Origin of the sequence: Leifsonia poae, from assembly GCF_050632195.1 — a bacterium.
Classification (GTDB): Bacteria; Actinomycetota; Actinomycetes; order Actinomycetales; family Microbacteriaceae; genus Leifsonia; species Leifsonia poae_C.
On record NZ_CP192580.1, the window covers coordinates 3,618,738 to 3,675,128 of the forward strand.

53 protein-coding genes and 1 pseudogene (2 of these 54 running past the window's edge) are annotated in these 56,391 nt (G+C 66.8%); 29 read left to right on the forward strand and 25 right to left on the reverse strand.

Annotated features, from left to right (window positions below):
- On the reverse strand, positions 1–585 hold the 5' portion of the coding sequence (locus tag ACQ86A_RS18250; protein ID WP_431278333.1) for an enolase C-terminal domain-like protein. It extends 570 nt beyond the left edge of the window; the window shows 585 of its 1,155 coding nt (coding positions 1–585); it begins with the start codon at positions 583–585; the stop codon falls past the left edge of the window.
- A gap of 118 nt (positions 586–703) precedes the next feature.
- Between ACQ86A_RS18250 and ACQ86A_RS18255 the strand changes: the two genes are divergently transcribed.
- From ACQ86A_RS18255 to ACQ86A_RS18270, 4 genes are all read left to right on the forward strand, one after another.
- Positions 704–1,423 carry a FadR/GntR family transcriptional regulator gene (locus ACQ86A_RS18255; protein WP_431278334.1) on the forward strand — a complete coding sequence of 240 codons (720 nt, stop codon included), beginning with the start codon at positions 704–706 and terminating at the stop codon, positions 1,421–1,423.
- Between the two features lie 85 nt (positions 1,424–1,508).
- Positions 1,509–3,320 carry a right-handed parallel beta-helix repeat-containing protein gene (locus tag ACQ86A_RS18260; protein WP_431278335.1) on the forward strand — a complete coding sequence of 604 codons (1,812 nt, stop codon included), beginning with the start codon at positions 1,509–1,511 and terminating at the stop codon, positions 3,318–3,320.
- 296 nt (positions 3,321–3,616) lie between these two features.
- Positions 3,617–4,090 (forward strand): hypothetical protein, encoded by a 474-nt coding sequence (locus tag ACQ86A_RS18265; RefSeq protein ID WP_431278336.1) that lies wholly within the window; start codon positions 3,617–3,619, stop codon positions 4,088–4,090.
- A gap of 86 nt (positions 4,091–4,176) precedes the next feature.
- Positions 4,177–4,482, forward strand: coding sequence for a hypothetical protein (locus ACQ86A_RS18270; protein WP_431278337.1), 306 nt, complete (start codon positions 4,177–4,179; stop codon positions 4,480–4,482).
- Positions 4,483–4,885: 403 nt separating this feature from the next.
- Here ACQ86A_RS18270 and ACQ86A_RS18275 read toward each other — a convergent pair whose 3' ends face one another.
- The 5 genes from ACQ86A_RS18275 to ACQ86A_RS18295 all read right to left on the reverse strand — a co-directional run bounded on the left by ACQ86A_RS18275 (position 4,886) and on the right by ACQ86A_RS18295 (position 8,851).
- The gene (locus ACQ86A_RS18275) at positions 4,886–5,440 is read right to left on the reverse strand and encodes a hypothetical protein (RefSeq protein ID WP_431278338.1); all 555 of its coding nucleotides are present in this window, start codon (positions 5,438–5,440) and stop codon (positions 4,886–4,888) included.
- Between the two features lie 145 nt (positions 5,441–5,585).
- On the reverse strand, positions 5,586–5,918 hold the full coding sequence (locus ACQ86A_RS18280) for a hypothetical protein (protein ID WP_431278339.1): 333 nt from the start codon (positions 5,916–5,918) through the stop codon (positions 5,586–5,588).
- A gap of 711 nt (positions 5,919–6,629) precedes the next feature.
- A complete protein-coding gene (locus ACQ86A_RS18285; protein ID WP_431278340.1) occupies positions 6,630–6,935 on the reverse strand; it encodes a hypothetical protein in 306 nt (101 codons plus the stop codon).
- Positions 6,936–7,649: 714 nt separating this feature from the next.
- Complete coding sequence (locus ACQ86A_RS18290; RefSeq protein WP_431278341.1) at positions 7,650–8,039, reverse strand: VOC family protein; 390 nt, start codon at positions 8,037–8,039, stop codon at positions 7,650–7,652.
- Complete coding sequence (locus ACQ86A_RS18295; RefSeq protein ID WP_431278342.1) at positions 8,021–8,851, reverse strand: EAL domain-containing protein; 831 nt, start codon at positions 8,849–8,851, stop codon at positions 8,021–8,023. Before ACQ86A_RS18295 ends, ACQ86A_RS18290 begins: the two co-directional genes overlap by 19 nt.
- Before the next feature lie 186 nt (positions 8,852–9,037).
- Here ACQ86A_RS18295 and ACQ86A_RS18300 point away from each other — a divergent pair, with 186 nt between their 5' ends.
- Positions 9,038–10,363, forward strand: a complete 1,326-nt coding sequence (locus ACQ86A_RS18300) for a diguanylate cyclase (protein WP_431278343.1) — start codon at positions 9,038–9,040, stop codon at positions 10,361–10,363.
- 213 nt (positions 10,364–10,576) lie between these two features.
- On the opposite strand, the gene ACQ86A_RS18305 is transcribed toward ACQ86A_RS18300, so the two are convergent.
- On the reverse strand, positions 10,577–11,179 hold the full coding sequence (locus tag ACQ86A_RS18305) for a hypothetical protein (protein ID WP_431278344.1): 603 nt from the start codon (positions 11,177–11,179) through the stop codon (positions 10,577–10,579).
- Positions 11,180–11,253: 74 nt separating this feature from the next.
- On the opposite strand from ACQ86A_RS18305, the gene ACQ86A_RS18310 reads away from it, so the two are divergent.
- Positions 11,254–12,195 (forward strand): alcohol dehydrogenase catalytic domain-containing protein, encoded by a 942-nt coding sequence (locus ACQ86A_RS18310; protein WP_431278345.1) that lies wholly within the window; start codon positions 11,254–11,256, stop codon positions 12,193–12,195.
- Positions 12,196–12,248: 53 nt separating this feature from the next.
- Here the strand turns inward: ACQ86A_RS18310 and ACQ86A_RS18315 are convergent, their stop codons facing one another.
- A complete protein-coding gene (locus tag ACQ86A_RS18315) occupies positions 12,249–12,671 on the reverse strand; it encodes a hypothetical protein (RefSeq protein ID WP_431278346.1) in 423 nt (140 codons plus the stop codon).
- 260 nt (positions 12,672–12,931) lie between these two features.
- Between ACQ86A_RS18315 and ACQ86A_RS18320 the strand changes: the two genes are divergently transcribed.
- Positions 12,932–13,429 carry a hypothetical protein gene (locus ACQ86A_RS18320; protein ID WP_431278347.1) on the forward strand — a complete coding sequence of 166 codons (498 nt, stop codon included), beginning with the start codon at positions 12,932–12,934 and terminating at the stop codon, positions 13,427–13,429.
- Positions 13,430–13,469: 40 nt separating this feature from the next.
- Here the strand turns inward: ACQ86A_RS18320 and ACQ86A_RS18325 are convergent, their stop codons facing one another.
- Positions 13,470–14,669, reverse strand: coding sequence for an epoxide hydrolase family protein (locus tag ACQ86A_RS18325; protein ID WP_431278348.1), 1,200 nt, complete (start codon positions 14,667–14,669; stop codon positions 13,470–13,472).
- A gap of 296 nt (positions 14,670–14,965) precedes the next feature.
- Here ACQ86A_RS18325 and ACQ86A_RS18330 point away from each other — a divergent pair, with 296 nt between their 5' ends.
- Together ACQ86A_RS18330 and ACQ86A_RS18335 are read left to right on the forward strand one after the other, a co-directional pair.
- On the forward strand, positions 14,966–16,204 hold the full coding sequence (locus tag ACQ86A_RS18330; protein ID WP_431278349.1) for an MFS transporter: 1,239 nt from the start codon (positions 14,966–14,968) through the stop codon (positions 16,202–16,204).
- Positions 16,204–16,683, forward strand: coding sequence for a winged helix-turn-helix transcriptional regulator (locus ACQ86A_RS18335; RefSeq protein ID WP_431278350.1), 480 nt, complete (start codon positions 16,204–16,206; stop codon positions 16,681–16,683). The genes ACQ86A_RS18330 and ACQ86A_RS18335 overlap by 1 nt, the downstream gene beginning before the upstream one ends.
- A 3-nt stretch (positions 16,684–16,686) precedes the next feature.
- Here ACQ86A_RS18335 and ACQ86A_RS18340 read toward each other — a convergent pair whose 3' ends face one another.
- Entirely contained in the window at positions 16,687–16,914 is a 228-nt protein-coding gene (locus tag ACQ86A_RS18340) for an RNA-binding S4 domain-containing protein (protein ID WP_431278351.1), read from the reverse strand.
- A gap of 116 nt (positions 16,915–17,030) precedes the next feature.
- Between ACQ86A_RS18340 and ACQ86A_RS18345 the strand changes: the two genes are divergently transcribed.
- The 4 genes from ACQ86A_RS18345 to ACQ86A_RS18360 all read left to right on the forward strand — a co-directional run bounded on the left by ACQ86A_RS18345 (position 17,031) and on the right by ACQ86A_RS18360 (position 19,043).
- Positions 17,031–17,261 carry a hypothetical protein gene (locus ACQ86A_RS18345; protein WP_431278352.1) on the forward strand — a complete coding sequence of 77 codons (231 nt, stop codon included), beginning with the start codon at positions 17,031–17,033 and terminating at the stop codon, positions 17,259–17,261.
- A gap of 21 nt (positions 17,262–17,282) precedes the next feature.
- The gene (locus ACQ86A_RS18350; RefSeq protein WP_431278353.1) at positions 17,283–18,122 is read left to right on the forward strand and encodes a LysM peptidoglycan-binding domain-containing protein; all 840 of its coding nucleotides are present in this window, start codon (positions 17,283–17,285) and stop codon (positions 18,120–18,122) included.
- 135 nt (positions 18,123–18,257) lie between these two features.
- Positions 18,258–18,464: a hypothetical protein gene (locus ACQ86A_RS18355; RefSeq protein WP_431278354.1), complete on the forward strand. Its 207-nt coding sequence runs from the start codon at positions 18,258–18,260 to the stop codon at positions 18,462–18,464.
- A gap of 114 nt (positions 18,465–18,578) precedes the next feature.
- Complete coding sequence (locus tag ACQ86A_RS18360; RefSeq protein WP_431278355.1) at positions 18,579–19,043, forward strand: YybH family protein; 465 nt, start codon at positions 18,579–18,581, stop codon at positions 19,041–19,043.
- Between the two features lie 30 nt (positions 19,044–19,073).
- Here the strand turns inward: ACQ86A_RS18360 and ACQ86A_RS18365 are convergent, their stop codons facing one another.
- Entirely contained in the window at positions 19,074–19,232 is a 159-nt protein-coding gene (locus ACQ86A_RS18365; RefSeq protein ID WP_431278356.1) for a hypothetical protein, read from the reverse strand.
- Positions 19,233–19,365: 133 nt separating this feature from the next.
- Here ACQ86A_RS18365 and mgrA point away from each other — a divergent pair, with 133 nt between their 5' ends.
- Entirely contained in the window at positions 19,366–20,406 is a 1,041-nt protein-coding gene (gene mgrA, locus ACQ86A_RS18370) for an L-glyceraldehyde 3-phosphate reductase (RefSeq protein WP_431278357.1), read from the forward strand.
- Positions 20,407–20,628: 222 nt separating this feature from the next.
- Here the strand turns inward: mgrA and ACQ86A_RS18375 are convergent, their stop codons facing one another.
- Complete coding sequence (locus ACQ86A_RS18375) at positions 20,629–21,318, reverse strand: SOS response-associated peptidase (RefSeq protein WP_431278358.1); 690 nt, start codon at positions 21,316–21,318, stop codon at positions 20,629–20,631.
- Positions 21,319–21,448: 130 nt separating this feature from the next.
- On the opposite strand from ACQ86A_RS18375, the gene ACQ86A_RS18380 reads away from it, so the two are divergent.
- The 5 genes from ACQ86A_RS18380 to ACQ86A_RS18400 all read left to right on the forward strand — a co-directional run bounded on the left by ACQ86A_RS18380 (position 21,449) and on the right by ACQ86A_RS18400 (position 30,155).
- Positions 21,449–22,378, forward strand: coding sequence for an NAD-dependent epimerase/dehydratase family protein (locus ACQ86A_RS18380; protein WP_431278359.1), 930 nt, complete (start codon positions 21,449–21,451; stop codon positions 22,376–22,378).
- A 468-nt stretch (positions 22,379–22,846) separates the two neighbouring features.
- Positions 22,847–24,388, forward strand: coding sequence for a sugar transferase (locus ACQ86A_RS18385; RefSeq protein ID WP_431278360.1), 1,542 nt, complete (start codon positions 22,847–22,849; stop codon positions 24,386–24,388).
- Positions 24,389–24,501: 113 nt separating this feature from the next.
- Positions 24,502–27,453: a LamG-like jellyroll fold domain-containing protein gene (locus ACQ86A_RS18390; protein ID WP_431278361.1), complete on the forward strand. Its 2,952-nt coding sequence runs from the start codon at positions 24,502–24,504 to the stop codon at positions 27,451–27,453.
- Positions 27,386–28,981, forward strand: coding sequence for a PKD domain-containing protein (locus ACQ86A_RS18395; RefSeq protein WP_431278362.1), 1,596 nt, complete (start codon positions 27,386–27,388; stop codon positions 28,979–28,981). The genes ACQ86A_RS18390 and ACQ86A_RS18395 overlap by 68 nt, the downstream gene beginning before the upstream one ends.
- 10 nt (positions 28,982–28,991) lie before the next feature.
- Positions 28,992–30,155 carry a glycosyltransferase family 4 protein gene (locus ACQ86A_RS18400; protein WP_431278363.1) on the forward strand — a complete coding sequence of 388 codons (1,164 nt, stop codon included), beginning with the start codon at positions 28,992–28,994 and terminating at the stop codon, positions 30,153–30,155.
- Positions 30,156–30,342: 187 nt separating this feature from the next.
- Here the strand turns inward: ACQ86A_RS18400 and ACQ86A_RS18405 are convergent, their stop codons facing one another.
- From ACQ86A_RS18405 to ACQ86A_RS18435, 7 genes are all read right to left on the reverse strand, one after another.
- Positions 30,343–32,055: a polysaccharide biosynthesis tyrosine autokinase gene (locus ACQ86A_RS18405; RefSeq protein WP_431278364.1), complete on the reverse strand. Its 1,713-nt coding sequence runs from the start codon at positions 32,053–32,055 to the stop codon at positions 30,343–30,345.
- A gap of 69 nt (positions 32,056–32,124) precedes the next feature.
- Positions 32,125–33,486, reverse strand: coding sequence for a hypothetical protein (locus ACQ86A_RS18410; RefSeq protein WP_431278365.1), 1,362 nt, complete (start codon positions 33,484–33,486; stop codon positions 32,125–32,127).
- A 64-nt stretch (positions 33,487–33,550) separates the two neighbouring features.
- Positions 33,551–34,240, reverse strand: a complete 690-nt coding sequence (locus ACQ86A_RS18415) for a hypothetical protein (RefSeq protein WP_431278366.1) — start codon at positions 34,238–34,240, stop codon at positions 33,551–33,553.
- Positions 34,237–35,052 carry a CDP-alcohol phosphatidyltransferase family protein gene (locus ACQ86A_RS18420; RefSeq protein WP_431278367.1) on the reverse strand — a complete coding sequence of 272 codons (816 nt, stop codon included), beginning with the start codon at positions 35,050–35,052 and terminating at the stop codon, positions 34,237–34,239. The genes ACQ86A_RS18415 and ACQ86A_RS18420 overlap by 4 nt, the downstream gene beginning before the upstream one ends.
- Positions 35,049–36,263, reverse strand: coding sequence for a DUF1972 domain-containing protein (locus ACQ86A_RS18425; RefSeq protein ID WP_431280484.1), 1,215 nt, complete (start codon positions 36,261–36,263; stop codon positions 35,049–35,051). Before ACQ86A_RS18425 ends, ACQ86A_RS18420 begins: the two co-directional genes overlap by 4 nt.
- Positions 36,264–36,442: 179 nt before the next feature.
- Positions 36,443–36,964, reverse strand: a complete 522-nt coding sequence (locus ACQ86A_RS18430) for an acyltransferase (RefSeq protein WP_431278368.1) — start codon at positions 36,962–36,964, stop codon at positions 36,443–36,445.
- Positions 36,961–37,941: a glycosyltransferase gene (locus tag ACQ86A_RS18435; RefSeq protein WP_431278369.1), complete on the reverse strand. Its 981-nt coding sequence runs from the start codon at positions 37,939–37,941 to the stop codon at positions 36,961–36,963. Before ACQ86A_RS18435 ends, ACQ86A_RS18430 begins: the two co-directional genes overlap by 4 nt.
- A 33-nt stretch (positions 37,942–37,974) precedes the next feature.
- On the opposite strand from ACQ86A_RS18435, the gene ACQ86A_RS18440 reads away from it, so the two are divergent.
- From ACQ86A_RS18440 to ACQ86A_RS18460, 5 genes are all read left to right on the forward strand, one after another.
- The gene (locus tag ACQ86A_RS18440; protein ID WP_431278370.1) at positions 37,975–38,940 is read left to right on the forward strand and encodes a glycosyltransferase family 2 protein; all 966 of its coding nucleotides are present in this window, start codon (positions 37,975–37,977) and stop codon (positions 38,938–38,940) included.
- The gene (locus tag ACQ86A_RS18445; protein WP_431278371.1) at positions 38,937–39,659 is read left to right on the forward strand and encodes a polysaccharide deacetylase family protein; all 723 of its coding nucleotides are present in this window, start codon (positions 38,937–38,939) and stop codon (positions 39,657–39,659) included. Before ACQ86A_RS18440 ends, ACQ86A_RS18445 begins: the two co-directional genes overlap by 4 nt.
- 1,285 nt (positions 39,660–40,944) lie before the next feature.
- The gene (locus ACQ86A_RS18450; protein WP_431278372.1) at positions 40,945–42,021 is read left to right on the forward strand and encodes a polysaccharide pyruvyl transferase family protein; all 1,077 of its coding nucleotides are present in this window, start codon (positions 40,945–40,947) and stop codon (positions 42,019–42,021) included.
- A complete protein-coding gene (locus ACQ86A_RS18455; protein WP_431278373.1) occupies positions 42,018–43,400 on the forward strand; it encodes a Coenzyme F420 hydrogenase/dehydrogenase, beta subunit C-terminal domain in 1,383 nt (460 codons plus the stop codon). The genes ACQ86A_RS18450 and ACQ86A_RS18455 overlap by 4 nt, the downstream gene beginning before the upstream one ends.
- The gene (locus tag ACQ86A_RS18460) at positions 43,397–45,031 is read left to right on the forward strand and encodes a lipopolysaccharide biosynthesis protein (protein ID WP_431278374.1); all 1,635 of its coding nucleotides are present in this window, start codon (positions 43,397–43,399) and stop codon (positions 45,029–45,031) included. The genes ACQ86A_RS18455 and ACQ86A_RS18460 overlap by 4 nt, the downstream gene beginning before the upstream one ends.
- A 90-nt stretch (positions 45,032–45,121) precedes the next feature.
- On the opposite strand, the gene ACQ86A_RS18465 is transcribed toward ACQ86A_RS18460, so the two are convergent.
- Both ACQ86A_RS18465 and ACQ86A_RS18470 read right to left on the reverse strand, forming a co-directional pair.
- Positions 45,122–46,381, reverse strand: a complete 1,260-nt coding sequence (locus ACQ86A_RS18465) for a right-handed parallel beta-helix repeat-containing protein (RefSeq protein WP_431280485.1) — start codon at positions 46,379–46,381, stop codon at positions 45,122–45,124.
- Between the two features lie 188 nt (positions 46,382–46,569).
- Positions 46,570–47,796, reverse strand: a complete 1,227-nt coding sequence (locus ACQ86A_RS18470) for a hypothetical protein (RefSeq protein WP_431278375.1) — start codon at positions 47,794–47,796, stop codon at positions 46,570–46,572.
- 373 nt (positions 47,797–48,169) lie between these two features.
- On the opposite strand from ACQ86A_RS18470, the gene ACQ86A_RS18475 reads away from it, so the two are divergent.
- Positions 48,170–48,787, forward strand: coding sequence for a hypothetical protein (locus tag ACQ86A_RS18475; protein WP_431278376.1), 618 nt, complete (start codon positions 48,170–48,172; stop codon positions 48,785–48,787).
- A gap of 78 nt (positions 48,788–48,865) precedes the next feature.
- On the forward strand, positions 48,866–49,327 hold the full coding sequence (locus ACQ86A_RS18480) for an adenylyltransferase/cytidyltransferase family protein (RefSeq protein ID WP_431278377.1): 462 nt from the start codon (positions 48,866–48,868) through the stop codon (positions 49,325–49,327).
- A gap of 47 nt (positions 49,328–49,374) precedes the next feature.
- Here ACQ86A_RS18480 and ACQ86A_RS18485 read toward each other — a convergent pair whose 3' ends face one another.
- The 3 genes from ACQ86A_RS18485 to pip are packed head-to-tail and all read right to left on the reverse strand — an operon-like array spanning position 49,375 to position 51,513.
- Positions 49,375–49,650, reverse strand: a complete 276-nt coding sequence (locus tag ACQ86A_RS18485; protein WP_431280486.1) for an amidohydrolase family protein — start codon at positions 49,648–49,650, stop codon at positions 49,375–49,377.
- Complete coding sequence (locus ACQ86A_RS18490) at positions 49,554–50,555, reverse strand: cytosine deaminase (RefSeq protein ID WP_431280518.1); 1,002 nt, start codon at positions 50,553–50,555, stop codon at positions 49,554–49,556. The genes ACQ86A_RS18485 and ACQ86A_RS18490 overlap by 97 nt, the downstream gene beginning before the upstream one ends.
- 1 nt (position 50,556) lies before the next feature.
- Positions 50,557–51,513: a prolyl aminopeptidase gene (gene pip, locus ACQ86A_RS18495; RefSeq protein WP_431278378.1), complete on the reverse strand. Its 957-nt coding sequence runs from the start codon at positions 51,511–51,513 to the stop codon at positions 50,557–50,559.
- Positions 51,514–51,542: 29 nt separating this feature from the next.
- Between pip and ACQ86A_RS18500 the strand changes: the two genes are divergently transcribed.
- The 3 genes from ACQ86A_RS18500 to ACQ86A_RS18510 all read left to right on the forward strand — a co-directional run bounded on the left by ACQ86A_RS18500 (position 51,543) and on the right by ACQ86A_RS18510 (position 54,408).
- Entirely contained in the window at positions 51,543–52,316 is a 774-nt protein-coding gene (locus ACQ86A_RS18500; RefSeq protein ID WP_431278379.1) for a glycoside hydrolase family 16 protein, read from the forward strand.
- A 40-nt stretch (positions 52,317–52,356) separates the two neighbouring features.
- Positions 52,357–53,370, forward strand: coding sequence for a malate dehydrogenase (locus ACQ86A_RS18505; protein ID WP_431278380.1), 1,014 nt, complete (start codon positions 52,357–52,359; stop codon positions 53,368–53,370).
- Between the two features lie 201 nt (positions 53,371–53,571).
- Positions 53,572–54,408 (forward strand): alpha/beta fold hydrolase, encoded by an 837-nt coding sequence (locus ACQ86A_RS18510; RefSeq protein ID WP_431278381.1) that lies wholly within the window; start codon positions 53,572–53,574, stop codon positions 54,406–54,408.
- A 66-nt stretch (positions 54,409–54,474) separates the two neighbouring features.
- On the opposite strand, the pseudogene ACQ86A_RS18515 reads toward ACQ86A_RS18510, so the two are convergent.
- Positions 54,475–56,391, reverse strand: a pseudogene (locus tag ACQ86A_RS18515) (acyl-CoA dehydrogenase) (it continues 110 nt past the right edge of the window).

Sequence of the window (56,391 nt, forward strand, 5' to 3'; positions counted from 1 at the left end):
CGCCGAGCCGTCGTACATGAGGTCGATCTCGGGCCCGACATGATCACGCAGCGCGAGGCAGAGGGCTGCATCGCGAGCCGCATCTCCCCACGCGTGGAGCTTGATTGCGCGGTACCCCAGGTCCAGGGCCTGATCGGCGACGTCGAGGAACTCGGCGACGCTGTCGAACGTCGACGTCGACGCGTAGGCAGGGATCGATGTGCGAAAGGCACCGCCGACCTCCCACACCGGGGAGCCGTAGTAGCGTCCGGCGAGGTCCCAGAGCGCCACGTCCACGATCCCGAGGATCGGGAGCGGGAATTCCTCGATCCTGTCCAGTTCCCACATGCGGTGCCAGAGCCACTCTCTTTGAAGCGGGTCCTGGCCGATGAGCTCGGCACGCAGCAACCGCTCGACAACGTCCTCGAGGGGCGCAGCGCTCCCAGCACGCGGCGCGAACGCGACACCCTCAATGCCCGCGTCAGTGCCTACGCGCAGAACCGCGCGCGGCCCGCCTCCGGCACTCGACGGCAGTCCGCCGCGCCAATGGAACGGCACACCGTCAGGCGTGTTCACGCGGAAGGTCTCAACGTGGGTAATCTTCATTGATCCACAATCGGTCGATGGGATGACTGGTTCCGTAAACGTATTACGTTTGACGAATGTTGTCAATCGACAGCGTAAACTATTCGTGAATTCGCGACGAACCCCGAAGGAGCCGATGATGAGTGACACCACGAGCCTGGTGACGTCCCGAGGCCGCCCACTGCGCCTGAGCCAGAGCGTGGTGCGCGATCTGATCGGACAGATTGTCAATGGCGACATCAAGCCTGGAACGACCCTTCCTACCGAGCCGGCGCTTTGCGACGCATTCGAGGTGAGCCGCCCCGTCATCCGAGAGGCCGTGAAAGTGCTCGAGCAGAAGGGGCTCGTGCGGGTCCGACAGGGCGACGGAACGACGGTCCGCCCCCGGTCGGAGTGGAACCTCCTGGATCCGTCCGTCCTACCGCTGCTTCTGGAACGCGACACCGAGCCGCAGCTCAAGCACGACGTCATCGCCCTCAGACGCGACCTCGAATCCGACATGGTCCGGCGCGCGGCATCCCAGCTCTCCGAAGCCGACTACGCGGAGATGGAGGGCCACCTACGGACCATGGACTCCGACCTCGATCCCCTCGCGCTCCGAATGGCGGACTCGGCATTCCACGGCGTGATCCATCGCGCATCCGGCAACGAGATCGCGCGAACAGTGGTGACGCTGCTGGTCTCGGAGGCCCGCGAGGTCAGTTTTCTGGGTACCGTCCCGTCGCACTACTACCGCGAGTCGAACGCTCAGCACAGACGAATTCGCGAACTGCTGCAAGTGGGCGACGCGGAGGCCGCCGCCGAGTGCATGGCGGAACACATTTCGACTCAGTGGCTCTTGCGGAGAGAACCCGCCTGAGGCGTTGCGCCTTTCCTAGTCATTTGACAGGAGTCGTCAAACGTAATACGTTTCGACACACCTATCACTGAAGCTAGGAGTTCGAATGCGCAAAAGACTCATTACTGCGGGGACGATTTCGCTCGCCGTCGCAGCGTCGCTCCTCCTGCCCACCGCCGCCGAGGCCACTACGGTCACGGACATCTACGCCTCGCCTGGGGGTACGGGGACCGCGTGCACCGTCGTCGCCCCCTGCTCGATCTACCAGGCGAAGACGAACGCTCGCGCCGTCGCCGCCATCGGTACCGACGACATCGTCGTGCACCTCTTTGGGGGCACCTACTGGATGACGTACACGCTGAACCTCGACATGACGGATCAGCCACTTAACGGCCATTCGCTGACCTACGAGAACTACGACAGCAATCCCCCGATCTTGGATTCCGGTCAGGCCGTGACGGGATGGACGCTCCACGACGCGACTGCCGGCATCTATCAGGCCTCAGTCGGAGCGCTCGACTTCCGCCAGATCTACGACGGCAGCACACGGGGTATCCGAGCCCGCTATCCGAACGTCACGGACGCAGCGACCGCCGGCCCATACCTCACTGTGACGTCGACGAACACGTCGACCGTCACGGTCCCGACAGCGGATCTCCCGTCGATCTCATCGTACAGCGGGGTCGAAATGGTGAAGCTGGACAACTGGCGAGATAAGCACCTGCGCATCGACTCGGTTGCCGCCACAAGCACTCCGGGACAGTCCGAGGTCTCCTTCATGTCACCCGAATCGTCGAACACACTCTTCGGGTCGTTCCCCCAGCCGACGAGCTACTACTTCCTGGAGAACTCGTACGACTTCATCGACGCAGCAGGCGAGTGGTACCTCGATACTTCGAGCACGCCGCACACGCTGTACTACAAGCCGGCAAACGGCCTCGCCCCCGCTGACGGGCAGGTCATCGTTCCCCGCGGGCAGACCACGATGCAGCTTTACGGTGCGTCGATCACCAACCCGATGACTAACATCACCGTGAAAGGCTTGACGTTCCAACACACCAACTGGACCCAGCCGAACCAGTTCGGCTATGTCACCGGCCAAGCGGCGATCGAGCTGACGACAAACGGGAACTCGACGATCCCGGGCGCCGTGCAGATGACCAACGTGACCAACTCCACGTTCGAGAACAACACCATCAGGGACACCGGCGCCCAGGGCCTGTTGGTCTTCGGCAACACGTCCGGGATCACCGTCGATCACAACACCGTGACGGATACGGCTGCGGGAGGCATCTACTTCGACTCCGGAACAGCGGCTCGTCGCACCTCGGAGAACCAGACGGTCACGAACAACACCGTGAGCTACGTCGGCCGGGACTATTCGGACGCAGCAGGAATCCTGACTACGTTCATCAACAACTCGACGCTATCCCACAACGACATCAGCAACGGGCGCTACTCAGGCATCAGCATGGGCTGGTCTTGGAATGACGGCGACACCGGCGCCAGCAACTACAACACCATCAGTGGAAACCGGATCAGCAACGTCATGACGCTGCTAGATGATGGCGCCGACATCTACACGCTGGGAAAGATGGCCGGGACGACGATCTCCGGCAACTACGTGTCGAACACGCTCCGCTCCAGCTGGGCCGGCCCGTACAACGTTGCGGGTATCTATCTCGACAACGGCAGCACTGGCAAGACCGTGGAAGGGAACGTGATCGACAACGTTACCGCGTCGTTCTTTGCTTACAACCCGCCGAACCATGACAACTACATCACGGACAACTGGTACAACTCCGCGTTGGGAACGATCGGCACTCTCAACACAGTGTCAGGAAACACCGCGGTCACCGGATCTGCGTGGCCTGTCGACGCGCAAGCCGTGATCGACAATGCCGGCGTACTCCCCTGACCGTCGGCGAAATGGAGGTGCCCCAGCGCGATTGCGTTGGGGCACCTTTCGTTTAGTCGTCAAAACGGGCGCTTTGGGCAATTTGTCGATTTCGCTCCAGGAGCATACGTACGTCCGACCCTCCGCCCGATGAACCCGGCACCCTGGTGTCTGCAGGTGGCCATGGAAGGTGCTCCGCACCTGCGATTCCCGGCTCTTGTAGGTCGTGGTTGTCGGAACCCCCGCCCTCCGGGTCGGCCGCACGACGGCGCAAGTGCGCCGAAATCGGCGAAAGAACGATGAGAGAGGTAGGGATCATGGACGGCAAGGTCATCACCCGGAGCGCGGAGGAACGACAGGCAGAGGCGGAGGCACTGCATGCGTCGATCGTGGAGCAGGTCGAGCAGCGCGCGGACAGCGGCCAGTGGCGGGCGTTCCTGGAGTTCGCTCGTTCCTTCCACAACTACAGCCTGAACAACCTCCTGCTGATCCTGGCCCAGGACTCAACCGCGACGATGGTCGCCGGGTTCCGGCAGTGGCAGGCCAAGGTAGACACGTTCGCCGGGGAGAGAATTCCATCAAGATCTTCGGGTACCGGGAGAAGACGCGGATCCGAGACGACGAAACAAGCGATGCAACCAAGAGCGAGGCGCGACTGGTGCGGTACTTTCCCACCCTCTCCGTTTTCGACATCGCCCAGACCGACCAGATCGAAGGGGCCGAGGTGCTGCCCGAGGATCCCACCCGACGCCTTCAAGGTAGCGACGACCACGGTGTCATCACTCCCCTAACAACTCACCTCGAGTCGAATGGATGGAGCATCCACAGAGCTGCGCTCGCCAGCGCAAGTGGATATACCGCCCCCGAATCGCACAGGGTGACCCTGGCAGAGAACCTCACGGTCGAGCAGGCCGCGAAGACGCTCATCCACGAAACCGCGCACATCGAACTCCACCACATCGACGACGTCGACCAGTACCACGCACACCGGGGTCGGATGGAAGTAGAAGCCGAATCCGTCGCCTACATCGTCGCCGGTCTGTCTAGATTTGACACCAGCGCGTACAGCATCGGCTACATCACTGGGTGGGCAGACGAAGATGTCACGGTCATCCGAGACACGGCAGCTCGCGTCTTGAAGACGGCACACACCATCTCGGAGATTCTTGAACACCACGAATAGTTCTCCGCACTCGAAAACGCCCCGACCCCCGGGCTGGGGCGTTTTCGAGTGCGGAGATCATTTCGTCGATAACCCGGCGCCCTCGGCGACGAGATGATGCGCGGGAGAAGAATGCGGGAAGGGGAGACGGGAAAGAAGGAGGGGAAGTCGGAGGGACGGAATCGACGGAGATAAAGAGACGGGACAAGGAATGAAGAGACAAAGGAGAAGAAGAAACAAGAGAAACAGCGAATGCACGCAGGCACTTAAGTGGCACGGCCCGCGTTAGCCCGCTTTCGAACGGTTCCCCCGCCCACCTGGTTGCAGCGATTTTGCGCAATGCCGGCGCTGAAAGTTGGGCGTTGCGGGACCAAAATACTCGCGCAGTCGCTCCCCGAGGTGCCATCGAGTCCCATCGATTGCTCTAGTCGGTCCAGTTGACGGAGGTGAACATCGCGCCCGAGGCGGTGAACGAGGTGATCGACCCTTCGACCTTCGCTTCGATCGCCCCCGTGGAGGTGATCTCACCTGTCTCGCCGGTTGCCGGAATCGAGTAGTCGGCGTGGAACGTGACATCTCCGGGCGTCGGCGTCGTCACCGGCCAGCACCCGCCGGCGCTCACGTCCGCCGTGGTGGGTGTGCGGCATCCGAAATCCCAGCCTCCGATTGCGATCGTCGGCCGAGATTGCACCTGCCAGGACTGGTTCGCCCACACTTCGCCCGGTTCGGCACCGGAGGTCAGCCAGAAGGAGCATCGCGTCGGGTGGAATGCCGGATCGGCCACGCACGTGTCGAACCAGCCGTTGGCGGCGGCCGTTGCAGCGTCCTTACCCTTCGCGGTCAGCGTCGCTGGAACCTGGAACCGATCGGAGTGGTCGAAACCGCCGACGGAAACCGCAGCACTCGGCAAGGTGAACCACGGCGACTGCGACATGATGGCGAGCGGATACTTTCCCGGGAATGCGTGGATCCGCTGCACCGCACCCTTCCACCCGAGGGAACTCCGGAAAGGGTCGCATCGATGCGGCCGGGCGCACCGAGAGTGATCTCTACGGTTGTAAGGGCCACCGGACGAAGCTTCCACGTGTCCAGACTCAGAAGGCTGACGGGATTGCTCTTCTTGCTCAGTTCGAACTTCGCTGTCGTCGAGCCGCTTTTTGCTGGATGCGCGCTTCGACCGTCGAGCCGTCTCCGACCGTGCGCGTTTTGAGGATGCGGAAACCGGTCATCCGATCCGTCGCATGGCTGTAGGCCTTATCGGTGAGCAGAACCTCCGCCGGTTTTGGGGCGCGCCCTTCCATTCGCAGCGCGGTTGAGATGTCACCGCGCTCCACGTGCGACAGGTACGCCGAGACGATCGCCGACGGCTGAGAGGCTTCGCGGGCACTGAAGAACATCACCACCACCGTGGCGCCCAGCCCCAGGCAGAGCGCCGCGGCGAACGCCCCGATCACCATCCAAAGTCGAGTGTGCGTCGTCATCCGATTCCCCCTGATCGAAGTAGTGCGAGCCACAGCCTAGCGGCGGGTCGCGGGTCCGCCCGTCACACGCGTCTGGCGCTCATCCAGCTCGGCGCGCAGATCGACCGCTCACCTCGACACCAGCGGGGGACGCTTCCGCGGACCCAAAGGTTTTCGACCGTGCGCCACTCGGGGGCGACGATTGCCCGTGGCATGCGATCGGAGCACCGGCCGTCCCGTAAGTGGATCCCTCAGTGGGCTGGTTTCCACATGAGCCATTTGCGTTTGACCTCGTCGGCAACGTCGACCTTGAAGCGCTCGGCGATGAGGAGCACCTGCGCAAGCACATCTGCGACTTCGGCGCGAAAATCGTCGTCGAGCTCAACAGACGTGCGCCCTTTATCTCGTGTCGGCCCGCCCGCGCGAGATACGCCTGCGTCAGCTCACCGACTTCCTCATTGAGCTTCAGCACAAACCAATCGTCGGTCCGATCGATGCTGTGCCGCTCGGCGTAGTAGACCGACACGGACTCGACCTCGTGCTGCAACTCTTCAATCTGCATCCCCGCAGCATTGCAGCCACACCGCGGCCGCATGGCCGCCCGTTAGCCGGTCCTCGACTGCGACAACTCGCCCGAATCAATGTGGTCGCACGTGCTCAAACAGTTCGTTTCGTAAGCGGATCCTTCAACGGGCGAGGGCCGGGCGGTCACCGGATGTGTTGCAGTCCGATACGGAGGCGGCGCAGTTGATACTTCGCGGGATGCAGCCGCGGCATGGCGAGCTTCACCCCGGCGTTATCTGCGATCCACTCGACAACCTCGTCCGTCGTGCGGTCGTCGGTGTGCACATGAGTGGCATAGCGGCTCTGGGCAAGAGCGGCGACGCAACGCGGGATCTGTTGCATTGCCCAGGTCTCGCGACGCCGGCCCGACCGGATGAACGCGATGCGCGTACTCAGTCGCTTCAACAGCGTCTCGGGGCTGGCGATGAGCGCATAGTGCCGCACGTCCACACCACGGGAACGAAGCCCCCGACGATCTCATCAAAGTAGTCGTCTCGCACGATCGTCATGGGTACCAGTACGGGACCAGCGTGTGCTGTCTCAGCCTGCTGCAAGATCTCGACTAGGGCACTGCGCCACTGAGCGAGGTCCTGGAAGTCTGTGCGGGCTGTCGCTGGAAGAGTGCGCTGAAGCGCGAACCCAAGCAACTCGGGATCCGCCACATGCGCATTCACAAGCCGACGCTGCAGCTCGAAGGCGGTCTGCGTCTTCCCCGCACCGAATGCACCATTGATCCAGATCAACACGCCCGGAGCCTATACCGCGTACGAGTCGGTGCACCGAACCCCGGTCAGCAGCGTGCCCGTGAGCCGATCCGCTTACGAAACGAACTGCTTACGCACGTGCGACCAGATTGATTCGTGCGAGTTGTTGCAGTCGAGGACCCTCTACCGGGCAGTCCGAACCTGGGGCGCTAGACGGGCTGGTAGTCAGACTCTGCGGAACGGTCCAGGTACGCCCGAATGCGGTAATGCACATCTGGCGCCGGGTTCTTGACGACGAGTTCTGGGATTTCGCGTCTCACGCCCATCCGCAAGAGAGTCCGGAAGGTCACCGGATCGATGCCGGTCGGAGCCACTGCCCCGTTTCCAGGCTTCTACTGGGAGCGGGGCTTTTTGGTGCGCTCTGTACTCCGCCGTTGGAGCCAGTACTGCTTCTCGTCGATCACGAATCGGCGGGCGGGTCGGACTCGCCCTGCCAGAAGTTCCACTTGTAGCCCCACGGGTCGATGACGGTGAAGGTCAGCGGCCCATACGGTTGTTTCTGGACTGCGCTGATTGGAGCATTGCTGTCGGCTTCGGCGACTCGCGCGCGGTAGGCGACGATGTCGTCGACATGGACGATGAGAAGGGCGCCGGCGCCTTCGCCGATACGCGGCGGCCGTCCCGAGACCGATACGCGACTTGTCCCGATAAGGATGTCGGCCTCTTTGGTCGAGGGTCCACCCAGCCGCCAGCGGGTCGTTGGCCCGAACTCGAGCACGCGCTCGAGCCAGTCGAGCGCGGCGTCGGCGTCTTCGTAGTACAAATACGGGATCACTTCGCTGAAGGCCATCTCGCGCCTCTCTCGTCGTACAGATCCAAGCATTCGGTCGACGACCGCGACGAGCGCTGCCGGTCGGCCATCCACTCCTCCAGCACGCGAGGCGGAGCCGGTCTCGCGATGAAGTATCCCTGCGCCCGATCGCAGCCCGCCTCGCGAACGAGGTCGAGTTGACCCGCCGTCTCGACGCCCTCCGCGACGACTCTCATTCCGGAGAGCCGGGCGGCGTTCACCGCCGCTTCGATGGCCCGGCGGTCCTCGCGGGCCACCATGCTGCGGTCGAGCTTCAGCTCGCCCGCGTGCAGCGTCGCAGCCCGTTCCAAAGTGGAGTGCCCTGTGCCGAAATCGTCGATGGAAACGGTGATTCCCCACTCGCGGACGATATCGAGCCGCGTGGCAAGCGCATCCGGATCGATCAGCTTCTGCGCCTCGGTGACTTCCAGGATCAGGTTCCGCGCCGGCATCCCGGTGACCGCGATCTGGCGTTCGAGGTCGTCGAAGAAGGCGTCGGTCGCCAGCTGAAGTGGAGACACATTCACGGCGATTGCGAGGTCCTCACCTCGGTCGTGCCACGTTCGTCCGTACCGACAGCACTCCGCGAGCGAGAACCGGCCCAGATCGTGGATCGCACCGATCGACTCGGCGACCGCGACGAACTCCGATGGCGGGATCGGGCCGAGCGTCTCGTGTGTCCAGCGACTGAGTCCCTCAAGGGCTACGATGCGATCGGTACGCAAATCGATCTGAGGCTGGAAGACGATCCGGAGGCGATCTCCGGCGATCGCGTACGGCAGGTCTCGAGCGACGACATCACGCGTCGTCATCGTCCATCTCCGTGAACAGTCATCCTCGCGATGATCGCCCGTGCTGCCGGGCCGTGTCAACCGGTCTTCGATCTCCCAGCCCGAGATAGCTTCTGGTCGGCGACGTCTTAGCCAAGTAAGACAAGAATGAAGTAAGTTTTTTGCACGCGCGTCATGGCGCGACCTCAGTATGCGAAGGAGTGCGCCGTGCGAGCTGTCTCAGCAGACGAATTCCCATGCGCCCTGGCACGGCTGGATGCCAACGGGGACCTTGTCGAGGCGAACGAGCTCTTCCTGACGTGGAGCGGTCTCAGCCGAGAGAGCATCCCGGGCCAGCCTGCCTCTGCGTTCGTCGACGAGTCTCCATCCGACGGCTCGGACCTGGGCCTCATCCGACACGTCGACGGGTCACGCCGTCATGTGCTGATCAGTCGTACACGCTCTGGGGACGGTGAACTGCTAGCGGTGATGGATGCCACCGCCCGGGCCGCATACGAAGGCGAGCTCACTCAGACCTGGGCTCTACAGGAACGCACGAGAGCCCGCCTGGAGCTCATCATCGAAGCCTCGATAGCGTTTTCAGCCGCAAGCAATGAGACCGATCTCTCCCGGATCCTCGCCGGCACGGCCGCTCGCGCCTACCGGGCCGAGAAGTCGGCCGTCTTCCTCCGCGACGAACAGGACGCCCTCCACCTGGTAGCCGGAACCGACGCGCTTGAAGGCGCGATCGACACGAGCACCGTCCTTTCGCAGCTCGTCGACAGCGGGCACGTCCAGACCATCAGCGGAATCGAGGGCGCGCACGCGTTCTCACCAGCTCTCGCGGACGCGTTCAGATCGTCCGGCGTGCACTCGATCCTCGTCTCGCCCATCCGTCGCGACGGCATCCGATTCGGAGTCTTCGCGTGCTACTTCCTGCACCCGCGCATATTCGACAGCGAAGCGGCGCCGCTCGCCGACGCGCTCGCGGGACAAGCGGCACAGATCGCGACCTCCCTCCGACTGCAGCATCAACTCGAGCACGCCGCCACGCACGACGAGGTGACCGGACTGCCCAACCGCCGCCGGCTGGAAGCGCACCTGACGGAGTACCAGGCCGAGTCCGAGCTTGCCCGGGGTGACTCGGTCGTGGCCGCGCTCTTCGTCGATCTGGACGGCTTCAAAACCGTCAACGACGACTACGGCCATCACGCCGGGGACCGGCTCCTCAACGAGGTCGGAACGCGCCTCCGTCAGGCGGTGCGCCAACACGACTTCGTCAGCAGATACGGCGGCGACGAGTTCGTCATCGTCTGCGAAGTCCCCGACATCGGATTGGCGCACGACATCGCCGAACGGATCAGGAACGCCATCGCAAGACCATACTCAGGACTGCCGGCGTCGCTGCCCATCCACGCCAGCATCGGCATTGCGCTCGCGGAAAACCGCTCTCGCGACTGGGACCCTGACGAACTGATCCGCCTTGCCGATCATGCGATGTACCGGGCTAAGAACTCCGGCGGTAACCGCATCGACCTCGCACCGTCGGCGTGATGCGTCCAGCGATTCTGGCGGCCGCCCTCGAGGACCTGTCCGGGCCCATCCACCCCGCCATTGTTTGACAACAATTTGACGACAACGGCTGAGATAACCAATTCAATGTCACACGGAACATCAAGCCTCGCCCCAAATAAATATGCTGCCGAAACCGTAGAGTCGCGTCGATGCGGCGCAGGCTCCCGCGCCCGACCCGCGCACAAGCGTTGCCTAGCGGGCGAGTCCGGGCGGCAGGAGCTCGAGTAGCTGATCGATGAGTTCGTCGCGGTCGGGTGCGTCTTCTTCCAGCCACAGCATGAACGCCCGCACCGTTCCTGCGCTGACGTAGGCGGTCAGCACGTCGATCTTGCTCGCCGGGAGGTCTCGGTATTCGAGTGCGACGGTCCTGCCGGTGAGCCGCATGAATTCCGCCACGAGGCGCTCGATGACAGCCCCGCGTGACCCGATCCGGATCGCATAGCGGATAACGTCGCGGCCGGAATCGAACGCCTCCGCCAGGCGGGCGAGCCCGGCGCGCGCGATCGTTCGCCTGTCCGCTTCATGTGCCGACCTTCGGCTGAGGTCGAGTTCGGCGGTAGCTGCGAACGCCTCGGTGATCGTGAAGAGCGCGAGATCCTCGATCGTCGCGAAATGCGTGTAGAAGGTACTTCGTCCCACTCCGGCCTGCCGACAGATCCAGGTCACACTGGGTGACTCCAGGTCCAAGTCGGCGGCGGCGCGCAAGGCCTCGACGAGGCTCCGCCTGGTCTGCACCGCTTTGACGTGGTCGGTCGCTTCCCGGTCGGCTCGACGCAGAGTTTGGGGATTGCTCACGAAACCCTCCTGAATCGATAGACAGTGTCTATTTGTGGGTAGTGTAGCCCGTAAATCGAGCGAAAGGCAGGAACATGAAGGCATGGGTTCTAGACGAGGTCCACGGTTCGTTGCGAAAGGCCGATGTCGCGAAACCAACTCCGGGCGCTGGCCAGGTGCTGGTCAAGGTCAAGGCGTCCGGGCTATGCCACAGTGACGTGGGATACATGGAGGGTGTCATCCCGCTCGCCATTCCCCTTCCGGTGATCCTGGGCCACGAGGCGTCCGGAATCATCGAGGTAGTCGGCGAAGGCGTGGAAGGCTGGAACGTCGGCGACGCCGTGGCCAGCGCGATCTCCGGCGACGACTCCCCCGGGGTCACGCGCGACGGCGCCTACGCGGAGTACATCATCGTGAACGCGAGCAAGCTCGTGCGCCTCCCCGACGGCATGGACTGGGCACAGGCCGCGGCCGCGACCGACGCCGGCGTCACCTCGTACACGGGCGTCATCGTGTTCGGCCAGATCAAGGCCGGCGACCGGGTCGGCATCGTTGGCCTCGGCGGTCTGGGCATGACGGGCGCGCGGATCGCCGTCGTCGCCGGCGCTACCGTCTACGGCGTCGAACCACGCGAGGCGCTCTGGGAGCGCGCGAATGAGATCGGCGTCACCGAGGTGGTCGCAGACGTCTCCGAACTGGAGGGGCGCGACCTCGACGTCATCGTCGACTTCGCCGGATTCGGCACGACGACCGCCGGCGCGATCCGGGCCGTCAAATTCGGCGGCCGCGTCGTCCTCATCGGCCTCGGAAAGGCCGAGGTTACCTTCAACTCCATCGACCTCGTCGGTCGCGCGATCGACCTCCAGGGCGGCACACCCGTGGGAGACCCCGCGCACTTGCAGGCTGTTAGCGACATGGTCGCCGCGGGAGATCTCGCCGTGAAAGCCGAGGTCATCGACTTCGACGCGATCCCCGACGGCCTCGCGCGGCTGCAGCGCGGCGAAGTGAACGGACGACTGGTGGCGTCGATATCCTGACCATCCACAGGCTTGTCTGGCGCGGTCACTATCAGCCTGGCAACAAGGGGGATTCAGCCCGGTGATCCGGGTTCCATCGGTGTCACAGTCATTGATCCGCTACCGAACGGGAAAGGGAACAGCACGGTTCCTCCTACCGTCGGCATTGGCGAGGTTTGAAACCATACGATCGCGATGAGCATCGACACCACGACGATCCCGACGGCGACAATGGTCCCGCGGTTCATCGCGCGAAGGGCCATCTCGATATTGACGGCCCGCGCCGCGCGGGTCAGCGCGATGACGACGGTCAGGGCGATGGCGAGATAGATCAAGGGGCTGGGATGCAGTGCCAGCTGCACGCACTGCGGCTGCACGGTCGTCGGGTCACCGTTGCCATCGAGATAGCCGCCGTCCGACGTGAACCCGCCCGGGCAGCTCCCTTTGGAGGCGACCAACGACGAGTACACGGCCGCCGCCCCCAGCGCCCACAGCACGAGGGTGCGCGCCCGCCGCAGAACCGGACCTGACGTGAATCCGGAACGATCTGGCGTTCCGGCGCCTTGCGTAGCCGCCTCATCGCCCTGCACTGCGTGCGGATCCATCCCCATTGGTGCCCCCATCAACTCGGTGCTCCATCCTGGCATGGACGCTGCCTTACAGCGCCGTGCAGAGAGGAACCCGCTGCGTCGAGGTTGCCAGTGGCCACCCGGACTGGGGCGAGGCACGATTCCGCCGGCCCGGTAGCCTTCGAATCATGGGGGTAAGGATCGAACGATCGGCGGGGTGGATCTACTTCTGCTGGTCAGCGGGTGTGCTGGTCACCTGGCTGCTCATCACCTTCGGTCCGTTCTGGCATCGCACCGAACTGTCGGACCGTGAATACGACAGCGTCCCTCTGCACCGGTCCGAATACGTGCAGATCTTTCTGGGCTCGCTGCTGGTGGCCGCCCTCTACGGGTGCGTCACGCTGGTCTTCCTCTTGTCGCGGAAACGAACCGGACGCATGTCGATCGTGTTCGCCACCGCTGCGGTGGTCATCGGATGGCTCTCGTGGATACTGACCGTCATCTCGCTCTCCTTCGCTCACTCGGACTGCGCAAACGACTGCGTCGCCTACATCCCGAACCAGGCGGCTACGCGGACGATCGAGGCTCTATTGCTGCCGTTCGCGCTAATTCCGCCCGTCGCCTTCCTTGCCGCCGTGATCGCGGGACGAGTAGTCGAGCGCAGGCGGCTTCGGTCGATTGCGTGACCGGGGCGAGCACCACACCGCCGGCAACACGTCCCCGGCGTCACCGCAGTGAGCGGAACGTCGCACGGACTTCCTGCGAGAACAGCTCGGGCTGCTCCCAGGCGGCGAAGTGGGTTCCCCGGTCCAGTCGATTGAAGTGGACGAGGTTCGGGTAGGCCTGAACCGCCCAGCTCCGAGGTGCGGCGTAGATCTCGTCGGGAAACACGCTGACACCGGTCGGGAGTTGAACGCCCTTGGGTTGGAAGAATCCGAGCTCGCTCTCCCAGTACAGCCGGGCGGAGGAGACCGCGGTTTTGGTGAACCAGTACAGGTCGACGTTGTCCAGGATGTCGTCCCGGCTGAGTCCCTCCGACGCCCCCAGGAAGACGCGCGCGATGAGGTCGTAGCTGGCGGCATCGTGGTCGAGCATCCACGCAGCCAGTCCGACCGGCGAGTCCACGAGGGCGTAGAGGGTCTGGGGGCGACCGGCCATCTCCTGGGCGTAGCCGAGACCGTGAGCGTAGAAAAAGGCGAGCTGGTCCCACGCGCCCCGTTCTTCGGCGCTCAGATCGGCGGGAGGGTCTTGGTGCGCATCCAGTGCGGCTTGGATGCTGTCGGGGACCGTCGCAGGCATGTTGGTGTGGATGCCGACAAGCCCGGGAGGCTTGAGCAGCGCCAGCTGTTCGGTCACAGCGTTGCCCCAGTCGCCGCCTTGCGCGACATAGCGGTCGTAGCCGAGACGGGGCATGAGCTCGGCCCAGGCCTTCGCGATCCTGATCGGGTCCCACCCGGGCTTATCGGGCTTTCCGGAGAAACCGTGTCCGGGAAGAGAGGGAATGACCAGGTCGAACGCATCCGAGGCGTCCGCTCCGTAAGCGGTCGGGTCGGTGAGCGGGCCGACGATCTTGAGCTGTTCGATGACTGAGCCCGGCCAGCCGTGAGTGACGATCATCGGCAGAGCGCCCTCGTGCTTGGACTTCACGTGGATGAAGTGGATGTCGACCCCGTCGATCTCGGTGAGGAACTGGGGCAGGGCGTTGAGGCGCGCCTCGACGTTCCTCCAGTCGTGCTGCTCCAGCCAGTACTTCGCAAGAGCTTGCATCACCTCCAGCCGCACGCCTTGCGAGGCATCGTCGACGGTCTCCTTCTCGGGGAAACGGGTGTTCTGGATGCGCCGCTTCAGGTCATCAATGTCTTCTTGTGGGATCTCGACGGTGAAGGGCCGGATGGTCGTATCAGTGCTCGGTTCGGTAACAGTCATGATGACGCTCTCTCATGAAGGTCTTGCGTAGTGGGTGATGTGCGCGCGAGGCGCGAGGGTGCATCTCCAGGTAGCGGAAACGCCGGACTATCGGGAATGTCGTCGGCAGCGGATTCGTCGCGTTCGGCATCAGTATGGACCCACTTTTTCTTCCGCGGCAAGGTGCTCTCGTGCACGAGGAATATTCGCGCATCCCTCTGAGTTTCAAATCAATAGTCAGCTCGAATCAGGATGTGTCAGCGCAGCTCTGCCGGCTGCCATCGACACGCGATCTCCCATTCCGGAAAGAAGAAGTCATGACACTCGAGACAAGCCCCCTTTCCGTCCCTGCGACGAAAGCGAGAGTGCTCACGTTGCCCCCGCGGGCGCGGTTCTGGACGGCGGCCGCCGTCGCGGGTGTCGCGCTTTGGACGAGCGCGGCGCCCACCACTGCGTATCCGCTTTATGCGAGCACTTGGCACCTCACCGCCGCCGTTACCACGGCCATCTTCGCGGTTTATCCCATCGTGCTCGTCGTATTCCTGCTGATCTTCGGGCAGGTTTCAGACTTCATCGGTCGAAGGAACGCGATGCTGATTGGCGTCGGAGCTCTCTTCGCCGGCGTTCTGCTGTTCGCAATAGCGCCGTCGGTCGGCTGGGTGTTCGCCGGTCGCGCACTCATGGGGGCAGGCGTTGGTTTCGCATTGGCCCCTGCCACTGCGGCCGCCGTCGAGTTCAGCCGCAAAGGCCAGGAAAGCCGCGCATCCTCAACCGTGACGGCTGCGACGGCCGCTGGGCTTTCGCTCGCCACGATCGTCGGTGGTGGCCTCATTCAATACGCTCCCCTGCCGCTCCACCTCGACTTCTGGGTACTGCTCGTCGTTGTCGCGGTTGTGCTCGGTCTGGTGTACTTCCTCCCGAGGAACACTGCCAGCGCTTCTGAAGGCAAGTGGCGTCCACGCCCCATCAGAATCCCCGCGGGCATCCGTCTGCTCTACGCGGCTGCTGCCGCCGCCGTCACTGCCGCTTACGCTTTCGGGTCGGTTTTCCTCGCACTCGGCGCTGACGTCGCGAAGGACCTGATCGGCTCGAACAACGTCCTCATCACGGGTCTGGTGCTCGCAATCATGTCCGTGATGATCGGTGTCACCGCCGTGCTGGGACGACGCTTCGCGCCCGGCCGCCTGGTCATCGCCGGGGCGGCGGTCACCTTGGTCGATCTGGTCTTGCTCGTGCTCTCGGCACAGACGCACTCGCTGCCCCTCTTCATGATCACCGCCGTGTTCAGTGGCGCAGGCTACGGACTGCTGTTCTCAGGAGGCCTCGGCCTCATCGCGACGCACGCGCCGGCCCGTCATCGCGGCGGGACGATCTCCGCCGTGTACCTCGTCGCCTACGTCTTCCAGGGCGCGATCGCTTTCAGTCTCGGCGCGATCGCCACTGCCGCTGGGTTGGGCACCGCACTGCTCATTGGCGCAGTCGCCATCGGAGTGCTGGCAGTGGCCGCGCTCGTGCTGGCGAGTATCGTCAAGCGCGCGACCCTCGAGGAGAAGTGATGACAGCCAAGAACCGCACACGACCCAACTGCTCGATCGCCCGCACTCTCGAGATCGTCGGTGACCGCTGGTCGCTTCTGATCCTGCGCGAGGCGCACAACGGAATCACTCGCTTCGCAGACTTCCGCGACCTGCTCGCCATCGCCCCGAACATCCTGACCGCCCGTCTCAATGCACTCGTGGAGGCGGGGATACTCGAAAGGCGCGAGTACCGGGAGGACGGCGCGCGCGGACGAATCGATTACCACCTGACGCCCAGCGGGGAGGATCTCAAGCTCGTGCTTGGCGCACTTCAGCAGTGGGGGGACGTCCATGCCCCACGAAGCGAAGGCCCCACTGTGATTCGGCGGGACGTCGCGACAGGCGAGGAAATCGGCGTGGCATTCGTCGACCCGCATGGGCAGGCGGTCGACTCGGACAACGTGAACTTCGAGCCCGTCGTCGGCGGACCGGCCGACCGCTATGCCGCGTGGCGGTAGCTCTCACGCGCTGACGCGGACCCTGCGCCCCTCGAAGCCCACGATGTCGCCGACCTGCAGCTGCCGGCCGCGTCGCCGATCGACCTCGCCGTTCACGGTCACGAAGCCGTCGATGATGGCCTCTTTCACGTCCCCACCGGAGTCGAGGAGCCCGGCGAACTTCAAGAACTGTCCGAGACGGATGCCCTCGCCGCCGATCGGGACATCGTCGATCGGAGCTGGTTTGGTCATCCTCGAAGCGTAGCCGACCAGATCCCGCCCCTTAAAGCATCGGAATGGGAAGGGGATTGACGGTCCGGTCGGCGCGGGTCACGTTTGGTGTCAGATTCATCGCGGAAGGCGGAAGGATGACCGACATCGAACCAAGAAAGCTGACGATCGCAGCGGTGTGGTCGCACCCGAAGCGCGACCTCTGGATCTGCACTCGCAACGGGGACTATGCGGGAATGGTCGAACTCAATTCCGAGCATTTCGACGCCTTCGACGGCACCGGTCGGCCCTGTGGAACCCACCCTGACCTGCGCTGCGCGCAACAAGCTCTTCTCACCCGCTCAGACCCGAACGAAGGTACGGAGTAGGAAGAACGACCGCATCCGGTAGTGTCGAGCCATGATTCGCTGGGGGTTGGTCGCGTTGCCGCGACCGTCGTAGCAGTATGCGTTGTTGGACTGGTATCGGGATGCACGCTGCTCGCTCCCCCGACTCCATCGACCACGACTCCGGCGGCGATTGCTCCGGATGCCGATCCGATCGCGCAGCAGCTCCCGAACCTGCTGGTCGCCGGCCAGACGATCGGTACCGGGACGCTCCGTGTCGTCGACCATGAGCCGATCTCCAAACCCGTCGCCGAGCATCCACTGACAGGGACAGTGCGCATCGTTGTCAGGCCGGACCGGGGCATCGAAGTGCGGATCCGCCCCGACCAGCCCGCCGACCCCAGCCTGGCCGGGATCGACTTGGTGCTGACCGGCAAACGGCACGATGGCGGCCCGGAGAACATCCAAATCCAAGACCAGCGCATCTTCCCCCTGAACTCGGGGGCGAACAGCGCCGAGTCGGATGGCGAACTCGTTCTGCCGCTGGAAACCGACGCCGCGTCCCTCGGTGACCCGACGTTCCTGCACTCGATCGAGGAGTCGCCATCCGGTGACGCGCGAGTGATGGCAGCGGCAGTGATCACTTGGACGATTACCCCAGCATTCCCCGAGCTGAAGGCCGTGGACCGCGGCAGCGTGAAGAACGCTGGCGGTCGCGTGATCACCGACAACGGCACCCTCGCTTACTACGTCCCGAAGCCCGATGACACGATCTACGCCGTGGCTCGACGCTTCGGGCTCACCGAGACCCAGCTGGTCTGGCTGAATCCTGAACTCGCCAACACGTCCGCACCGCAGCTGAGAAGCGGGGTCGGCGTCAACCTCGACCCGGCCCGCCGCTGACCCTCCTTCCACCGGTCGCCGAGCGCTGGCTCGAGTGTGGAGTTATTACCGTTTTCGGGGGCCGAAAACGGTAATAACTCCACTCTCGACGAGAGCGTCGGCGCCGCGGCGCACGAGCGGACGTACGCTGAGCACATGAAGAGCATGTGGCTGTTTCTCATCCTGGGAGTGATCCTGGCGGCCGTCGGTTTGGTGTGGACCCTGCAGGGGTTCAACGTGATGCAGGGGTCGGCGATGAGCGGCTCCTCCATGTGGGCGATCATCGGCCCGATCGTGCTGATCATCGGGGTGGTGCTGATCGTCATCGCGATCGCGCGCCGTCGCCGTCGCGGAACTTCCTGACGTTCGGCGCGCCCGTTCCGTCGGTATGGAAGAGGGGGCTCGCGTCCCGAGCAGGAACCGCCTACCACGCCGGTGCGATGTTCGCGATCACGGTCCCACGAGAGGACCGATCTGATGAGCACAGAACCCGAGACCGAGACCGCCGCACCGCGCCGAGCTGACCAGGCGGCCATCCGTCAGCGGATCGAGACGCTGATCCGAGAGCTCCGAGCCAAAGACCTCGACCGACTCGCGGCGCTCTACGCACCCGACGTCGTCTCGTTCGACGTCGAGCCGCCCCTGCAGCACGTCGGGCTGCCCGCGAAGCTTCAGAACTGGTCGAACGCGTTCGCGGCCTTCCGTGAGCTGGACTACGAACTCAGAGACCTCGCTCTCGAGGTCGGCGACGTCGTCGCATTCGGGCACGGGTTCGGCCGGCTCAGTGGGACGCTCGCTACCGGGTTGGTGACGAGCGGGATGTGGGTGCGCGCCACCTTCTGCTTCCGCAAGGTCGACGACGTCTGGCTGATCGCCCACGACCACGTCTCGGTGCCGTTCGACATCCGCAGCGGAAGAGGACTGACCGACCTCGAACCGTGAGGAGCGCAGCGGCGTAGGAGAACCCTGCGGTTACGTTCGCGCGCGGCGGCTTCGGATCCCGGCGACGATCGCGGTGATGACGAAGAAGATCAGGCCGAGGATGGCCAGCCAGAGGAGGCCTTTGATCAAGAAGCCGACGAGGGCGAAGACCGCCCAGATCACGAGCAGGATGACGACGAGTACGACCATCCTTCGAGACAACTCCTGAAGGCACGCGCGGTCAAGTCGCGTGCGGTCACGACACCCTATTCATGACCTGCAGCCCTGAATCGATCGCACCCCACTATTGGACAGGCGCGACCCGGGGCACGACAGTGGGTTCATGCCATACGTACCGAATCCTGAACGTTATGACCGGATGCCCTACCGCCGCACCGGGCGGAGCGGGCTCGACCTTCCCGCGCTCTCCCTGGGACTCTGGCAGAACTTCGGCGACGACCGCCCGTTCGAGACCCAGCGGGAGATCGTGCTGCGCGCATTCGATCTGGGGATCACCCACTTCGATCTCGCAAACAACTACGGGCCACCGTACGGTGCGGCGGAGACCAACGTCGGCCGCATCCTGAACACCGACCTGAAGCCATACCGGGATGAACTGGTCGTGTCGACCAAGGCGGGCTGGGACATGTGGCCCGGTCCGTACGGGCAGGGCGGCGGTAGCCGCAAGTACGTGCTCGCGAGCCTCGACCAGTCGCTGCAACGCCTCGGGCTCGACTACGTCGACATCTTCTACTCGCACCGGCCCGACCCGTCGACGCCGCTGGAGGAGACGATGCAGGCCCTCGACACGGCCGTGCGCTCGGGCAAGGCGCTCTACGTCGGCATCTCGTCATACAGTGCTGAGGACGCGGCACGCGCCGTCGAGATCCTGGACGGGCTCGGCACTCCCCTGCTCATCCACCAGCCGTCGTACTCGATGTTCAACCGCTGGATCGAGAACGAGGGGCTGCTCGACACGGCGGAAGACCTCGGCTTCGGGATCATCGGCTTCACCGCCTTGGCCCAGGGGATGCTCACGAACAAGTACCTCGACGGAGTTCCGGAGGGGTCGCGGGCCGCTCAGGGCGGGTCACTCGAACAGGGCTGGCTCACCGATGAGGTGCTGGCGCACATCCGGGCGCTCGACGCCATCGCCTCGAGCCGCGGCCAGACTCTTGCTCAGCTCGCCCTGGCGTGGGCGCTTCGGGATGAGCGGGTCACGTCGCTCGTGATCGGTGCGAGCAGCGTCGGGCAGCTGGAGCAGAACGTCGGAGCGCTCGACAATCTGGGCTTCACGGCCGACGAACTGGCCGCGATCGACGAGCACGCTGTTGATGTGGGGGTCGATCTCTGGGCGGAGGCCCGCAGAGGCACGCTCGGCTGAGGTCGGGTACCACCCGGCCGGAGCGGTGTCAGCCCCCTTATGCGGTGCTGCGACGGCTCGTACATTGCGGGTCAGCGCACTGGATGTGGTGCCCACTGAGCCGCGGATCACGGGCGGCGGGCATTTTCCCGGTACGTGTGGGGCGGGATCTGACCGGCCGGTGGCAAGCGTCGCCGGTCAGGTCCCTGCTCTCAGCTGGGGCCGCCCAGCCCGGTCCCGAACTCAGCTCAGCGGCTGGATGAGTTCGGGCCCGTCGCCCGTCACCGGGCCGACGCGGTCGAACACGAGTCCCTCCGCCACCGGCAGCGCAGCGCGCACCGCCTCGTCGACGAGCGCCTGGTCGCCGACGACCGTGGGGTCGACCCAGTGGTCCCAGAGCTCCCGGGGTAGCGGCACGGGATTGCGGTCGTGGATGTCTTCGAGTGTCTGCACCGCATCCGAGGTCAGGATGGTGGCGGTAAGGTGCCAGCGCTCGGGGTCGTCGCGAGAGAGGGCGGGGTCGGCCCACCACGCGTAGAGGCCCGCGAAACCGAGGAGTTCGCCGTCGGCGGCGTGGATGAAATACGGCGTCTTCTTCTTGGTGACCGGGTCGGTCTGCCACTCGTAGTACCCGAGCGCCGGAACGATCGCACGACGTGACGCGACGGATGCTTTGAACATCGGCTTCTCGGCGGCGGTCTCGGCCCGCGCGTTGAAGGTCGGCACCTTGGTCTTCAGTTCCTTGGACCAGGACGGCACGAGCGACCAGCGAGCGAGCTCGAGCCGGCGCACGGATGGCTCATCCCTCTTCTTGCTCTCGAGGAAGATCGGGATGGGGTCGGTGGGCGCGATGTTCCAGCTCGGCCGCCAGTCGCGGAAGTCGCCGCCCTCGGCCACGAACTCCTGGATCATGTCGTCGGTCTCTTTATCCATCGCGAAACGCCCGCACATACGGCCAGCCTACGACCGGCCACCGACGCTCGCCTGGTGACCACATCACACTCCGCACAGCTCTTTCGTCGTACTGAGAGAGAGCCGTCAGGCGAATCGGAGGGTGATGGTCATGCGAGTTTTCGTGGCAGGCGGGACCGGCGCGGTCGGACGGCGGTTGGTGTCGCAGCTCGTCGCGCGGGGGCATCAAGTGACGGCCACGACCACGAGTGCAGGAAAGCTGGACCTGCTGCGCAGCCTGGGCGCCGAGGCGGTCGTGATGGACGGGCTGGACGCTGCCTCGGTCGACTCGGCGGTAGCCGCGGCCCGGCCGGGCGTGATCGTCCACGAGATGACCGCCATCTCCGGCAAACCCGATCTGAAGCACATCGACCGCTGGTTCGCGGTCACCAGCCGGCTGCGTATCGAGGGCACTGATCACCTGCTGGCCGCGGCGGAGGCGAACGGCGTCTCGCATATCGTCGCGCAGAGCTACGGCAGCTGGAACGGCATCCGCGAGGGCGGTTGGGTGAAGACCGAGGAGGATCCGCTCGATCCGCAGACGGGATCGGCCGCGTATCCGGTGATGCAGGCGATTCGCCACCTCGAAGACGCAGTCACCGGGGCCGGCGGTGCGGCCCTGCGCTATGGCGCGCTCTACGGGCCGGGCGCGACCGAGGATCAGGTCGAACTCGTGCGCAAGCGACAGTACCCGCTGGTGATGCCGGGCACCGGGTACAGCTCATGGGTGCACGTCGACGACGCGGCGAGCGCGACAGTGCTCGCGGTGGAGCGGCGGGCAAGCGGCGTGTACAACATCGTCGACGACGAACCCGCCCCGGCGAGCGAGTGGCTGCCCTACCTCGCGGCGAGCGCGGGCGCGAAGCCGCCGCTGCGTGTTCCGCAATGGCTTGCCCGGATGCTGGCTGGCGGCGTTGCCGTGACGATGATGACCGAGGCGCGGGGCTTCTCCAACGCGAAGGCGAAGCGCGAGCTGGGGTGGGAGCTGCGCTATCCGTCGTGGCGTCAAGGTTTCCGAGAGGGTCTCGCCGGAGTTCTATGACGGTTACAGAAGGCGTTCAGAGCGCTTTCCGAGGCGTCAGGACGCGGGTTCGGGCGCGACTTTCCGGGCGCTCCGCAGAAGTTGAGGAATAATCACCCCCCAACAGGGCTCACGCCAACCTGTTAAAACGATGTAATCTCACTTTTGTGAATTGGTGAGAAACAGTCACTTTCTGTTCTCCGAACGTTTCGTTTGGTCTCGCGGATGATTTCCCGTCGGTTCACGCACCCGAAATGCACGACAACCCGACACGCAGGGAACGACCCGTGAACCCGCATCCGCCGCGTCGAGCGATTCTGTCGCTCCACCACCTCGATGACCCGAGGACGTACCGGCGCGCGCAGAGAGCCGCGGCATCCCTTCCGAACGGAGTCGGCGGCGGCGAAGCCGTTCGAGACCACGGCTTTCCCCAGCCGTCGTCGACTCTTCGGTACCGAGCAGTGTCGACAGCGCGGGGAGGGCGCTCCGATGACCGTACTCAAACCAAGACTTTCCGTACTCGGGCAACGGGACGCGGTATCGCGTCCCGTCTCTTCGGAGCGAACCTGGGCACGGCAGTACCGCACGCGTCTCTTCGTCACGGACACCGCGATCATCCTGGCCTCGACGATCGGGGCAATGTTCCTGCGCTTCGGCTTCGACGAGGCGGGCGCGCAGATCGCCGGCTTCCGCACCGACTACTTCACTCTCTCGCTCCTCATCGCCTCGACGTGGATGTTCGCCCTCGGCGTCTACCACACGCGTGACCCCCGCGTCGTCGGCGTCGGCGTCGCCGAGTACAAGCGAGTCGTCAACGCGAGCACCCTGACCTTTGGGCTGCTCGCCATCGTGTTCCTCGTCGCCAAGGTCGACATCGCCCGCGGCTACTTCGTACTGGCCCTGCCGGTCGGCGTGCTGGGCGTGCTCTTCTCGCGCTGGCTGTGGCGGCAGTGGCTCATCCGTCAGCGGATGTTCGACCACTACCTCTCGCGTGCGCTGGTCGTCGGCGGCTTCGACGACGTGGACTACGTCGTACGGCAGATCCACCAGAAGTCGGGCGCCGCGTACAACGTGGTGGGCGCATCTCTCGACGCGGCTCCTCATGGCGCGCACGTGCGGAGAGGCGTTCCGATCCCGGCCTCAGGCGGCAACTCGCACACCATCGCAGCCCCCGAACGGGAAGTGCCGGTCGTTTCCGACCTCGAGGGCGTCGCCGAAGCGGCGAAGCGCCTCGGCGCCGACACCGTGATCGTCGCAGGTCAGGCGCTGACCGGCGGCGATTTCGTGCGTACGCTCGCCTGGCAGCTCGAGGGGACGGCCACCGAGCTCGTCCTGGCCTCGCGGCTGACGGATGTGGCCGGGCCGCGCATCCATTTCCGTCCTGTCGAAGGCCTCCCGCTCATCCACGTGGAGATTCCGCAGTTCGAGGGTGGCAAGCACGTGCTCAAGCGAGCGTTCGACTTCTTCGTCTCAGGATTCGCGTTGCTGGCGCTCTCACCGCTCCTGCTTCTGCTCGCTCTGTTCATCAAGCTCGACGACCACGGGCCCGCCCTGTTCAGCCAGGAGCGCGTCGGCCGCAACGGCGAGACGTTCCGGATGTTCAAGTTCCGTTCCATGGTGGTCGACGCCGAAGCGCGGCTGGCCAAGCTCCAGGCCCAGAACGAGGGAAACGGCCTGCTCTTCAAGATGAAGAACGACCCGCGCGTGACCCGCATCGGACACTTTCTGCGCAAGTACTCACTCGACGAGCTGCCACAGCTCTTCAATGTCTTCCTCGGCGATATGAGCCTCGTCGGGCCGCGGCCTCCGCTGCCCGCCGAAGTCGAGGGATATGAGAACCACGTCCACCGTCGCCTGTACATCAAGCCGGGGCTCACCGGCATGTGGCAGGTGAACGGCCGCTCGGACCTCTCGTGGGAGGAGAGTGTCCGCCTTGATCTCTACTACGTGGAGAACTGGTCGCTCACCGGCGACCTCGTGATCATGTGGCGCACCGTCAAGGTGCTGACACATCCCGTGGGGGCGTACTGATGCGCCCCCGCCCCGCCCTCCGACGACAACGCCTGATTAGCAGTCCGAGTAGTCCAAGCACTCAACCCGATCACAACCCCCGATTCCCGACCATCACAGACACCGAGGTTGTCATGAGCACTGAACTCCGCCCACGCGCTCGCTCGCTGGGCATCCTGACCGCAGTAATCACCGCGGTCGGCCTCGTCTTCGGAGGCCTCGCACTCGCGTCGCCGGCCTCCGCCGATACGGCGCCGGTCGATCCCACGAATCCGGCGACACCACCGACGGTGAGCGCGGATGCACTCCCCACGACCCAGATCGACGGCGTCGCCTGGGCCCAGGTGGTCGTCGGCAACACCGTCTACGTCGCGGGCAAGTTCACCACTGCCCGCCCCGCAGGCGCTGCAGCCGGAACGAACACCACCCCGCGCAGCAACCTGCTCGCGTACGACATCACCACCGGAAACCTCATCTCGAGCTTCAACGTGCCGCTGAACGCACAGGCGCTCGCGATCGCGGCGTCGCCGGATGGTTCTCGCGTGTACGTGGGCGGTGACTTCACCACGGCCGGCACCGGCAATTACTACCGCATCGTCGCGATCAGCACCGCGACCGGCCAGGTGATCAGCTCGTTCCGCCCGATCATGGAGAGCCAGGTGCGCTCGCTCGCTGCGACGAACACGGCGGTCTACGCCGGTGGAACGTTCGCGAGCGTCAACGGCACCTCGCACACCTACGTCGCCAAGATCAAAGCCTCCGACGGCTCCCTCGACACCAGCTGGACCGCCACCGCGGACGCTCCCGTCGATGCTCTCGCAGTGAGCCCCGACGGCAGCAAGGTCTACATCGGCGGCCGCTTCCAGAACGTCAGCGGAGCGGCCAACTACGGCCTCGCGATGGCGACCGGAACCGACGGATCCCTCCTTCCGTTCCCGGCGGCAGCTGTGGTTCGGGATGCGGGCACGCAGGCCGGCATCACGGCCCTCACCGCCACCGCAGACCGCGTCTACGGCTCCGGATACGTCTTCGGTGCCGGCGGCAACCTGGAAGGCATCTTCTCGGCCGACCCCAGCGGAAACCTGCAATGGCTCGAGGACTGCCACGGTGACACGTACTCGGTGTACCCGCTCGGGGATGCCGTCTACGGCGCGGGTCACCCGCACTACTGCGGCAACGTCGGCGGGTTCCCGCAGACCGACCCGTGGACATACCATCACACCATCGGCTTCTCGAAGGCCACGACCGGGACACTCACCAACAACGGTGACGGCGCGTACGCCAACTTCACCGGTCAGCCGGCCCCGAGCCTGCTCAACTGGTTCCCGCAGTACGTGACCGGTTCCTACACCGGCCAGGGCCAGGCGGCATGGAGCCTCGCGGGCAACAGCCAGTACCTGGCGGTCGGCGGCGAGTTCCCCTACGTGAACGGTGTCGCCCAGTACGGCCTCACCCGCTACGCGATGAACTCGGTCGTGAAGAGCAAGGTGGGACCGAACGTCAACGTTCCGCTCGTGCCGAACGCCGCATCCTTCACCGCAGGCCAGGCCCGCATCTCGTGGACCGCAACCTACGACCAGGACAACGTGAACCTGAACTACAAGCTGGTGCGCGACGGCAACACCGCCAACCCGGTGTACCAGACCAACCAGGTCTCCAACTTCTGGACCCGACCGGCGATGGGCTTCATCGACACGGGCCTGGTCGCTGGAAGCACGCACTCGTATCGCCTGTATGTGACGGATCCGGACGGGAACCAGATCTCCCGGCTCGGAAACACGGTCACGATCAGTGCGACGAACACCGGAGGCCCGTACGCCGACTCGGTGACGGGAGCGGGAGCATCCTCGTACTGGCCGCTCGATGAAGCCAGCGGCGCGGCCGCGTTCGATCACGTCGCCTTCAGCGACCTTCAGGTTCAGGCCGGCGTCACCCGTGGCACCGACGGACCGATCAGCGGAGTCACCGCATCCACGTTCAACGGAAGCGCGACAGGATTCGCCGTGACGCCGTCGAGCGTGCCAGGGCCGAACACCTTCACCACGGAGGCGTGGTTCAGGACGACCACGACGAGCGGTGGAAAGATCATCGGCTTCGGCAACTCGAACACCGGCACGTCATCCGGATACGACCGCCACGTCTACATGGACAACAGCGGAAAGATCTGGTTCGGGGTCTACCCGGGATCGGTGCAGACCGTGAACAGCTCCGCCTCCTTCAATGACGGGCAGTGGCACCAAGTGGTGGCCTCGCTCGGCGCGAACGGGATGCGCCTGTACGTCGACGGTAAGGTCGTCGGCAGCCGCACGGACGTCACCACCGGTCAGGACTACTCGGGATACTGGCGAGTCGGAGGTGACAACCTGGGCAGCTGGTCCAACCAGCCGAGCAGCAACTTCTTCGCCGGCGACATCGGCCAGGTCGCGATCTACCCGACGGTGCTCGACCGCACCACGGTCGTGAACCAGTACATCGCCTCCGGTCGTCCGTCGCCCCTGGCGCCGGCCCCCGCAGACGCGTACGGAGCATCCGTGTACAACTCGAACCCCGACCTCTTCTGGCGTCTCGACGAGACGAGCGGTTCCGTCGCGAAGAGTGCCGACGCTTACACGAGCAACGGCACATACTCGGGAACCGCGACCACGAAGAACCAGACAGGTGTCCTCCCGGGCAACGCCGACAAGGCGGTTCGGTTCAACACCAACAGCTCCGGATCGTCCGGCGGTCTCGTGACCAGCAACCAGCAGACCACGAACCCGACGACGTACTCCGAAGAGATCTGGTTCAAGACCACGACCACCAAGGGCGGCAAGCTCATCGGATTCGGTGACGCCAAGACGGGTCTGTCGGGCAGCTATGACCGTCACATCTACATGCAGGACGACGGTCACATCGTGTTCGGCACCTGGACAGGCCAGACCAACACCATCACATCGCCCACCGCACTGAACAACAACCAGTGGCACTACGCGGTAGCGACACAGGGCGCCGGAGGCATGAGGCCTCTACGTCGACGGTGTGCTGATCGGAACCAACCCGCAGACCGGCGCGCAGGCGTACACCGGCTACTGGCGCATCGGCGGTGACAACACCTGGGGCTCGACAGGCCCGTACTTCTCGGGAACACTCGACGAGGCGGCGGTCTACTCCAGCGTGCTGAGTGCTCAGGATGTGGCGAACCACTACTCGCTCGCCACGAACGGCACCCTGCCGAACCAGACGCCGACCGCGTCGTTCACCTCGACCCAGAGCGGGCTCACGGTGAACCTTGACGGCACCGCGTCGGCCGATCCGGATGGGACCATCGCCTCGTACGCATGGGACTTCGGTGACGGCGACACGGCGACCACACCCACGGCCAGCCACACCTACGTGCAGGGCGGCAGCTACGCCGTCAAGCTCACGGTGACGGACAACCAGGGAGCGACGGACACGATGACCACGGCTGTGACGGTGACGGCTCCGCCGCCGAACCAGGCACCGGTCGCCGCGTTCTCGTCGGCGGTCAGCAACCTGAGCGTCGCCTTCGACGGCTCCGCATCCGCGGATCCTGACGGCACGGTCGCCAGCTACGCCTGGGACTTCGGTGACGGAACCACCGGCACCGGCGTCAACCCGACGCACGCCTACGGATCGGCGGCCACCTTCACGGTGACACTGACCGTGACGGACGACAAGGGACTCGCAGGCACTCCGGTGCAGCACGACGTGACGACGGTCGCCGTGCCCAACCAGGCGCCGACCGCATCCTTCACCGCGACTCCGAACGGCCTGGCCGTCTCGGTGAACGGCGGAGCGTCGAGCGACCCGGACGGGACGGTCGCCTCATACGCGTGGAACTTCGGTGACGGGGCGACGGCAACCGGCGCAACCGCATCGCACACTTACGCAGCAGGAGGCACGTTCACCGTCAGCCTGACGGTCACCGACAACCAGGGTCTCGCATCCTCGCCGGTGACGAAGTCGGTGACGGTCACAGCCCCGCCGCCCGCGGCGATCGCCTCGGACACGTTCGAACGGACCTCGGCCAGCGGCTGGGGATCGGCGGACCTGGGCGGAGCGTGGACGGGAGCCGGTGCGGCATCCGCGTACACGGTCGGATCCGGAACGGCGACGATCGTCGGCGCTGCGGGCTCGACCAAGACCGAGCTGCTGAGCGGTATCTCGAGCACGAACACCGACACGTCGGTCCAGTTCACCACCGACAAGACGTCGACCGGTGGCGGGCTCTTCGTCTCGGCGGTCGGCCGCTCGATCGGTACCTCTGAGTACACGGCCCGGGTATGGATGCAGGCAAGCGGCGTGGTGCAGCTCCAGCTGCTCCAGGGGTCGACGGCGATGCAGCTGGTGAACATCGCCGGACTTACATACACTCCGGGACAGCAGTACCAGCTGCGGCTGCAGGTGTTCGGCACGTCGCCGACCACCATCCGCGCCAAGGTGTGGAAGGTCGGAACGACCGAACCGGCTACCTGGCAGGCAAGTGCGACCGACACGACGGCAGCCCTCCAGGCCGCCGGCTCGGTCGGGCTCCGCGCCTACCTCTCCGGCACCGCGACCGACGCACCGCTGACCACGAAGTTCGACAACTTCGTCGTCACACCCGCCCAGTAGGAGAACACAGATGACCACCCCCAGCCGTCGCCGGCAGAACGCGACAGTCCTCGTGGCCCACCCCAGCGCGGAGCTCTACGGCTCCGACCGGGTGATGCTCGAGAGCGTCAGCGGACTGATCGACGACGGCTGGGAGGTGGTCGTCACCGTACCCACCGACGGCCCGCTGCTGTCGGAACTCCGGAATCGCGGTGCTCGGGTGGAGATCTGCCCGAGCCCCGTGCTCCGCAAGAACGTCTTGCGCCCGGCCGGGATGCTGCGATTTCTGCGCACCACGGCCGCCGGCGCACGCCAAGGCTCTGCGCTGCTCCGTCGCGAGCGGCCGGCCCTGGTTTATGTGAACACCATCACCATCCCCCTGTGGGCGGGTCTGGCCCGCATCCATGGCACGCCTGCGCTCACGCACGTGCACGAGGGCGAAGCGTCCGCATCACGGCTGATGCGGCGCATCCTGGCCCTCCCCCTCTTCCTCTCGTCGGCCCTGGTGGCGAACAGCCGCTTCAGCGTCGGCGTTCTCGAGACGTCATTCCACCGGCTCGGGCAGCGCACCGAGGTCGTGTACAACGCCGTACCCGGCCCCTCGGAGCACAGCCCGGTCCGGCGGGACCTCACCGGCGCCATGCGCGTCACCTACGTCGGCAGGCTTTCGCCCCGCAAGGGCGTCGATGTCGCCATCGACGCGCTTGCCGAGCTCCGCTCACGCGGCGTCGAGGTCGAACTCGACCTCGTCGGGTCGGTCTTCCCTGGGTACGAGTGGTACGAGAGCGAACTTCGCGAGCAGGTCACCGCTGCCGACCTCGACTCCCGAGTGACCTTCCACGGTTTCGTGCCCTCGGTCTGGGAGCTCGTCGGGTCGAGCGATGTCGTCGTCGTCCCCTCACGGGTGGACGAGCCGTTCGGCAACACGGCCGTGGAAGCCATCCTGGCCGGCCGTCCGGTCATCGCCAGCGCCACGAGCGGCCTCCTCGAGGCGACCGCCGGCTACCAGACGGCCACGACGGTCGCACCCGGCAGTGCCGGAGCCCTCGCGGACGCCCTCGAAGAGACGATCGACGCCTGGGCGGAACGCGCCGACGCCATGTGGGAGGACACCCGCGCCGCGCAGGCCCGGCACAGTGTCGCCACCTACCGTCGGCGCATCGCGGACATCGTGCGCCGCCACGCGGCCCGCTGACGTTGTCTGAGGTGCCGTAGCGCATCCTGAAGACGCCGCGTGGGCGTTCACGTCTGCTTCACGCAGCATCGAATCGTGCGAAACGTGTGGTTCCGATCGTGCGAAAAGTGCGGTTCGCGGGGTGCGAACCGCACTTTGGCACGACTCGGTGGCGGGATGCGGGCCGCGACGCCGCGATGCGGCCGCGCTACGGCTTGGAGCGCTTGGGGCGCTCGGCGACGGTGTCGCTGCGCACCGCGGCGGCGCGCGACGGCACGAGTTCCTCGTCGTCGACGATGGCGTCGTCGAACATGGGATCTCCGAATTCGTCCTCGAACTCCTCGTCGAGCGGAGAATCGTCGGCTTCGAGGAAGACGACCTCGACGTCTGCGGCGTCAACGGCCGAGCCGTCGGCAACGACCTCGGCGCCGACGTCAGCCCGGTCGGGGTCGGCCTGCGGCTTCTCCTCGGCCGTAGCCGGCGCGGGGGTCGTCGCCGGGACCGCCCCGAGCGGGAGCGGAACGACGGGGACGGGCCTCCTGCGACCCGAGAAGATCCGGCGCCACCAGGGCTTCCGCACCTCGGCGACCCGGTAGTAGTACGCGTGGCGGTCCTTGGTGGGCGTCGCCCGGTTGAGCACCAGCCCGAGAACGCGCACACCCGACTTCTCGAGTGAGTCCATCGTCTGCGCCAGCTGTGGACGGTGCACGCGGGTGCGGTCGGCGACGATGAGAGCTCCGTCGACCATCCTGGCCACGATCGCCGCGTCTGCGACGGCGCCCATCGGGGCGGTGTCGAACACGACGACGTCGTAGTCATGCACGAGGTGGTCGACCAGCTCGGCCATGGCGCGCGACGACAGGAGCTCGCTCGGGTTCGGCGGGATCGGGCCGCTGGTCAGTACGTGCAGTCCGGTCTCGCCCCAGGTCTGCAGCACATCGTCGACGGATGCGCGACCGACGAGCACCGAGGTGAGCCCAGCCGTTCCCGGCAGCCCGGTGTACGCCGCGACCATCGGGCGACGCAGATCGGCATCCACCAACAGCACCTTGCGACCGCTCTCGGCGAGCGCGAGGGCGAGGTTCAGCGCGATGAGCGATTTGCCTTCGCTCGGGACGGACGAGGTGACGACGAACCCGAGGGTGTCGGAGTCGACGGCGACGAACTCGAGGTTCGATCGCAATTGGCGATAGTTCTCGGCGGCATTGGACAACGGGTCACGGAGCACCACAGGACCGACAGAGCGTCGCTTCTCGCGTTCGGCCGTTCCGAGCAGCGGGACACCCGTCACGGCGGTCGCGATGCCGGCCGTGTGGACGCGGGTGTCGAGGAGTTCGCGCAGCACGATGATGAGGGATCCGAGGAGCAGCCCGATCACCATCCCCGCCACGAGGTTCAGTCGGGTGTTCGGCGACGACGGGAACACCGGCGTCGCCGCGGGCTCGATCACCCGGACCGCGACCGTCGTGTCGCCGGCGACGCTCTTGGGAGCGATCTCCTCGACCTTGTCGCTGAGGCTGCCGGCGACGGCGTTCGCGATCTTTGCCGCCTCGGCGGGATCGGTGCTCGACACCGACAGTTCCAGGATGACCGTGTTCTGCGGCGTGCTGACGCTGATCGTATCGGCGAGCTCGGAGGGCTTGACCCCCAGGTCCAGGCCCTCGATCACGGGATTCAGCACGAGCGGAGACTCGGCGAGCTGCGCGAACGACAGCATCTGGTTCTGCGTGTACGTCGACCCCTGGTTGAGGTCGTTCGCCGTTCCGCCGAAGTTGAGGGAGAAGTACAGGCTCGAGGTGGCGGTGTACACAGGCGTCGCCGCCTGCGACAGCCCCCACCCTCCGATCGCGCCGACGATCGTGGCGACGACGACGATGTACCAGTAGCGCCGGAAGGCCGCTAGATACTGATGCTGGCTCATGGGAATGCCTCTCACATGGTCGGAAGTGGGGCGGGGCGGTTGTGCGTGGCGTGAACGTTCGGGATGCATTCAAACTCCCCTTCCGCTGACGGAACCCGCGAATTCTCGCGGATCTGGTGCCTTTCGATGGCTGAGCGTCAGCTCGTTCATCGCTTCTTCTCTACTGCGGCCGCGCTGCGCGAGTTGCGTCGAGGCCGCGAGTCCAACGGCGAACCAGAGGAACACCGAGTACTGGGTGATGAGCGCCACGGTCGCGAGCGCGGGGATCTGCGCGACGACCGCGATGGTGGCCGGCGTCGCACGTCGCGCGAAGACGAGCACGATTCCGGCCACGAGAGTGGCGACGATCAGGATGAGCGCGATCAGCCCGCTCGACAGCCCGGTCAGGATGAGCTGGCTGTCGATCGAGCGGAAGTTGCCGAAGTAGACCTGCCCGGTCGAATCGCGCCGGGCGGAGTCGGCGACGCCGACGAGGTTCATGCTGCCGAGCAGCGACAACAGGTCGCTGCGGTATGCCGCGCTGCCGGTCGCCTCGTTGCCTGCATCGTCGAACACGGTCGAGACCAGCGGGAAGAGCACCGCGGAGACGAGCAGGATGCCCGTGGTCAGCACGATGCGGCTGCGGCGCGAGATCGCATCCCGCATGAACACGATCGACAGCACGAGGCCGAGCAGGGCGCCGATCATCCCGATCCGACTGAACGTGAGCACGGTCGCGAAGAGCATCAAGAGCACCATGCCGGCCCGCACGAGCAGCGGGAACCGTGCCGCGAGGGTGAGCGGGATCGCGATGGCGAGGCTCGAGCCGAGCGCGATCGAGTGGCCGAAGGCGCCTTCGGCACGGGCCACCCCGCCACGCTCCTGGATGCTGCCCCAGGTCGCGAACATCGAGTTGCCCGATGTGATGAGCACGAACGGGTTCCAGCCGGTGAAGAACTCGATGATCGCGAGGCCGGCCACGACAGTGAAAGCCACCGCGATCGCCCCGTAGATCCAGCTCGCCTCGACCCGCAGTGGTGCGAGACGACCGAACACGTATCCGATCACGAAGTAGGTGACCAGGGAGAACACGAATCCGAGCGCGATCGTCGGCGACTCGGCCAGCAGGGATGTCAGCCCGAACACGATGAGCATGACAACCAGTCCGTCGAGAAGGCTGAAGCGGAACGACCGGATGGGGAGCAGTGTCACCATCACGAGCAGCGCAGCCGCGGACACCGCCGGCAGGTAGTAGTTGCCGTTGAACCCGATCCCGAGCCCGATCCACACCGGCACGAAGCAGAGCACGACGATCCAGGTCGCCACCGCGAGCTTCGGCGAGCGCCGGAGCACGAGGAACGCCGCCACCGCGACGAGCAGCCCGACCACGGCGACCAGCGTGCGGTCGATCGTGGGTCCGGTGATCGCGGCGAGTACGGGTGCGACGTGCATCGGCGGCGACTCCTCCCTGCTTTCTACTCGGAGTCTCCGAGCGTGCTACTCGGAGACCTGGTCATCACTTGAAGACGGTGACGGGTGCGCCGGCGGAGTCGGTCATCGTGATGACCGCCGAGTCGCGCTGGTCGCTCGGAATCGAGAACAGGTAGACACCGGATGCGGTGGCTCCGTTCGCGAGCGAGCCCTGGAGCGGCTTGGCTCCGTCGGTGAGTGCCACCGCGGGGGTGGACTTGCCGCCGTAGAACGCGTTGACCGAGACCTGCGAGAGGGACACATCCCTGCCCGCCGTGTTCGACAGCGAGATCGTGACCTTGATGGCGGTGCCCGCCGTCTCGCCGGCACGCACGGCCTTGGCATTCGTGTTGTCGATCGAGACGATCTTGGCGGTGAGGCCGCCCGCGAGCTTGGCGTCGGCATCCTGAGCGACGGTCTGCGAGACGGTCGCGCCGAAGCGCTTGTCCACCTTGGGTGCGTCCGTCGCGCCTCCCGAGTCGCCGCTCGACGGGAGCGGGCTGGGGCTGGGCGGTGCGGGCGAGTCGGTGGCGCCGGGCGCTGCCTGTGAACCACCCTGCGCGTTGCCCGCGTTCTCCGCATTCGTCGCGGCGCCCCGGGCGCCGGCGATGACGAGCGCGGTCACGATCAGAGCGACCACGACGACGGCGGCCACGATGATGGCGATGGTCCGGCCTCTGTGACGGTTGGGCTTGTCGCCGGATGCGGCGCTCGGGCGACTGTCGACCTGCGTCATGGGAGGTCTCCTTTCTCGGGTGCGGCGCTGGACGTGTCGGGCGTCCAGGACCGGAGTTCGCGGAACCATTTCACGGCCGCGAGAAGCAGGAAGGCGGTGGTCGCCGCTGCGATGAGCGTGTAGACCACGACGAAGACGGGAACGGCGCCGAGGAGCACGAAGCTGAGGCAGAGCACCCCGTAGTCCATCGGGAGCACCGCGAGTGCTCGCATCCAGGAGGGCCGACCCGGTTGTTCGGCGGCGAGCGGGACGGCGCCGGCCGTGCGCCTCCTGAGCTGTTCGGTGAGGATCATGCCGAAGAAGAGCACCGCCGAGACGATGGCGAACCCGATCGGGACGAGCAGCCAGGGCGTCGGCACGACATCGAAGCGGTAGAAGCCGACGGCGAGCGCGAGCGGCATCGTCGAGACCTTCGTCGCATCGACCATGTGGTCGAGCCATTCCCCGGCCGGACTGCTTGTGCCCTGAAGCCGCGACACCTGTCCGTCTGCCGAGTCGAATGCGTAGCCGATGAGCAGAAGCAGCGCCACCGAGATCCCGAGCCCCCAACTCGGCGGCAGGATGATCAGCAGCGCGATGGCCACGAACGTGAAGATCGCGCTGATGCCGGTCACGGCGTTCGGCGTGAGCCCGGCGCGGTACGCCCAGGCGGCGATGTAGCGGCCGATCCTGCGGTTCACGAAGCGCGAGTACGCGGGCGCCGAGCGCGCTGCCGGCTTCTGCGCGGCGGCGAGGCGGCGCACCACAGCGAGGTAGCTGTCGCCACGGGTCGGGGATGCGGTCGACGCGTTCTCCGCGAATCCTTCGGTCATGGTGCGGTCACCTCCCCGGCGTTCGCCGCGGCGGCGGCGTTGGCGCGAGCCGGACGGCCGGTGCGCTGAGCGAAGACGGGGCGCTTCGGCCGGCTGAGCTCACGCAAGGCGAGTCGCTCGCACATCCGCTCGTACGCGTCGGCGACGGCGTCCCAGTCGTAGTCGGCTGCTCGCTCGTGTGCGAGGCGTCCGCGTTCGGCGACGACGTCGGGAGCGGCCTCGGCCGCCTCGACGGCCCGCGCGACTCCGGCCGCGTCGGAGAAGAAGGTTCCTGAGCCGCGCACGACCTCACGGTTGAACGACACGTCGTACGCGATCGTGGCCGTTCCTGCGCCGAGCGCCCGGAGCAGCGACGGGTTCGTGCCGCCGACGGAGTGACCGTGCAGGTAGGTGTACGCCCCCGCGTAGAGCTGGTCGAGCAGGCGTTGATCCCACACCCCGCCGAGAAACGTGACCCGGTCGTCGGCGAAGCCGTGGACGCGTCGCGTGTAGTCGTCGGCGTACGGGGCCGAGCCGACGACGATCAGAGGCTTGGTCGCGCGACTGCGCCGATAGCCGTCGACGATGACGTCGACGTGGTTCTCGGCCTCGAAGCGGGCGACGACGAGGTGGTAGCCGCCGGGCTGCAGGTCGAGTTCGGCGAGCAGGTCGGACTCCTGATCGACGCGCGGGGCGCCGTAGGCGATGAGCTGGGTATCGGCGGCGAACTCGTCGCGGTAGTAGTCGGCGATGCCCTGGGCATCCGCGATGAGGGCGTCCGACCAGCGCACGGCCCAGGATTCCGCGAACCGGTAATAGCTGCGACCTCCGCGGCCCCATTTCGCCCGGCGCCATTCGAGACCGTCGACGTGTGTGGCGACGGGGATGCGCGCGGCGCGGATCAGGGGCAGGTACGGCGAGTTCGCGGCGTTGAAAACGATCGCCGCGTCGGTGCGATGGCGGAGCAGGTGAGCCACAGACAGCCCCGTGTGGCTGAGCGTCTCCAGCGAACGCTTGCGCATGGCACCGCGGTGCACGAGGCGCATCCCGCGGAACGTATCGGCCCGGTCGCCAGAGTCATCCAGTGTGCGGCAGTAGACCACGACATCGTGGCCGCGGTCGGCGAGTCGCCAGCCGACCTCCTCGACGCAGGTCTCGAACCCGCCGTAGCGGGCCGGTACCCCACGCGTGCCCACCAGCGCGATGCTGAGGCGGTCACCCCCATTGCCCATGTCCTGCTCGCTCTCGGTCGGCTGACGAAACGACGAATCGACCGGAGTGTTGTCCACTTCTCACGAGACCAGTGAGAAGAACGCTGAATGATCGCACCAGGGTCGGGTCGCTGTTGCTGCCACGAGTCTAATGCGAGATTTCCTCAGTTGTCGCCCCCTCATCCGGGGGTGGCCTGGGTTCAGGTCCAGGATGCCGCTTCGCCGACCGGGCCGGCCGGGTTGCCCGCGACCACGACACCGGGAGCGACCGATCGGGTGACAACCGACCCGGCTGCGACGACCGCGCCATCGCCGAGCGTCACGCCCTTGAGGATCAACGCCCCGGTGCCGATCAGCACGTGCTCGCCGATGACGATCGGTGCGGTGTGCCGGCGGATGGTGCCGTCGGGTGCGGTGATGCGATGGAAGTCCGTGTCGAGAACCTGGGCGTCCCACGAGACCTGCGTTCCCGCGCCGAGTGTGACGCCCGACTCGACGTTCACGACGGTCCTGGCGCCGATCGCGCTGCCGCGGGCGAGCCGCAGCGTCGCCCCCTCGCCGACCCAGATCCGGGCGCCCTTCCGGATGGTGCTCCCGCGCTCGAGTTCGTAGCCGCCGGGGCCGCCCATCCTGACTCCCGGTCCGATGCGGGCCCCGGGATGCCCTCGCAGCACGCCGCGCGCAAGCTCGGTGTACCGCCGAACCTGGCCCCGGATGCTCATGAGCCATTCCTAGCAGACGTCGCGCGAGCGCCCGCTCCGCCGGTGGCGCGTGATTGCAGTTCGTCGCGCACGATCCGCCGGCCGTCTCGCAGCGCGCGCACCGCGGTCGCGAGCGGCTTCAGCGAGCGCACGAACTGCCGACGGCCGCCCTGCAGCAGAATCTCCCACGCGACTGGCGTCGCCGTCTTCCGCCAGGCGACCAGGTCGGCCGTGCTGAGATTCCGTGCCGCGAACACCAGCCGGTTGCGGATGTTGTAGTAGTAGTACCCGTCGGACTTCGCGGCCGACGCGTGTTCTGCGCCCTCCTGCTGGGTGCCGCCTTCGGCGTGCACGGCGACGGCGTCGGCCGCCACGGCCAGCTCGCCGCCGACGGCGAGCACCCGATGCGAGAGCTCGACGTCCTCCCAGTACAGGAAGTAGCCGTCCGCGAATCCGTCGACCCGCTGCCACAACTCTTCGGACACGCACAGACAGGCGCCGCTCAGCCAGGGCTCCGCACGCCGCTCGGCCGGTTGCGGACGCTTGGCGGCCGAGCTCATCCGGCCGTCGGCGAGCGACACGTCAGCCCCCGCGAACCAGGTCGAGCCATCGGGCCGGAGCACCGTGGGCGAGACGAGGGTCAGCGGCTCGGCTGTGACCCTGTCGAAGAGGCGGCGCGCGTCGTCGGGCTCGATCACCGCATCCGGATTCAGGAGCAGGAAGCGCTCAGCGCCCGACTCCAGCGCCCGAGCAACACCGGCGTTCATCCCGAGCCCGAAGCCGAGATTCTCGTCGGGCAGCACAGTCGACCAATCCTTCGCAGTGGCGAGGTCGATGAGTTCGCGGCGTTCGGATGCCGTGCTCAGGTTGTCGACGACGACGACGGTCAGCCCGTCGGCGGCGTCCGACAGGCGCACCAGGTTCTGCGCCAGCAGGGCGGTGGACGCGTAGTTCACCACGATGACGGCGCAGCCCGCGAAACGCGCTTGCTCTGGCATAGACTTCCGCTCTGACGACCGAGGGGGTGGACCGTGCAACCGGACGAGCCGGTGACAGTGACCATAGCCGTGCCGACGTTCCACCGTCCAGCCGAGCTCGTCACCCTCCTCCCGATGCTGCTCGCTCACGCCGAGCGTGCTGCCGAATTGTCCGGTCCCTCGTTCGTCGCCGACGTTCTCGTGGTCGACAACGACCCCGAGGGCAGTGGTCGCGACGCGGTCGCGGCAGTCTCGGACCCGCGGCTCCGGTATGTCGTCGAGGCGCATCCGGGCATCTCGGCCGTGCGCAATCGGGCACTCGACGAGGCTTCGGGATCGCGACTGCTCGCGTTCATCGACGACGACGAACACCCTCACGACGGCTGGCTCGAGCACCTGCTGCGCACCTGGCAGGAGCGCAACCGTCCGGCGGCCGTCTCCGGCAGGGTCGTTGCCTCGTTCGCCGGACCGCTCGACCCCTGGCTGCAAGCGGGCTCGTTCTACGTTCGCCGCAGCATGCCGACCGGTACGCCGATCGACGTGGCCGCGGCGGGCAACCTGCTGCTCGACCTGGATCAGGTGCGCAGCGCGGGCGTGCGCTTCGCCGACGATCTGGGGCTGAGCGGCGGCGAGGACACGCTGTTCAGCCGCGAACTGCACGCATCCGGAGCCCGGATGGTGTGGTGCGACGAGTCCGTGATCACCGACATCGTGCCCCTCGACCGCATGACTCGGCGCTGGGTGCTGAAGCGGGCCTGGAGCCACGGCAACTCGGCCAGTGTGCTGCGGGTGCGTCTTGCCGGTGGCGGACTGCGCGCCCTGGTCGCGCGTGCTGCAAGCGTGGTCGGCGGCGCCGTGAGGATCGTCGGCGGCGCCTTGCGCTGGGCCTTCGGGATGCTCACCCGATCGCTCAGACACCAGGCGCGCGGTGCGCGGGCGATGTGGCGCGGCGGCGGGATGGTGCAGGGCGCGGCCGGGGTCGTCTACCAGGAGTACGCCCGCAAGGAGACGACGGCTTGAGCGCGCGGAGCACCGTCGTCGGAGCCGTGCGCAGGGCGACCGCCTTCGCGGGTTCGGTGGTCTCGGTGCGCACATCAGCGCCGGAGTTCGTGCTGACCTACGACGACGGTCCGGTCGCGGGCAGCACCGACCGCATCTTGAGCGTTCTCGCCGATCGCGAGGCCACCGCGACATTCTTCGTCTTGCTCAGCCGAGTCCGCACCGACCGCGGACTCCTCACGGCGATGGTCGAGGCCGGCCACGAGATCGCGCTCCACGGCGTCGACCATCGCGACCTCACGACCCTGCCGCTCGACGGGGTGCGGCGCAGGATGCGCGACGGCCGGCGCGAGCTCGAAGACGCGGCCGGGCGCCCCGTCCGTTGGTTCAGGCCGCCGTACGGCCACCAGACCTATCGGATCTGGCGCGCCATCCACACGGCCGGGATGACCCCGGTGCTCTGGGGGCCGACCACCTGGGATTCGCGGGGCGACGTCACGCAGGACGAGCGCGTCGCCGCCGCCGTGCGCGAAGCCCGGCCAGGCACGATCCTGCTCGCCCACGACAACTATGCGGATGCGACCGACGGTGTGAACGACGGCGCGGCGCCCGTGGTGGACAGGGTCGACCTGATCTCGCGCGTGCTCGACGGGTACGCCGGTCTCGGACTCAGCGCGCGCTCGCTCGGCGATGCGCTCGGCTCGGGTTCGCTCGTGCTCGAGGGGCGTTTCAAGCGCTGACACCGTCGGGGACGGCAGGCTTGCGCGGGGTCAGTCGCGATGTCTGAGCAACGCGATCGCGCGCCGGTACGCCGCGACGTGTGCGCGTCCGGCGTCGTCCCACTCGCGGCCGGAAAGGTCCGGCCGGGCACCCGCGGGCAGCTGCTGCGCCTGCGCGAGCGCACCCTCGAGCGCCCCGGGGTGAGCTCGCCCTCGTACTCCAGCACCCAGCCGTCCCCGACCTCGGCGGCGAGCATCCTGTTCACCTCGTTGGCCGGCAGCAGCACGGGCCGGTCGAGCGAGAGCGCCGAGAGGGCACCTCCCGAGTTGTGCATCTCGCGATACGGCAGCACGACGAGCTGGGCGGCCGTCACGGCCGACACGAGTTCCGCGTCGCTGAGGAACGCGAAGTGCAGCGCGATACGCGTGTCCCCCGCCGCGAGACTGTGCAGCTGCTCGACCAGCTCGTCGTTCGATGGCTTTCCGCCGACGGTGAGCGACGCATCCTGATCACCGAACGCCCCGCGGAACGCCTTGATCAGGGCATCCACACCCTTGTACCGCCGCACCAGACCGACATAAGCGAGCCGGCCGGGCACCCGTGCGGCGACGGGAAACGGCGCGTACCAGCCGCGATAGTGCCCGTGCACGATCGTCTCGAAGGCGGCACCGGCGGGCATCGGCGTCAGCGGGTTCAGCCGGATGCGCAGGGTCGTACGTCGGTCGATCAACCCGAGCAGCCATCGCTCCCGACGGGAGATTCCGTCGGGCAGTTCGAGGTTGTGAACCGTGCGCACGATCGGCGTGCGCGTGATCGCGAGCTTCGCCACGAGCAGCAGCGTCAGCCCCTGCCGCACGAGCTTCTTGAGCGGACTCTGCCCCGAGACGAGGATCTCGGGCCAGTGCACGTGGAACACGTCGAAGCGGCGGGTGAGCACACGGCGCCAACTGAAGGTTCTGAGCTCGACACCCGGCAGGTCCCGGATGCTGTCGCGCAGCATCACGAGGTACGGATTGGTGGTGGGGCGCGGCTCCGGGAAGGACTGCTGCACGATCAGGTCGGCCAACGGCATCCCCTCCTCGGTGGTCTGTGGGCTCCATCTTGGCCCGCCTGAACGGCTCCGGCGACCGCGATTCCCCTGAAGTGGGGGCAGATCCGGCCGGATCCGTCGGGCGCACGGGCTGGACTCCTGGCTAAGATACATGAGTAAGTCTCAACAAGAGGCACCCGTACGACGGCTGCCCGGGCCAAGCGCGTGAGGGACGCGCTCCGCTCATCCGTCGACCCGACCGCGGAAGTGTTGCCATGCGAGTTCTCGTTCTCTGGGCCGACGACGCCTCGCCCAATCTGGGTGTGCGCGCGCTGGGCTCCGGCACGGCCGAGCTCGTGCGGCGGGTGTGGCCGGACGCCGAGATCACCTTTCAGAACTACGGCATGCGAGTGCCGGAGCTGCCCATCGGACGCGTGCGCTCGCTCGTGAAGGAACGCGTGCTCGGCAAGGTCGGCATGCAGAAGTGGCTCGCCGGCTTCGACCTGGTCATCGACACCCGCTCCGGCGACAGCTTCGCCGACATCTACGGAACCCGCCGGCTCGTCGTCATGTCGACCGTCGCCGAGTTCGCCACCCAGGCAGGGGTCCCCGTCGTGCTCGGCCCGCAGACGATCGGCCCGTTCGACAGCCGCAGCGGCCGCGCGATCGGTCGGCACTCACTGCGCCGCTCGGCGCTCGTGATGGCCCGCGACTCGGCGAGCGCCGATCATGCCGGCGAACTCGGTCGCACACCCGACGTGCTGACGACCGATGTCGTGTTCGCGCTCCCCCGGCCCGACGTTCCTCTGACCCGGGATGTGGTGCTCAACGTCTCCGGTCTGCTCTGGTTCCCGAATCCCCACGTCGACTCCGCGAAGTATCGCCACACCGTGACGCGCCTCTACCGCTCGCTTCGCGCCGACGGTCGCGACGTCACCCTGCTCGCGCACGTGCTCGACTCCGACAATCCCGACTCCGACATCGCCGCCATCGCGGAGTTCTCGTCGACGGTCGCGACCGACGCCGAGGTCGTCCTCCCCACCGGCCTCGACGATGTGCGCACGACGGTCGCCTCCGCGCGGGTCGTCATCGGGTCCCGGATGCACGCGTGCCTGAACGCGCTCTCGGTCGGCACCCCGGCCATCCCGCTCGCGTACTCGCGCAAGTTCACCCCGCTGCTCGCCGACCTCGGCTGGGAGCACACCGTCGACCTGCGCACCAGTGACGACCCGGCCGCCGACGTGATGCGCGAGCTGGCCGCTCCGACACTGCAGGCCGACGCCGCCGCCGCACTCGAGCGCGCGCACGCCACGCTCGCGGTGGCCGAGCAGGCTCTGAGGGAGGTCGCGTGACCACTGAGACGGAGCATCCTGCGACCCTGACCGACGCATCCCGCGCCCTCGACGCCGCGATCGCCCGTGTCGTAGACGCCGGAAACTGCTCAGGATGCGGCGCGTGCGCCCTCCTCGACCCGGGCATCGAGATGCGACGCAACGCCGAGGGCTTCCTGCGCCCGGTGCGAGTCGCCGTCGAGCAGGCGGAGACCTCTGCAACCGACGACGAGGTCAGAGGAGCGGCTCCGGATGGGGCAGCACGGTTCGCCGACGCCTGCCCCGGTGTGACTGTGCGCGCCGCCCGTCCGGCCGGCGCGCAGCGCCACCCCACCATGGGCCCTGTCGTACGCGCCTGGAAGGCGTGGGCGACCGACAGCGAGACCCGTCACCGCGGTTCGAGCGGTGGCGCGTTGACCGCGATCGCGGCCTGGCTGCTCGAGACCGGTGAGTCCGCTCGGATGGTCGGAGCCACTGCGGACGCCGCCGAGCCGCGTCGCACGGTCAGCGTCACGATCATGTCCCGCGACCAGGCCATCGCCGCCGCCGGTTCGCGCTACGCCCCCGTCGCGAGCGCGTCGCAGGCGGCAGCGACCCAGAACGGTACGGTGTTCGTCGGCAAGCCCTGCGAGGCCTCGGCTGTGCGCTCCCTGATCTCCAGCCGACCGGCGCCGGAGGCGGCAGCACCGGGGGATGATCCGATCATCCTGTCCTTCTTCTGCGCCGGAACCCCGAGTCAGCACGCGACGGACGCGCTGGTCGAGTCCCTCGGCGTACAGAACGACGAGCCGCTCGCCGACCTCTGGTACCGCGGACGCGGCTGGCCCGGACGGTTCACCGCAGTGCGTCGTGACGGCACTCAGGCCGATGCGAGCTACGACGAATCGTGGGGCTCGACCCTCGGCCCGGCCGTGCAGTGGCGGTGCAAGATCTGTGCCGACGGAGTCGAGGAAAGCGCCGACATCACTGCCGCCGACTTCTGGCGAGCGGACGCCCAGGGCTATCCGGTGTTCGCCGAAGGAGCTGGCCGCAGCGCACTCATCGCCCGCACCGAGCGCGGCTACGACATCGTGCTGAGGGCCGTCGAGGCGGGGGTCATCTCGGTCACGCCGATGGAGATCGACGACCTCGCCGCCGTGCAACCGTTGCAGACCACCCGGAGGAGCACGCTGAGCGGCCGACTCCTCGGTGCGCGATTGGCCGGGGGTCGCGTTCCGCGCTACCGCGGATTCGGGCTGCTGCTGTTGGCCGTGCCGCGGCTTCGCGAGACGATCCGGATGGCCAGGGGGACGTACCGACGGCGGCGCGCGGCCGCATCCGGAACCCCCGCTGTCTCCGCCGACCCCGCTCGGGATGCACCCGTTCAGGATGCGCCCACCCAGGACGGGCCGACGCCGTGAGCGACCGGCGCCCGCCTCGCCCGAACGCGCGCCACCGTGGCGCGCGAGACGACGCGGGCCTGTCAGAGGCGCCGGCCGAGCTCGCCGAGCCGATCCCCACCGATCCCGCCCTGATCGGGGACTCGGCCGATTTCGCCGCGGCAACCCCGGCCGAGGAGGCGGTGTCGATCACGGCCCCGGCCCCCCAACTCGGCTCGCAGGCTGCGCGCGGCGCCGCCGTCACCCTCGCTGCGCAGGGCGGCAAGGTGCTGGTCCAGGTGGTGTCGGTCGTTGTGCTCGCCCGGCTGCTGAGCCCGCACGACTACGGCCTGATCGCGATGGTGCTCGCGATCATCGGCGTCGGCGAACTGTTCCGCGACTTCGGGCTCTCCTCGGCGGCCATCCAGGCGACGACGGTGACCCGCGGGCAGCGCGACAATCTCTTCTGGGTCAACGCCGGCATCGGCGCCGTGCTCTGCGTTCTCGTCTTCCTCGGCGCCGGGCTCATCGCGGCCGCCTTCGGCCAGCCCGATCTGGTGCCGATCGCGCACGCGCTGTCACTCACGTTCCTCATCAACGGGCTGGGCACGCAGTACCGTGCCGACTTGGTGCGACGGCTCCGGTTCTCATCCGTCGCGACCGCGGACATCACCGCCCCGGCCGTCGCCCTGCTGATCGCGATCGGCGGTGCGCTTCTCGGATGGGGGTACTGGGCGCTCGTCGCCCAGCAGCTCAGCCAGGCTCTGGTGCTACTGATCGTGCTGATCATCGCTGCGGGCTGGATACCGCGACTCCCCCGGCGCGGCGAGTCGATCAGCGGCTTCGTCCGCTTCGGCTGGAACATGCTCGCCTCGCAACTGGTAGCCTACATCGCGAACAACGTGGACAACGTTCTCGTGGGCGTCCGGTTCGGCACGGTCTCGCTCGGTCTGTACAGCCGCGCCTTCCAATTGCTGATGACACCGCTCAACCAGGTGCGCATCCCGCTGACCACCGTCGCGCTGCCGATCTTCTCCCGCCTCAAGGATGAGCGCGACCGGTTCGCCGACTGGCTCTGCCGCGGACAGCTCGCGCTCGGCTACACGATCGTCGCGGGCCTCGCTTTGGTCGCGGGGGCGGCGGAGCCACTGACGGCGATCCTGCTCGGGTCGCAGTGGATGGAGGCGGCCCCCATCCTGCGCCTCTTCGCGATCGCCGGCATCTTCCAGATCCTCGCCTTCGTCGGCTACTGGGTCTACGTCTCGCGGGCCCTCACGGGTGACCTGCTGCGCTACTCGCTCGTGAGCGCGGCCATCAAGATCGTCTGTATCGCCATCGGCTCGTTCGGCGGGGTGCTCGGCGTCGCGATCGCATACGCCGTCGCCCCTGCGATCTCGTGGCCGATCTCGCTCTGGTGGCTCTCGCGCCGCACGAGCATCCCGACGGCCCGCCTCTACGCCGGCGCCGCGCGGATCCTGGCCCTGGCGACGCTCGCAGCGGGAGCGGCCGGCGGGGCCACCTGGCTCTGCGAGCCGCTGGGATCGCTCATCCAGGTCGCCGCATCGATCGTCGCGGCTCTGGCGATCTACGCACTGGCGGCTCTGCTCATCCCGCCCGTGCGTCGCGACATCGGGGGCGTGCTCGCCGCTGCGCGGATGATCCGCAAGCGCTGACCGGGCACATCCCGCTACCGATTCGTAGACGCAGCGAAGAGGCCGCCGCAGTCGCGACGGCCTCTTCGGGCACTGCTGGGGTGGTGCTGACTACTTGGTGGGCCAGGCGCCGAGCTGCTGAGCTCCGGCCGGCTTGCCGGTCAGGCTCGCGATGCTCGAGGGCAGCGGCTGGGCGATGGACCCGGCCGCGCTCGTGAGCGTCGGAATCAGCTTGATGCCGGACAGCACGTCCGAACCGTCCACCGCTCGCGATGACTTGTCCTGGCCGGTGGCGGCGGAGAAGTCGGCGAGCGAGTTGTAGACCGCAGGGTTGCCCGCGCCACGCGACCAGATGATGGTCCAGGTCGGAGCCGAAGCGCTGGAGCGCTGGTAGACATTGCCGTTCATGGTGATGCCCATCTGCGCAGCCGAGTGCTCGTGGCTGTAGTCCTCGACCGCGAGCACGGCGTTGCCGGTGCTCTTGGCCAGCACGTTGTTGGCCACCGTGATGTTGCCGGTGATCCAGGTCACGGTCGGGTCGGGCAGCGCCTGACGCGGGTCGTGCCCGGCGGTCGAGAGCTGGCTGGCCCGGCGCGTGCCCTGCGTGATGTTGATGTCACGCGCGTTGCCGGTGATCGTGTTGTTGTGGATGTCCACGGTGCCGGTGTCGCTGACGAGGATGCCGGCGATGCCGTTGTTGGCGATCACGTTGTTCGCGATGGCGAACTTGGCCGAGATCTCGGCGACCAGGGCATTGCCCTCGTTGCCGACGATGTCGTTGTTGGCGACCGACACGTTGTACACCGACTCGTCGAACCACAGCGCGTTACCCGAGTTGTTCAGGAAGTTGCTGCCGGTCACGGTGATGTTGCGCGAACGAGCGACCTTCAGGCCACCGGCGACAGGTGCACGGTTGAAGTGCTCCGTGTTGTTGTTCGCCGCGAGCATCCCGGAGACCTTGAGGCCGTCGGCGTAGGTCGCCTGGGCGCCCAGCATGCCGTTGCGGGCGACGGTCACGTTGGTCCAGGTGCCGTTGAGGCCACCCGTGACGAGACCGGTCGTCGCGTTGTCCGTGATCGAGAGGTTCTCGAGGTTGACGTTGTTCGCGTAGATCTGGAACGCGCCCATGTCGGGGACCGACGGCGAGTAGCGACGGACGCCGAACCCGCGGAGCGTGCTGCCGTCACCGAGAACGGTGAACGCCTTCACGGTGTCGCTGGACTGAACCTGCTTCCCGCTCGGGTCGGTACCCAGAACGAGCTGCTTGGCGGCGGTGTCGACGAAGAACGTTCCCGCCTTCACTGCGGACCGCGAGCTGACCTGGGTCACCGGTGCTCCGTTGATCCACATCTGGTCGGGGTGCGCGGCCATCGGATAGTCCGGGTTCACGAACGCCCAGCCCGGCGCGGTGCCGTCAGGGGCGCCTCGCGTGTACGTGGGGCTGTCATCGAAGTCGATGTTCCAGTTGCCCGAGACCCAGGTGGAGCCGGACTGCGTCCAGTTGCTCACCGTACGGCTGCCGTCGAACCACACGGCCTCCTTCGGGTATGCCTGGATGGTCAGCTGCTTGCCACGCGGAATGGTGACGGTCTCGTGGTACGTGCCCGCGCGGAGAACGATGGTCGAACCGCTCGGGGCGGAGTCGACGGCGTGCTGCACGCTCTTCCACGGGGCGGCCTCGGTGCTTCGCGACACGGAGTCGGAGCCAGCGGGGGCCACGAAGTACGCGCCCGACGGGACGGCGTACGAGGTGCTGCCCACGGCGGCCGAACCGGTGCCGGAGCGTGCCGTGCTCTGGTCGATCGTGGTGTCACCGGTCGTCGGCTGAGCGGGCTCGGTCGGCTTGGTCGGCTCGGTGGGGGAGTCGGTTTCGTCGGCTCGGTCGGCGCCGTGGTCTCGGTGGGCGTCGGAGTCGGAGTCGCGGTCTGCGTCGGGTCGGGCTGGGTCGGCTGACCACCCTGAACAGCCTTCAGCGAGTACGCCGAGACATTGTCGAAGGAGACCGCCGTAGCGGCACTGCTGCCGGACACGTAAGACCAGAGGCCGACGCTCCCTGCAGCAGTGAGCTTCTTGGCTGTCGCATCGGTTCCGCTGACCTGCCAGTCGGGCGCCGTCTGCGAGGCGAGCCATGCGCGCGCCGTCGTGGAGACGGTATCCGTTCCGGTGACCCGGAAGTCGATCGCGATCTTCTGACCGGCCGTCACGTTCTGCGCGACGACCTTCTCAGCGGCGATGGTCGTCTGGTCGGCGGTCGACCCGTTGATCCGGCTCACGGAGAGCAGGAGCCGGGCCTTGGCGTCGATGCGCGCGGTGGCCTGGTAGTACGAGCCCTTAGCCGAGCGCAGCTGAACGCCGGCGTAGACGCCGTTGCCGGTTGTCGGCAGCGTGGGGATGCTGACGACGGTCGAGATGTCGGCATCCGTCGCCGTCGCGCTCGGCAGTGATGCCGTGAGCGACGCGCCGGGACGCGGCACTGCAGCGACGCCGGTGGCGCCGTTGGCCGAGAAGGCCGTCGGACTGCTGACCGTGTACGCGCCGCCGACGGGGGCGGAGCCCCAGCCGTTCTGCTGAACGCGGTCGAGGGTGTCCGACACGATCTGCTTGTCGTTCGAATAGGTGACCGGAGCCGCTTGTGCGGCGAGAGCAGGGAGGCCGAAGGCGGCAAGTGCCACGGCCGTCGAACCGGCTGCGATTCCGAATCCGATCTTGCGTTTCTTGTTGGGGGTTGTTGGTGTTGCTTTGGCTTCTTTTGTTGTTGTTAGGCGGTGAGCGGGCTGACGGACCATAGGGGGTGTCTGTCCAATGCTGTCGTCGTTGTAGGGGCGGAACAGTAGGTGAGACCAACGACTACTGAATTTCTGCAGGCGAGGCTAGCAGAGTGCAGGACTGCAACGCGAGTTCAAACTCTCAACCTTACCTGAGGGAGTGCCGGATTTACAGAGCGCGGCACCCCCATTCGGGTGCTCATTCCGCGCAGAAAACCCCTGTTCACGCGCGGAACGATTGATTCTCATTTCCGTACAGTATTCAGGATGCACGCTGCGAGCATGCGTGCCGCGCCGGGCCCTCTTCCCAGGTCGTTCGCAGTTTGACGCACCCGTGTTACGGAGGTTCCCGGCGAAATCCCAGAGGAGGAGCCCTGTCGACCAGAATGTCCGTATGGCTCATTCGCCCTTCCGCATCCTCGCGATCTGCACCGGCAACATCTGCCGGTCACCCGCTGTCGACCTCCTCCTGGCCGGCGAGCTCGCGGGCGCAGCAACCGGGCCGAGCGAGACGAAGCAGACGCGTGCGGCGCGGTTCGCCGTGAGTTCCGCCGGCACCCACGCGATGGCGGGCTGGCCGATCTCCCCGCCGATGGGCACGCTCCTGGCCGAGCGCGGAATCGAGAGCGACGATTTCGTCGCCCGGCAGGCCACGCGAGCGATGCTGGCGGAGTCGGATCTCATTCTGACCGCGACCCGCGAACACCGTGAGTGGGTCTTCAGTCACGACCCGCGCTCCGTGCGCCGAGCGTTCACGCTGACGGAGTTCGCCGACGCGGTGCGAGGTCATCCCGACTCTGCTTCCGCCACCGCTGCAGAACTCGTCGCCTGGGCGGCGTCGAACCGGCCGAGCCCCGGCGTGACCTCCCGAGGAGCGGTGACCCGGCGAGGATACGCCGAGGGCGACATCCTCGATCCGTACGGCCGGGGAGATGCGGCATTCATCGCCGCGCTGACGCAGATCGAGCCGCTCGCGGCCTTCATCGCGACGGCATTGCGCTCGACGAGGTAAACCGATCCCGTTTGGGGTGACAAATACTCACTTATGCGCCAGAATAGGTGAGCATTACTCAACCCGAAGGAGCGGCCCGTGACCCGACGCGTCGGCTACGCTGCTGGGGCGTTCGATCTGTTCCACATCGGACACCTCAACATCCTGAAACACGCCAAGAGCGAGTGCGACTACCTCATCGCAGGAGTCGTCTCCGACGAGATGCTGCGCCTGACCAAAGGCATCGACCCGGTCGTGCCGCTGGCCGAGCGTCTCGAGATCGTCTCGAGCAACCGCTTCGTCGATCAGGCGGTCGCCGAGACCGTGCCCGACAAGCTCGACATGTGGCGTGAACTACGGTTCGACGTGTTCTTCAAGGGCGACGACTGGCGCGGCACCGAGAAGGGCCTGCGCCTCGAGCGGGAGTTCGCCGCCGTCGGGGTCGAGGTCGTCTACTTCCCCTACACGATGTCGACCTCGAGCACTGTGCTCCGTCGGGCTCTCGATGCCCTCACCGCCGCGAGCGCACAGCCCGCACCGGTCGCGCGCGCAGCCCACTGACCCGCGCCGAGTCGAGCCGGCAGGTGCCGGCACTCAGCGGTGCGCCGTCAGGCGAGTTCACGCCCGCCGACGAGCACGAGTTCTCGCTTCGGCGCCGCCACGAGCGCTTCCGGCACGTTCTCCGCGTCGAGCAGCACGATGTCGGCGGCAGAACCTGAGACCAGGTCGTGGGATGCGCGTCCAACGAATCCGGCAGCCTCGCTCGTCGCGATCCGGACGGCCGCCGTCAGCTCCTCATCGCGACGAGCGCCGGAGAGTTGAGCGAGCCGTGTGGCCAGCCGCAGCATGTCGCCGTCCCCGTACGGACCCCAGAGGTCCCGGATGCCGTCGGTACCGAGTCCGACCGGAACGCCGGCCGCACGAAGCGCATCCAGCGGCAGCCTCGGCGCGTTGATCGGAGCCACCGTCGTGATCGAGACGCCTGCTGACCGCATCCCTCGATCAGGGCTGCCTGCCTTGCGGGCGAGACATCCCCGATTGCGAAACCGTGGGCGACATTCACGCGCCCGGCCAGGCCCGTGGCCAACGTGCGCTCGATGATCAGCTCGTACTGGAACGCACCCAGCTCACCGCCGTCGTGCAGGTGGATGTCGATACCCACGCCCCGACGGTCGGCGATGTCGAAGAGGCCATCCAACTGCCCGACCGGATCCCGGTCGATCGAGGCGGGATCGAGTCCGCCGACATGCTCGGCACCCTCGGCGGCGGCGCGGTCGAGCAGTTCGAGCACCCCGGGCCTGCGCAGCACGCCGTCCTGCGGGAACGCCACGATCTCGAGCCCGACCGGAACGCCGAGCGCGGCCACCGCATCCTTGACCACCCGGATGCCGTCGAGCCCGACCCCGAGGTCGACGTCGACATGGGTGCGGAAAGCGGTGGTCCCGAGCGACACCAGAGCTCGCAGCAGGGCCGTCGTACTCTCGACGCCCGGTATCCCGAGCGCCTCGCGGTGCAGCCGTTCGTGCTCGATCCGCCCCTGAGTGGTCGCCTCACCGCCGTAGGAGACCCAGGACTTGCCCCACCAGCTCTTGTCGAGGTGCGCGTGCGCATTGATGAAACCGGGCAGAGCGAGCAGTCCGCGTCCGTCGATGAACGTGGTCGCCGGGTCGCCGGAGATCGTTTGGTCGCGAGGGTCATGCGGCGAGACCGCCACGATCACCCCATCGGCGATCCGGATGTCCGAGGCCGGCCCGCCCCAAGGCCGAACGTTCCGCAGGATCGTCTGCACGTCACTCCGCGAATCGGTCGGTGGCCTCGATGACCGCGTCCAGGATGCCCGGCTCGTCGAAGGCGTGGCCGGCATCCGGAATCATCTTGAACTCAGCCTCGGGCCACGCCCGGTGCAGATCCCACGCGGTCATCGGCGGCGTGCAGGCGTCGTAGCGCCCCTGCACGATGACGGCGGGGATGTCGCGGAGCTTCGGCGCATCCCTGATCAGCTGCTCGTCCTCGAACCAGCCGAGGTGCGTGAAGTAATGGTTCTCGATGCGGGCGAAGGCGACCGCGTACTTCTCCTCGGTGAAGGCCTCGACCACCTCGGGTCGCGGCAGCAGCGTGATCGTCGACGACTCCCAGCGCGACCAGGCGACGGCGGCCGGGCCGTGCACCTCCGGGTCGGGACTGTTGAGCAGCCGCGTGTAAGCCTTGATGAGGTGTCCACGCTCGAGCGGTGGAACCGGCTCGAGGAACCCCTCCCACAGGTCGGGGAACAGCGCTGCCGCGCCGCCCTCGTAGAACCATTCCAGCTCGATCGGGCGCAGTGTGAAGATGCCGCGCAGCACGAGTTCGGTGACCCGATCAGGATGCGTCTCCGCGTACGCGAGGGCGAGCGAGCTCCCCCACGACCCGCCGAGCACCATCCACTTCTCGACTTCGAGGTGTTCGCGCAGCTTCTCGATGTCGGAGACCAGGTTCCACGTCGTGTTGGTGCTCAGGTCGGCTTCGGGATCGCTCGCGTGCGGCAGGCTCTGCCCGCACTGCCGCTGATCGAAGAGCACGATCCGGTACTTCTCCGGGTCGAACAGACGCCGCTGCTGGGGGTTGGTTCCGCCACCGGGGCCGCCGTGGAGGAACACCACCGGTTTGCCATCCGGATTCCCGCTGGTCTCCCAGTAGATCTGCTGGCCGTCGCCGACGTCGAGCAGTCCGGATGCGTACGGATCGATCTCAGGGTAGAAGCTGCGCATGCCCAGAGCCTACGCAGTACTGTGTGGGCGTGGACGCGTTCGCCACGGACTTTTCGGGGCCGCACCTCGATCTCGAGGTGTGGATGCCCGCCTATCTGCCTGCGTGGAGTTCGAGGGCGGCGGCTGCTGCCGACTTCGCGCTCGTGGCCGACGGCCTGAGGCTCTCGATACCGCCGGCGCATCCCCGCTGGTGTCCCGAGATCCACGAACCCCCACTCCGTGTTTCGGCTGTTCAAAGCGCCGACTGGTCGGGACCGGTCGGCAGCACACTCGCCCCCTCTCCTTTCCGAGTCGGACTCACCGTGCGCGAAGAGCAGCCGACCCAACTCGGCCTGGTGCGGCAGTACGGTCGCGTCGAGGTCACCGCGAGTGCGCAGATCGGACCGGGGTCGATGTTCTCGGCCTGGATGATCGGACTCGAAGACCAGCCCGAACGCTGCGGCGAGATCTGTCTGGTCGAGATATTCGGCGATGGAGTCGATACGACCGCCGACCCTCCGGTTGCCCGTGTCGGCAGCGGAATCCACCGGTTTCGCGACCCGGCGCTGCCCGAGGACTTCGTGGTGCGCGAGATGCCCCTCGACGTGTCCCGGTCCCATTCGTATGCGATCGACTGGACACCGGATGCGGTCGGCTTCTTCGTCGACGACGTCCTCACCCGACGAGTTCCAGCGTCGCCCGAGTACCCGATGATGCTCATCCTCGGTGTCTTCGATTTTCCGGACACCGTCGCACTCAATATGACTCCGGACCGCGCTCCGGAGACGCCGAACCTCACGGTGAGGAGTGTGGGCTGGAGTTGAGCACCCTTACGCGAACGGGCTCGCGGAATAGGCTGGCGACGTGACCGATTTCAGCACCGCCTCCGTCCGCGCATCCCGCACCCCCGTGACCGTCACCGTCACCGGAGCGGGCGGCCAGATCGGCTACGCGCTGCTGTTCCGCGCCGCCTCGGGGCAGCTGCTCGGCCGCGATGTGCCCGTGGACCTGCGCCTGTTGGAGATCCCGCAGGGCCTCTCCTCTGCCGAGGGAACCGCGCTCGAACTGCAGGACGGCGCCTTCCCGCTCGTCGAGCAGATCGTCGTGACGGACGACCCGCGCGCCGCCTTCGACGGCGTGAACGTCGCCCTGCTCGTCGGAGCGCGCCCTCGCGGCGCCGGCATGGAGCGGGCAGACCTGCTCGAGGCGAACGGCGCCATCTTCGGGCCGCAGGGTGAGGCGATCAACGCGGGAGCCGCATCCGACGTCCGTGTGCTCGTCGTCGGCAACCCGGCCAACACGAACGCTTTGATCGCCAGCGCCCATGCTCCGGATGTTCCTGCCGACCGGTTCACCGCCATGACGCGCCTCGACCACAATCGCGCCGTCGCCCAGCTCGCCGCCAAGCTCGGCGTTCCGGTCTCGGCGATCGACGGTGTGATCATCTGGGGCAACCACTCGGCGAGCCAGTACCCCGACATCAGCCATGCGACCGTCAACGGCCGGCCGGTGGTCGACCTGGTCGACGAGCGGTGGCTGGCCGATGAGTTCATCCCGCGGGTCGCGAAGCGTGGCGCCGAGATCATCGAGGTGCGCGGGTCCTCCAGCGCCGCATCGGCCGCGAGCGCCGCCCTCGACCACGTGCACGACTGGGTGAACGGCACGGGCGATCGGTGGACATCCGCGGGTATCGTCTCCGACGGGTCGTACGGAGTGCCCGAGGGGATCGTCTCCTCGTTCCCGGTGCGCTCGGTCGACGGCGCCTGGCAGATCGAGCAGGGCCTCGAGATCGACGCGTTCTCGCGAGCCCGCATCGACGCATCCGTCGCCGAACTCCTCGAGGAGCGCGAGGCCGTCCGCTCCCTCGGCCTCATCTAGCCGCCCGTTGGGGAACGGGCGCTTGAACGCGAATGGACGCTGGGTGAAACTCGCTCTCAGCCACTTTCACAGGCAGCCTGTTCCGGGTTGACTGAGCAGTGTCTCGCCTCCGGGTGAGCTACCGAGCGAACCGAGCCATCACCGTGTGTCCGGTTCACCCCGATCGGTTCCGTAGGGACCTTTTCCCAAATGGAGGTAATCATGGCGTTCGTGACCACAAAAGACGGCACGGAGATCTACTACAAGGACTGGGGCAGCAAGGACGCCCAGCCCATCGTGTTCCACCACGGCTGGCCCCTGTCCAGCGATGACTGGGACGCGCAGATGCTCTTCTTCCTCTCGAAGGGCTATCGGGTCGTCGCGAGCGACCGTCGAGGTCACGGACGATCGAGCGACATCGGCACCGGCCACGACATGGACCACTACGCCAGCGACGTCTCGGCCGTCGTCGAGCACCTCGACCTGACGAACGCCGTTCACATCGGACACTCGACGGGCGGCGGTCAAGTCGCGCGCTACGTCGCCCAGTACGGAGAGCCTCAAGGCCGTGTTGCGAAGGCCGTCCTCGTCTCGTCCGTTCCGCCGCTCATGCTGCAGACCGACGCCAATCCCGAGGGATTGCCGATCTCGGTGTTCGACGAATTCCGCGCTGCGTTGGCCGCCAACCGGGCCGAGTTCTACGTGGCCGTCGCAAGCGGACCCTTCTACAGCTTCAACCGCGAGGGCGCCACGATCTCCCAGCCGGTGGTCGACAACTGGTGGCGCCAGGGCATGACGGGCAGTGCGCTCGCCCACTATGAAGGAATCAAGGCCTTCTCCGAGACCGACCAGACCGAAGATCTGAAGGCGATCACCGTTCCCGTTCTCGTCACGCAGGGTGACGATGACCAGATCGTGCCGTACAAGGATGCGTCGCTGAAGCAGCATGAGCTGCTGCAGAACTCGACGCTCAAGATCTACGAGGGCTACCCGCACGGCATGCTGACGACGCACGCCGACGTCATCAATCCCGACCTGCTGGCATTCATCCAGCAGTAACACCCGTCCGACGTCGACCCGAACGCGCGCGCCCACGAACCACAGGGCGCGCGCGTTTGGCGGCGCTCAGCGCTTCTTGGCCTTGAGCGACTTCTCGTCGACGGGGGCGGTGCCGGATGCGCGCTGGTCGGCGTAGTAGTCGCGCGCCTCGGCCTGACGCTCGGCCTCGGCGCCCGTGGCGATCTTCGCGCGCACGAGCTCGGGTCCGTAGCCGAACGCGTCAACGAGGTCGACGGCGTGCGGCCGGATGCGCGTGAGCAGCCGGTCGATGTACGCCGACACCGCCTGGGCACGCTGCGGCGACAGTCGTCCGTGGATGAGGTACCACGACAGGTGCTTTTCGATCAGCCCGAAGCCGAACAGGTCGCGCAGCCAGGTGAGCACCTGCTTGGTGCCGGCGTCCGGAGCCTGCTCGAGCGCATCCGTGAACGCCTCCCACTGGAGCAGCTCGGCGTGGGCGCGAGCGGCCTCGATCAGCTCGTTCTGCTGCGAGTTGAAGAGGTCGGCCGCTGCTTTTTGCCCAGCTTGGAGGCGGGACGCAGTCGGCCGGCGACATCGGCGATCATCGTGGCGACGCGGTCGGTGAGCAGCTCGCGCTGAGTGCTCCCCTCCTGCAGCCAGTTGACCGCGCGCGCGGTCGAGCCGAAGTCTTTGACGGTCTGGGCAACGCTACGCAGGCCCGTGCCGTGGTAGGCCTTACCCGCCGCCTGGGTGACGACGTAGCGGGCCAGGGCACCCGCATCCGCCTTCGCGAACTTGCGGCTGAAGTCGGTCAACAGGCGCTTGGCGACGAGCTGCAGCAGCACGTTGTTGTCGCCCTCGAAGGTGACGTACACGTCGAGATCGGCCCGCAGAGAGGTGAGCCGGTTCTCGGTGAGGAAGCCGGCGCCGCCGCAGGCCTCGCGCGCCTCCTGCAGGGTGTCGAGCGCGTGCCAGGTCGAGAGCGGCTTGAGCGCGGCCGCGATGGTCTCGAGGTCCTGACGGTCGGCATCCGTGTCGGCGCGGCCGCTGAAGACATCATCGAACTTGTGCAGGAACACCTCGTGGGCGAAGCTCCCCGCATACGTGGTCGCGAGCAGCGGCAGCAGGCGACGCTGGTGGCGCTGGTAGTCCAGGATCACCTCTTCATCGGTCTCGCTGCCGGCCGTGAACTGGCGGCGCTCCGCACCGTAGGTGATCGCGATCTTCAGGCCGATCTTCGCCGCGTTGATCGCGGAGCCGTCGAGCGAGACGCGACCCTGAACGAGCGTTCCGAGCATGGTGAAGAAGCGACGCCCGGGACTGTCGATCGACGACGTATACGTGCCGTCTTCGGCGACCTCGCCGTACTTGTTCAGCAGATCGAGACGCGGAACGCGCACGCCGCTGAAGTGCAGCCGGCCGTTGTCGATGCCGTTCAGGCCGCCCTTGATGCCGTCGTCCTCGCCGCCGATGCCCGGCAGGAAGTCGCCGTTCACATCCCGGATCGGCAGATAGAAGGCGTGCACGCCGTGGTTGACGTTCTTGGTGATGAGCTGTGCGAACACCACGGCGGCGATGCCGTCTTTGCCCGCGTTGCCGAGGTAGTCCTTCCACGCCCCACGGAACGGGGTGTCGATGACGAACTCCTGCGTCTCGGGGTCGTAGGTGGCGGTGGTGGCGACGGATGCGACGTCCGAGCCGTGACCCGTCTCCGTCATTGCGAAGGCGCCCGGCACGTCGAGCGACATGATCCCCGGCAGGTACTTCTTGTGGTGGTATTCGGTGCCGAGCTGCATGACGGCGGCGCCGAACAGGCCCCACTGCACGCCCGACTTGATCTGCAGCGACGGGTCGGCCGCTACGAGTTCCTCGAACCCGGCGATATTGCCGCCGTTGTCCTCACCGCCGCCGACGCTCTTCGGGAAAGCCCGGTGCACCTGACCGTCCGCCACGAGCAGTTTCAGCTGCTCGAACGTGCGCGCACGCTGGTCGGCGAGGCTCAGCCCCTCCACCTTCTGCATC

What these genes read in the sequence shown, in the direction of transcription:
- ACQ86A_RS18390 (WP_431278361.1), top strand. Translation starts at nt 24,502, where the DNA reads ATGAGCACTGAACTCCGCCCACGCGCTCGCTCGCTGGGCATCCTGACC.
- ACQ86A_RS18420 (WP_431278367.1), bottom strand. Translation starts at nt 35,052, where the DNA reads ATGACCGAAGGATTCGCGGAGAACGCGTCGACCGCATCCCCGACCCGT.
- ACQ86A_RS18400 (WP_431278363.1), top strand. Translation starts at nt 28,992, where the DNA reads ATGACCACCCCCAGCCGTCGCCGGCAGAACGCGACAGTCCTCGTGGCC.
- ACQ86A_RS18290 (WP_431278341.1), bottom strand. Translation starts at nt 8,039, where the DNA reads ATGGCCTTCAGCGAAGTGATCCCGTATTTGTACTACGAAGACGCCGAC.
- ACQ86A_RS18320 (WP_431278347.1), top strand. Translation starts at nt 12,932, where the DNA reads ATGGGGGTAAGGATCGAACGATCGGCGGGGTGGATCTACTTCTGCTGG.
- ACQ86A_RS18415 (WP_431278366.1), bottom strand. Translation starts at nt 34,240, where the DNA reads ATGACGCAGGTCGACAGTCGCCCGAGCGCCGCATCCGGCGACAAGCCC.
- ACQ86A_RS18425 (WP_431280484.1), bottom strand. Translation starts at nt 36,263, where the DNA reads ATGGGCAATGGGGGTGACCGCCTCAGCATCGCGCTGGTGGGCACGCGT.
- ACQ86A_RS18340 (WP_431278351.1), bottom strand. Translation starts at nt 16,914, where the DNA reads ATGACCAAACCAGCTCCGATCGACGATGTCCCGATCGGCGGCGAGGGC.
- ACQ86A_RS18385 (WP_431278360.1), top strand. Translation starts at nt 22,847, where the DNA reads ATGACCGTACTCAAACCAAGACTTTCCGTACTCGGGCAACGGGACGCG.
- ACQ86A_RS18260 (WP_431278335.1), top strand. Translation starts at nt 1,509, where the DNA reads ATGCGCAAAAGACTCATTACTGCGGGGACGATTTCGCTCGCCGTCGCA.
- ACQ86A_RS18335 (WP_431278350.1), top strand. Translation starts at nt 16,204, where the DNA reads ATGACAGCCAAGAACCGCACACGACCCAACTGCTCGATCGCCCGCACT.
- ACQ86A_RS18310 (WP_431278345.1), top strand. Translation starts at nt 11,254, where the DNA reads ATGAAGGCATGGGTTCTAGACGAGGTCCACGGTTCGTTGCGAAAGGCC.
- ACQ86A_RS18470 (WP_431278375.1), bottom strand. Translation starts at nt 47,796, where the DNA reads ATGGTCCGTCAGCCCGCTCACCGCCTAACAACAACAAAAGAAGCCAAA.
- ACQ86A_RS18295 (WP_431278342.1), bottom strand. Translation starts at nt 8,851, where the DNA reads ATGACGACGCGTGATGTCGTCGCTCGAGACCTGCCGTACGCGATCGCC.
- ACQ86A_RS18255 (WP_431278334.1), top strand. Translation starts at nt 704, where the DNA reads ATGAGTGACACCACGAGCCTGGTGACGTCCCGAGGCCGCCCACTGCGC.
- ACQ86A_RS18375 (WP_431278358.1), bottom strand. Translation starts at nt 21,318, where the DNA reads ATGGATAAAGAGACCGACGACATGATCCAGGAGTTCGTGGCCGAGGGC.
- ACQ86A_RS18360 (WP_431278355.1), top strand. Translation starts at nt 18,579, where the DNA reads ATGAGCACAGAACCCGAGACCGAGACCGCCGCACCGCGCCGAGCTGAC.
- ACQ86A_RS18475 (WP_431278376.1), top strand. Translation starts at nt 48,170, where the DNA reads ATGGCTCATTCGCCCTTCCGCATCCTCGCGATCTGCACCGGCAACATC.
- mgrA (WP_431278357.1), top strand. Translation starts at nt 19,366, where the DNA reads ATGCCATACGTACCGAATCCTGAACGTTATGACCGGATGCCCTACCGC.
- ACQ86A_RS18435 (WP_431278369.1), bottom strand. Translation starts at nt 37,941, where the DNA reads ATGCCAGAGCAAGCGCGTTTCGCGGGCTGCGCCGTCATCGTGGTGAAC.
- ACQ86A_RS18380 (WP_431278359.1), top strand. Translation starts at nt 21,449, where the DNA reads ATGCGAGTTTTCGTGGCAGGCGGGACCGGCGCGGTCGGACGGCGGTTG.
- ACQ86A_RS18325 (WP_431278348.1), bottom strand. Translation starts at nt 14,669, where the DNA reads ATGACTGTTACCGAACCGAGCACTGATACGACCATCCGGCCCTTCACC.
- ACQ86A_RS18355 (WP_431278354.1), top strand. Translation starts at nt 18,258, where the DNA reads ATGAAGAGCATGTGGCTGTTTCTCATCCTGGGAGTGATCCTGGCGGCC.
- ACQ86A_RS18405 (WP_431278364.1), bottom strand. Translation starts at nt 32,055, where the DNA reads ATGAGCCAGCATCAGTATCTAGCGGCCTTCCGGCGCTACTGGTACATC.
- ACQ86A_RS18280 (WP_431278339.1), bottom strand. Translation starts at nt 5,918, where the DNA reads ATGGTGATCGGGGCGTTCGCCGCGGCGCTCTGCCTGGGGCTGGGCGCC.
- ACQ86A_RS18330 (WP_431278349.1), top strand. Translation starts at nt 14,966, where the DNA reads ATGACACTCGAGACAAGCCCCCTTTCCGTCCCTGCGACGAAAGCGAGA.
- ACQ86A_RS18450 (WP_431278372.1), top strand. Translation starts at nt 40,945, where the DNA reads ATGCGAGTTCTCGTTCTCTGGGCCGACGACGCCTCGCCCAATCTGGGT.
- ACQ86A_RS18410 (WP_431278365.1), bottom strand. Translation starts at nt 33,486, where the DNA reads ATGCACGTCGCACCCGTACTCGCCGCGATCACCGGACCCACGATCGAC.
- ACQ86A_RS18465 (WP_431280485.1), bottom strand. Translation starts at nt 46,381, where the DNA reads ATGGCCGCGCACCCCGACCAGATGTGGATCAACGGAGCACCGGTGACC.
- ACQ86A_RS18365 (WP_431278356.1), bottom strand. Translation starts at nt 19,232, where the DNA reads ATGGTCGTACTCGTCGTCATCCTGCTCGTGATCTGGGCGGTCTTCGCC.
- ACQ86A_RS18345 (WP_431278352.1), top strand. Translation starts at nt 17,031, where the DNA reads ATGACCGACATCGAACCAAGAAAGCTGACGATCGCAGCGGTGTGGTCG.
- ACQ86A_RS18430 (WP_431278368.1), bottom strand. Translation starts at nt 36,964, where the DNA reads ATGAGCATCCGGGGCCAGGTTCGGCGGTACACCGAGCTTGCGCGCGGC.
- ACQ86A_RS18265 (WP_431278336.1), top strand. Translation starts at nt 3,617, where the DNA reads ATGGACGGCAAGGTCATCACCCGGAGCGCGGAGGAACGACAGGCAGAG.
- ACQ86A_RS18510 (WP_431278381.1), top strand. Translation starts at nt 53,572, where the DNA reads ATGGCGTTCGTGACCACAAAAGACGGCACGGAGATCTACTACAAGGAC.
- pip (WP_431278378.1), bottom strand. Translation starts at nt 51,513, where the DNA reads ATGCGCAGCTTCTACCCTGAGATCGATCCGTACGCATCCGGACTGCTC.